Source organism: Methylobacterium segetis, from assembly GCF_004348265.1.
Taxonomy (GTDB): Bacteria; Pseudomonadota; Alphaproteobacteria; order Rhizobiales; family Beijerinckiaceae; genus Methylobacterium; species Methylobacterium segetis.
In genome coordinates this window covers 1-50,477 of record NZ_SMNT01000034.1, presented here as the reverse complement: position 1 = coordinate 50,477, position 50,477 = coordinate 1, and the positions used below count along the sequence as shown (strand labels likewise).

The following is a 50,477-nucleotide window of genomic DNA, read 5'->3' as shown; positions in this document are numbered from 1 at the left end:
TTGTAGCGCTCCTCCATCTCGCGCACGGCCCATTTGAGGGCGATGACCGCCTTCTTCGGGTCGATGACGACGGGGGAGAGCAGGTGCGGGATGCCGTCGTAGACGGAGAGTTCGAGCATCTTGGGATCGACCATGATCAGGCGGCACTCCTCCGGCTTGAGCCGGTAGAGCAGGCTGAGGATCATGGTGTTGATGGCCACCGACTTGCCCGAGCCGGTGGTGCCGGCCACGAGCAGGTGCGGCATGCGGGCGAGGTCCGCGATGATCGGCTCGCCGCCGATGTTCTTGCCCAGACACAGCGCGAGCTTGTGCTTGCTCTCGCAGAAGTCGGGGGCCGACAGGAGTTCGCGCAGATAGACGGTCTCGCGCATCTCGTTCGGCAATTCGATGCCGATGACGTTGCGGCCGGGCACGACGGCGACGCGGGCGGAGACGGCGGACATCGAGCGCGCGATGTCGTCGGACAGGCCGATCACGCGGCTCGACTTGGTGCCGGGGGCGGGCTCCAGCTCGTAGAGGGTGACGACGGGACCCGGCCGCACGGCCAGGATGTCGCCCCGCACCCCGAAATCCTGCACCGTCTGCTGGAGGTTGAGCGCGTTCTGCTCCAGCACGTCGGCATCGACTTCCTCGCTCTCGCTCTCCTCCGGCAGGGCGAGCAGTTCGAGGGAGGGATACTCGTAATCGGCGTTCTCGAACGCCGCCACGGCCAGGTGGCGGCCGGCCGGGATCAGGTGGCTGCGCGGCTCCGGCAGGACGGCGCGCGGCGCGACCACCGGCAGCGCCGGGGCAGGGGAGGGGACCTCGGGAGCAGGCTGCACCTCGATCTCCGGCGCGGCCGCGTCGACGGGCTCCGCGACCGCCTCGGCGGCGGGGATCTCGGCCTCGGGAACCGCCTTGGTGCGCAGGAGGACGGGGCGCGGCGCGATCGGCAGGGCGGCCGGGCGGGGCGGAGCGAGGGGAGGCATCACGGCCGGAGCCGCTTCGGGCGCGGATGCCATGTCGGCCGATGCCGTGGCCTCCGGCGTCGCGGGCGGGCGGGCGGGGCGGATCGCGGCGCGGGCCGCCATCGCCGAGAGGGCATTGCGCGCCGCGGGGGGCGCGACGGGGGCCGGAGCGGGCGCGGAGCCGGGGCCGAAGACCAGGGACAGGGAGGGGCGGGCGGCCGGCGTCGGCACGGTCCCGGCGGGGGATGCTTCGACGATCGCCGCCTCGGGCGCCGACGCGCTGCCGCCGTCCGGAGTGTTCGCCGGGCGCGGGGCCTGCATGTTCTCGAAGCGCACGAGACGCTCCAGCACGTAGACCGGGTTCGGCGGCAGCGAGCGCAGATGCGAGATGTCGAGCGGCATCGAGACGAACCGCGACACAGGGATGGCGGAGGCGACGGCCGCAGGCGCGACCTCGGCGGCCGTCTCGACGGGCGGCTCGGGGAGGGCCGGCGGGGCGGCCTCGGCCTGGATCGCGGCCCAGACCTCGGCGGAGGTCCAGTCCGGGTTGTCGAACCAGGGCTTCACAGCCGACCAGTCGGGCAGGTCGGACCAGTCCCGCTCCTCGGCCGCAGGGGCCGGGATCGGCAGGGCCGCGGCGGGGATCGCCGTTGCGGTGGCCGCGTCCGCCCCCCGCGTCGGGCGGCGGTCGGGCGTGCGGAAGAAGCGGACGCCGGGGGGCGCGACGAAGGGCTGGCGCCACAGGGGCAGCGGGGCCTCGGGCGGCGGGGCCGCCGCGGCGACCGCGGCCTCCTCGGCGGCGCGCTCGGCGGCGACGCGCTCCGCCTCCTGCTCCGCGGCGGCGGCGAGGAGGGCGGCCTGGGCCTCGGCATGGGCGCGGGCGAGCGCCTCGCGCTCCGCGTCGAGGGCGCGCTGGCGGCGCTCCTGCAGGATCGTGTCGGGCGTCCGCGTGTAGCGCACGGAGGCCGGCACGGGAGCGGGGGCCGGAACCGGCGCGGGGGCACCCTCGGGCGTGATCGCGGCGGGGCGGCGGGGCGAGCGGATCAGGACGCCGGGCCCCGAGGCGGCGACGTCGATGCGGCTCTCGGGCCGGGCCGGCGGCTGCGCCAGCATGTCGGGATGCGCCCGGTCGTCGAAGACGTGCTCGGGCCAGGCGCCCGTCGAGGCGGTGGACCAGGTCTCGCGCGGGGCGGCCGCGTCCCCGGCCTCGTGCGACCAGTCCGGCTGCGGGGGCACGTAGCGCGGCACGTCCGGCGGCACGGGGACCGGCTCGCCGGCACGGTCGCGGCCGACCAGGGCCTGCGGCGCGGTGAGCCAGCTCGGCGCCGGGCGGGTTCCGGCGATGGCGTAGCTGGGACGCGGCGGCGTGCCCGCGAGCCGGCGGGTCAGGCTCGCGCGGAGCGACATCAGCCGGTTGGCGAGGGCGCCGATCGACAGGCCGGAGCGGTCACCGCCCCGGCCGGGGCGGGAGGGATCACGGAGAGAGTAGGGAGGCCGTCCCGATGCGCGCATGGGTTCTCAGGATTACTCTGAAACGGGGGTCCGCCCGCGGGGGCGGCTCCCCGCCAGTTAGGCCGATCGTCGTTAACAGACGCTTGAACCGGCCCGCCCGGGCCCGGCCTTCGGCCGATCCGGTCCGCGGCGTCGGCCTGCCCTGCGGCCCCTCCCCTGGAGGCCGGAGCCTGCCCGCACTACCCTCTTCCCCTCGACCACCCGTCACCTGAGGTCCGCTGCCGCCGTGCCCGAGCCCGCCACCCCGAGCTTCCGCTCGCTCTACCGCCACGGCTTGGCCCGGGTCGCGGCCTGCACCGGCCGCAGCCACCCGGCCGAGCCGGCCCGCAACCTGCAGGAGATTGTGAGCCTCGCAGGCGAGGCGCACAGGAAGGGTGCGGTGCTCGCCGTATTCCCCGAGCTCGCGCTCTCGGCCTACGCGATCGAGGATCTGTTCCTGCAGGACACGCTCCTCGACGCGGTCGAGGCGGCCGCGGTCGACCTCGTCGCGGCATCGGGCGCGCTTCGCCCCCTCCTCGTGGTCGGCGCGCCGCTGCGCTGGCGCAGCCGCATCTACAATTGCGCCTTGGCGGTTCAGGGGGGCCGGCTTCTCGGAATCGTGCCGAAGAGCTACCTGCCGAATTACCGGGAATTCTACGAGAAGCGCCACTTCGCCTCCGGTGCCGGGATCGCGGGCGAGACGATCCGGGTCGGCGGCCTCGAGGCGCCCTTCGGCACCGACCTGATCTTCGAGGCCGAGGATTTGGCGGGCCTCAGCGTCGGGATCGAGATCTGCGAGGATCTCTGGGTGCCGGAAGGGCCGGGAATGCGTGCGGCGCTCGCGGGCGCGAGCGTCCTTGCCAACCCCTCGGGCAGCCCGATCACCGTCGGCCGGGCGGATGCCCGCGAGCTGCTCTCGCGGGCCGCCTCGATGCGCGGCCTCTGCGCCTACGTCTACGCGGCGGCGGGGCTCGGCGAATCCACGACCGACCTGTCCTGGGACGGGCAGACCAGCATCGACGAGCTCGGGCAGCGGCTCGCCGAGGGCGAGCGCTTCGCGGCCGGCCCCCTCGTCACCTTCGCCGACATCGACCTGGAGCGGATCGCGCAGGACCGTCTCCAGTCCGGCAGCTTCGACGACAATGCCCGCACCCGCGAGGGGACCTACCGGCGCGTCCCCTTCCGCGCCGACCCGCCCGGGGACGATCTCGGCCTGATGCGGGCCATCGAGCGCTTCCCCTTCGTGCCGGCCGACCCCGCCCGCCTCGCGCAGGATTGCTACGAGGCCTACAACATCCAGGTGGCGGGGCTCCTGAAGCGCCTGGAGGCGACGGGCACGAGGAAGGTCGTGATCGGCGTCTCGGGCGGCCTCGACTCGACGCACGCCCTCATCGTGGTGGCCAAGGCCCTCGACCGGCTCGGCCTGCCGCGCTCCAACATCCTCGCCTACACCCTGCCGGGCTTCGCCACCTCGGACGCGACCAAGGGCAACGCCCACGCCCTGATGAAGGCGATCGGCTGCACGGCCGCCGAGATCGACATCCGCCCGGCCGCCCGCCAGATGCTGACCGACATGGGCCACCCGTTCGGGCGGGGCGAGGCGGTCTACGACGTCACCTTCGAGAACGTGCAGGCGGGCTTGCGCACGGATTACCTGTTCCGCCTCGCCAACCAGAACGGCGCCATCGTGATCGGCACCGGCGACCTCTCGGAACTCGCCCTCGGCTGGTGCACCTACGGCGTCGGCGACCAGATGAGCCATTACGGCGTCAACGCGGGCGTGCCCAAGACCCTGATCCAGCATCTGATCCGCTGGGTGATCGGGACGGGCCAGTTCGAGGCCGAGGTGGGACGGATCCTGCAGGCGATCCTCGACACCGAGATCTCGCCGGAACTCGTGCCGGCGGAGGCCGATGCAGGCCCGCAGAGCACGGAGGCCAAGATCGGCCCCTACGCGCTGCAGGATTTCAACCTGTTCTACACGCTGCGTTACGGGTTCCGGCCCTCCAAGATCGCCTTCCTCTCGCTCCACGCCTGGGGGAACCGGGAGGCCGGGATCTGGCCGCCGGACTTTCCCGACGCGAAGCGCGGCGCCTACGAACTCGCCGAGATCCGTCACTGGCTCGGCGTCTTCCTCGGGCGCTTCTTCGGCTTCAGCCAGTTCAAGCGCTCGGCCCTTCCCAACGGGCCGAAGGTCTCGGCCGGGGGCGCCCTCTCGCCCCGCGGCGACTGGCGAGCGCCCTCGGACGCGAGCGCCGCGATCTGGCTCGCGGAACTCGAGCGCAACGTTCCCGAAACCTGATCGACACAAACGCGACGGATTGTGCGACTATGCCTCCGCCCGGTCCTGACCCCGCGATTCACGGCCTTCGGGCCCCGCGGGAATCCGTGCCGCTGCAGGAGCCCGGAACGCTTCGGCCGGTGATCCACCGGCCCGCGCGCTCTCCGGCGGCCAAGCGGAGGTGAGCCGATGCGAAGCTACAACCTGTTCCGGCTCAAGAGCGTCGAGGGCCTGTGCTGCGCCGTGCCGGAAGCCTGCGCCGTGCCCGCCTTCCTCGGCGGAGGCCGCTGGACCTTCGGCGGCAAGCTCGACGACCATGGCCCCGCCCCCCTCGATTTCGACGGCCGGGCGGCCGACACGGCGATCCGCTTCAACGGCTTCTACCTGTTCCAGACGGTGGACAGACGCTTCACCTGCCCGTGAGACTTGCGCGGGTCTGGGATCGCGGCGAGCATTCCTTAAGGGCTGCCATGCGAGGTTGCGGCCGCTGACGGATCTCTAGAGGCCGACCGATGTCGGAAAACCGCAAGGAGGCGCGCCAGAGGGTCTTCCTCAAGGGGCGCATCATCTTCAACAACAACGCGTCGAGCATGGATTGCCTCGTGCGCGACCTGTCCTCCGCAGGCGCCCGCCTCGCGCTCAGCGAGACGACGACGCTGCCGGAGATGTTCGATCTCTACATCCCGCAGAAGGAGCGGACCTACCGCGCCCATCTGCGCTGGCGGCGCCCGGACGGAATCGGGATCACCTTCGTCGACGAGCCGGCGCGGCCGGAATCGGCCGCCGCGGCGGCGCCTGCGGCCGAGGACGCCTCGATCGCGGTACTGCTGCGCCGGGTGAGCGAGCTCGAGGCGGAGAACGCGACCCTCCGCCGGCTGCTGGCCACGATGGCGCAGGGCAGCCCGCCCGCGAGCGCCGCCTGAGCCTCAGGAGGGGTCGGCCGCACCGAACGCGAACGGGGTGAGGGTTATCGGTCCTCGCCGAATGAGCCGCGCCCCTGAGCCTCTCCGGACCGGGAGAGCGAACCCGCGCCCCACCCGGCCGCGGCGGCCTCAGCCCTCGCCGGCCTTGAGCGCCGCGCGGATGCGCTCGGCATGCTCGGCGAGCAGGTCGGGATCGGCCATGCCGCCCTCGTGGCGCTTCAGCGGCACGCCCTCGCGGCGGGGCACGATGTGGACGTGCAGGTGGAACACCGTCTGCCCGCCCGCCGGCTCGTTGTACTGGAAGATCGTCAGCCCATCCGCGGCGAAGGCCGCCTTCACGGCCCGCGCCACCCGCTGCACGCTCGCCGCGAGCGCGGCGAGGGAGGCCGGATCCGCGTCGAGGAGCCCCCGCGCCGGCGCCTTCGGGATCACGAGCGTGTGGCCCTCGCCCTGGGGCATCACGTCCATGAAGGCGAGGGTGGCCTCGTCCTCGTAGACCTTGTGGGCCGGGATCTCGCCCCGGAGGATCCGAGCGAAGATGTTGTCCGGGTCGTAGGGCGCGCGCGGCGCCGGGCTATCGGTCGTCATGGCGTCTCCGGAATGTCGCGCCCGCACGATGCACGCGGCGCCGGCCCGCGTCCACGGGAGCGCGTGGCCCGATTCCGCCCGAACCCGCGCCCCTCCCGCGGCGTTGTGCCACCACGCATGACGGCAAGGCTTGGCCGGCGAGATGTCCGGTCGTCAGGGAAACGGAGAGCATGGCCCACGAGAGCACGAGCGCCATCTACACCGCGGCGGGCGCCAACCTCGCCATCGCGGCCGCGAAATTCGTCGGCGCCGTCCTCACGGGCAGTTCCGCGATGCTCGCCGAGGGCGTTCACTCCCTCGTCGACACCGCGAACCAGATCCTGCTCCTCGTGGGCCTGAAACGGGCGAAGAAGCCGGCCGATACCCGCCACCCGTTCGGCTACGGGCGCGAGGTCTACTTCTACGCCTTCATCGTCGCGCTGTTCATCTTCCTCGGCGGCGGTGCCTTCGCGATCTACGAGGGCATTCACAAGATCGGGCACCCGGAGCCCGTCGAGAACGCGGTCATCCTCGGCCATCACGTCTCGGGCTTCTGGGTGAACCTCGCGATCCTGGGCTTCGCCGTCGCGGCGGAGGGGTATTCCTGCTACGTCGCAATCCGGTCGTTCTGGGCGGAGAAGGGCGAGCGCCCGCCGATCACCGCGATCCGCCGCAGCAAGGACCCCGCCCTGTTCACGGTGCTGGTGGAGGACGTCGCGGCGCTCCTCGGCCTGATGATCGCGATCATCGGCGTGGTGCTCTCGGATGTGCTCGCAATGCCCGTCCTCGACGGCTGGGCCTCGATCGGGATCGGTCTCGTCCTGATCGGCATGGCGATCTTCCTGATGATCGAGACCCACGGCCTGCTGATCGGCGAAGCGGCCGATCCCGAGATCGTGGCGGCGATCCGGGAGGTGGCCCGCGCCGAGACCGGCGTCCACCACGTCAACGAGGTGCTGACGCAGCATCTCGGCCCCGACGACATCCTGGTCAACGTCAGCCTCGATGTGGACGACGGCCTCAGCGCCGGCGAGGTCGAGCGCATGGTCGAGCGCCTCGACCAAGCCCTCAAGGGGCGGCACCGCAAGGTGCGGCGGGTCTTCGTGGAGATCCAGGCGCGCAGCGCGGCGGAGGCGCAGATCCGGGCCGTGCAGGCCGCGCGGGCCTGAGTCAGATCCCCTCGCCGTAGATCCCGTCGCGTTCGGCCAAGGCCGCGATGATCGCCGCCTCCAGCGCCTCGGGCTTCGCCTGGGGTGGGTAGCGCCCGATCACGCGGCCGTCGCGCCCGACGAGGAACTTCGTGAAGTTCCACTTGATGGCCTGCGTGCCGAGCAGCCCCGGCATCTCCGCCTTGAGATGCACGAAGAGCGGATCGGCATTTGCCCCGTTCACCTCGACCTTTCCGAGGACGGGGAAGCTGACCTCGTAGGTCAGGCTGCAGAAGCGGGCGATCTCGTCCGCGTCGCCGGGCTCCTGCGCGCCGAACTGGTTGCAGGGAAAGGCGAGCACCGCGAGACCCGCCTCGCGGTGGCGGCGCCAGAGCGCCTCCAGCCCTTCGTATTGCGGAGTGAAGCCGCATTTCGAGGCCGTGTTGACGATGAGCACGACCTTGCCGCGGTAGCGCTCCAGAGGGTGGGGGGTGCCGTCGGCGGCCTCGGGCGTGAAGTCGTGGATCGTGCTGCTCATGGGGCCCCTCATGCCCTGCGGAGGACGCCCGAGGGAAGAGGCGGGCGTCCCTCCGGTCAGGCGGCGGTGCGCCGCTCGACCAGCCGCGCGAGGTAGGCGCTGCCGAGCGGGATGATGCTGTCGTCGAAATCGAAGGCGGCATTGTGCAGGCCGGGTCCCGGCGTGCCGCCGAGCCAGGCATAGGCGCCGGGCACCGCCATCACCATGTCGGCGAAATCCTCGCTGCCCATGCGGGGCACGCAATCGGCCTCGACGTTCTCGGCGCCGAACAGTTCGGTGGCGATCTCGGCTGCGGCCGCCGCCTGCTCGGCGCGGTTCTCGAGGACCGAGAACGTGTCGCGGATCTCGACCTCGATCTCGGCGCCGTAGGCCGCGGCGAAGCCCCTCGCCAGATCGCGGATGCGGAGGCCGGCCATCTCCCGGATCGCACCGTCGAAGGTCCGGATCGTGCCGGCGAGATGGGCGGCTTCGGGAATGACGTTGTAGGCCGCGCCCGCGTGGATCTGGGTGATCGAGACGACGCAGGATTTCAGCGGATCGGCGTTGCGCGAGACGATCGACTGCATGGCCTGCGCGAGCGCGGTCGCCACCACGATCGGGTCGATGCCCCGTTGCGGCTCGGCGGCGTGCGCGCCGCGCCCCTGGATGCGGATGTCGAAGAAGTCGGCCGCCGCCATGATCGGGCCGGTCCGGGTCTTGAGGCGGCCGTGTGGGCCGTTCGGGGCGTTGTGGAGCGCGTAGATCTCGTCGACGGGGAAGCGCTCGAACAAGCCGTCGCGGATCATGGCGCGGGCGCCGCCCAATCCTTCCTCGGCCGGCTGGAAGACGAAGATGGCGGTGCCGTCGAAGTCGCGGGTCTCGGCGAGGTAGCGGGCGGCGCCGACGAGCATCGTCGTGTGCCCGTCGTGCCCGCAGGCGTGCATTTTGCCCGGCACCGTCGAGCGGTAGGGCAGGTTCGTCGCCTCCTCGATCGGCAGCGCGTCGAGTTCGGCCCTGAGCCCGATCCGCCGGCCGTTGTCGGAGCGGCCCTTCAGCACGCCGACGACGCCCGTGCCCCCCACGCCCCGGTGCACCTCGATGCCGTAGCCCTGCAGCAGGTCGGCGACGATGCCGGAGGTCCGCACCTCCTCGAAGCCGATCTCCGGGTGGGCGTGGATGTCGCGGCGGAGCGCCGTCAACTCCCCGGCATAGGTCTTGATGCGGTCGATCGGACTCATTCTCCGGTCTCCTCTCCGGCCTCCTGCCCGCAGGCGCGGCGGAACGGCGTCAGGGTGTCGAGGGCGTCCACGGCCTCCTCGACGTGGGCGCGCTCGCGCCTCAGGTAATCGGCCACCGCCCGGCGCAGGGCCGGGTCGGCGATGTCGTGGGCCGAGTGCATCAGCACCGGGCGGTAGCCCCGCGCGAGCTTGTGCTCGCCCTGGGCGCCGGCCTCGACGCGCTTGAGCCCACGCTGAATCGCGAAGTCGATCGCCTGATAATAGCAGACCTCGAAGTGCAGGAACGGATGGTCCTCGGTGCAACCCCAGTTGCGCCCGTAGAGGGCGGCGTCGCCGATGAGATTGAGGGCGCCGGCGATCGGCCGCCCCGCGCGGGAAGCGAGGATCAGGAGGACCCGGTCGGCCATGCGCTCGGACAGGAGCGAGAAGAAGCGCCTGTTCAGGTAGGGCCGGCCCCATTTCCGGCTCCCCGTGTCCATGTAGAACTGGAAGAAGGCGTCCCAGTGGGCCTCCTTGAGGTCCGAGCCGGTCAGGTGCTCGATCGTGACGCCGGCCGACACGGCCTCCCTGCGCTCGCGCCGGATCGCCTTTCGCTTGCGGGAGGCGAGCGCGGCGAGGAAGTCCTCGAAGCTCGCGTAGTCCCTGTTCTCCCAGTGGAACTGCTGGTCGGTCCGCTGCAGGAAGCCGAGCGCCCCGGCCTGCTCCCACTCGCGCGCGCGCATAACGGTGACGTGGATCGAGGAGGCCTGCGCCTCGGCACGCAGGGCCCGCAGGCCGGCGACGAGACCGGAGACGGCGACGTCCGGGTCCTCGCCCGGCGCGATCAGGAAGCGCGGGCCGGTGACGGGGGTGAACGGCACGCTCACCTGCAGCTTCGGATAATAGCTGCCGCCCGCCCGCTCGTAGGCGTCCGCCCAGCCGTGGTCGAACACGTACTCGCCCTGAGAATGGGACTTCAGGTAGCAGGGCGCGACGCCGATCAGGCGCTCGCCCCGCTCCACCGCCACGTGCAGCGGCAGCCAGCCGCTGCGGCGGGAGACGCAGCCCGAATCCTCGAGCGCCGACAGGAAGGCGTGCGAGACGAAGGGGTTGAAGGTCTCGTCGCCGGCCGAGAGCGTCTCGGCCGAGGTGGCGCAGGCATCCCACGCGGCGGCCCCGATCTCCCCGAGGCCGGTGACCGCGCGAACCCGAAGCTCCGCCGCAGCGGCCTCGGCCGCACTCCCGCGTTCGTCCATGCGAGCCAATCTAGCCACGCGGGAAGGGTGGGCAAGCGGAGGGGCGGGGAGGCGAGGTCGCAGGTCTTCCGCGATCCTGGCGCCTCTCACCAATCCCGAGCGGGAGAGGGCGTGCGTCGCGCCTCGTCCGGCCTCAGGGCCGGAAGCCCTCGAACACCATCTGGTCGGCGTGCTCGCGCGCGCGGCGGCGCTGATCGTCGGTGCGGACCGTCCAGGTCATCACCGGCCGCCCTCCGAGGAGGCGGGACAGGTAGGTCGGCGCGCAGGGGAGGTCGTCGACCCGCCAGGACAGGAAGTCCGGCCGCGTCTCGTCGAAATGCAGCAGGTTCGAGAGGGAGCGGCGCAGCCTGTCGGACATCGGGCCGTAGGCCGGGTCGTCCTGCGTCGTCTCGGCGACGATGCCGCGGGGGATCGTCGGGGCCAGCTCCCGCAAGGCCGCGACGATCCCGGGATCGAAGGATTTCAGCGCCACGGGCCCGTCGTAGCCCGAGACCGTCTCGACGACGCGCCGGGTCAGCGTCAGGTCGCCGGAATAGACCGACTTGATCTCGACGATGAGGGGAACCCGGCCGGCGATCTCGGCCAGGAATTGCGCCAGCGTCGGGATGCGCTCAGGCGTGCCGGCGACCGTCAGCGTCCCGAGTTCCGCCGCGGGGCGCGAGGCGATGGGGTGCGTGGCCTCTGTGAGGCGGCCGAGCGCGGCGTCGTGGAACACCATCGCTTCGCCATCCGCGCTCGGCTGCACGTCGCACTCGATCGCGTAGCCCCCCGCGATCGCGGCGCGGGCCGCCGCGACCGTGTTCTCGGGGACGCCCTCCGCCCGGCCGTGCAGGCCCCGGTGTGCGATCGGGCGCGCCGTCAGCCAGGCGGGAGCGTTCGGCGTCACTCAGGCGACCTCGAACATCGCCTCGACCTCGACCGCCGCGTCGAGGGGCAATTCGGCAACGCCCACCGTCGAGCGGGCGTGGCGTCCGCGGTCGCCCAGCACCTCCACCATCAGGTCCGAGGCCCCATTCATGATCGGGGCGAGGCCGGAGAAGCTCGGCACCGCGTTGATGAAACCGCCGAGCCGCACGCAGCGGGCGACCGCGTGGTCGAGGTCGCCCACCGCCGCCTCGAGCTGCGCCAGCACGTTGAGGGCGCAGAGGCGGGCCGCGGCGATCCCGGCCTCGGCCGAGACCTCCGCGCCGAGCTTGCCCACATGGTCGGGGGCGAGCTTGCCGTCCGGCCCGAAGCAGATCTGGCCCGAGATGACGACGAGGTTGCCCGTGCGCACGAAGGGCACGTAGTTCGCGACAGGCGCCGCGGCCTTCGGCAGGGTGAGGCCCAAGCGCTCCAGACGTTCCTTCACCGAACTCATGTGCTTCCTCCCGCGTGGCGGCATGGCTGCCGCTCCGGCTCACAGCACAGGCGCGCCCCCGCGCGCAAGGGCGGCGCCTCCCGGGTCGCCCGGCGCAGCCTAAGTTTGAGGCATGTCGCTTCCGTGAACCCGCCCTGTGATTGACAGACGGGGCCGCTTTCATAGTAATCGCGCGCGTGCCGCCCCCCGACGAGGCGGCACTTTCATTTCGGGCGTGTCGCGAGGCGGCTCGCCGACGACCCGACCCAAGGCCAGACACGGAGACGGGAACGTGACCTCCGCCCTTCTGCCGACCTATGCCCGGGCCCCCATCGCGTTCGAGCGCGGCGAGGGGGCATGGCTCGTGGCGCGCGGGGGCGAGCGATACCTCGATTTCGGCGCCGGCATCGCCGTCAACGCGCTGGGCCACGCCCACCCCCACCTCGTCGCCGCGCTCACCGAGCAGGCGGGCAAGCTCTGGCACACCTCGAACCTGTTCGAGATCCCGGAGGGCGAGCGTCTGGGCCAGCGCCTCGTCGACGCCACTTTCGCGGATGTCGCCTTCTTCGCCAATTCCGGTGCGGAAGCGAACGAGGCCGCCATCAAGATGGCGCGCAAGTACCACGCGGCGGGCGGCCACCCGGAGCGGTACCGCATCATCACCTTCGAGGGCGCCTTCCACGGCCGGACGCTGGCCACCATCGCCGCGGGCGGACAGGCCAAGTACATCGAGGGCTTCGGCCCCAAGGTCGAGGGCTTCGATCAGGTGCCGACCGGCGATCTCGCGGCGCTCGAGGCCGCGATCACGCCGGAGACCGCCGCCCTGATGATCGAGCCCATCCAGGGTGAGGGCGGCCTGCGGGTGATCCCGCACGCGGACCTGCGCCGGCTGCGCGAGATCTGCGACGCACGGGGACTCCTTCTCATCATGGACGAGGTGCAGACCGGCGTCGGGCGCACCGGCAAGCTGTTCGCCCACGAGTGGTCGGGGATCGCCCCCGACATCATGAGCGCGGCCAAGGGCATCGGCGGAGGCTTTCCGCTCGGCGTCTGCCTTGCCACGCGCGAGGCGGCCCGTGGCATGACGGCGGGCACTCACGGCACCACCTTCGGCGGGAACCCCCTCGCCATGGCGGTCGGCAACGCCGTCCTCGACGTGGTGCTGGCCGACGGCTTCCTGGATCACGTCCGCCGCATCGGCCTCCTGCTCAAGCAGAGGCTCGCCGCGCTGAAGGACCGGTACCCGCAGGTGATCCAGGAGATCCGCGGCGAGGGCCTGATGCTGGGCCTCAAGCTCGGCGTGCCGAACACCGATTTCACCGCGGCGGCCCGGGCCGAGCACCTCCTCGTCATCCCGGCCGGCGACAACGTGGTCCGCCTCCTGCCTCCGCTCATCGTGGGCGAGGCCGACGTCACGGCCGCGGTCGAGCGCCTGGAGGCGGCGGCCTCTTCCCTGGACCACCCCAAGGACACCCCTCTGCGCGGGGCGGCCGAGTAGGCGCGCCGCCCCCGGATCACCTGTTCTCAAAGATCGACCGAGATGAACGCCCAGACGAACGGGACCGCGAAGGTCCCCAGCGAGCCCCGGCCCCAGGCCGCCGGCCCCCGCCACTTCCTCGACCTCAAGGATTTCTCCGGCGCGGAACTGCGCGCGATCCTCGACGCGGCCGCCGCCATCAAGAGCCGCCGCCGCCGAGGCGAGCCGCCGGCCGAGCGGCCGCTCGCCGGCAAGACCCTGGCGATGGTGTTCGACCGGCCCTCCACCCGCACCCGCGTCTCCTTCGACGTGGCCATGCGCGAGCTCGGCGGCGAGACCCTGATGCTGACGGGCGGCGAGATGCAGCTCGGCCGCGGCGAGACCGTGGGCGACACCGCCCAGGTGCTCTCCCGCTTCGTCGACGCGATCATGATCCGTATCCTCGACCACGGGCTGATGCTCGAACTCGCCGAATCCGCCAGCGTGCCGGTGATCAACGCGCTCACCAAGGTCTCGCATCCCTGCCAGATCATGGCGGACGTGCTCACCTTCGAGGAGCATCGCGGGCCGATCCGCGGCCGCACGGTCGCGTGGTCGGGGGATGCCAACAACGTGCTGGCGAGCTGGGCCCACGCCGCCGCCCGCCTCGACTTCACCCTCAACATCGCCGCGCCCCCGGAACTGTCGGCCCCGCCCGCGCTGATCGCCTGGGCGAAGGAGCAGGGGGCGAAGATCAACGTCACCACCGACCCGTTCGCGGCCGTCGACGGCGCGGATTGCGTCGTCACCGATTGCTGGGTCTCGATGGGCGACGATGACGACAACCACCGCCACAACCTGCTCGGCCCCTACCAAGTGAACGCCAAGCTGATGGCGGCTGCCGCCAAGGACGCGGTCTTCATGCACTGCCTGCCGGCCCACCGGGAGGAGGAGGTCACGGCCGAGGTGATCGACGGCCCGCAATCCGTGGTCTTCGACGAGGCCGAGAACCGCCTCCACGCCCAGAAGGGCATCCTGGCCTGGTGCTTCGGGGCGAACGGGCTCTGACGATCCCCCCTCGCGGGGCGATTGCCGAAGCCCCATATGGGGTTCTGAGCGTTCACGCTCTCCCCCAGCAGGCGATGAACTCGACGATGCGCGGCCGAACCGGTCGCGGGTGGCGCGGCGGCGCCCCTCTCCCGTGCGGGAGAGCGGAGCCGTGCCCGTCTTGCGTGCGATGCGGGGATGGTAGCGCCAGGATCGACACGGAGCGGAGAGGCGATGACCGCAGGAGCCGAAATGTCCCCCACCCCCGCCGACGGCCGCGAGGGCCACGACGATGCCGTGCTGCCCTTCTCCGTCGAGGCCCTCGACGTGCGCGGGCGCGCCGTGCGGCTCGGACCCTCGATCGACACGATCCTGCGCCGCCACGGCTATCCGGACCCGGTGGCGCGCCTCCTGGGCGAGGCGGCGGCGCTGACCGTGCTGCTGGGCTCGTCCCTCAAGTTCGAGGGCCGCTTCCAGCTCCAGACCAAGACGAGCGGCCCGGTCGAGATGATCGTGGTGGATTTCGAAGCGCCGGACCGCGTCCGCGCCACCGCCCGCTTCGACGCGGAGCGCGTCGCGGCCCTGGGCTCGGGGCCTCTCAAGACAGCCGATCTCGTCGGCGACGGGCACCTCGCCATGACGATCGACCAGGGCTCGGCCGCGAGCCGCTATCAGGGCGTCGTGGCGCTTGAGGGCCAGAGCTTCGAGGAGGCAGCCCACCAGTATTTCCGCCAGTCGGAGCAGATCCCGACGCAGGTGAGGCTCGCCGTGGCCGAGGCGTTCGAGGACGGCGAGGCCCGCTACCGGGCGGGCGGCCTCCTCGTGCAGTTCCTGCCGCAATCGACCGACCGGGCCCGCCTCGCCGACCTGCCGCCGGGCGACATTCCGGAGGGCCATGCCCATCTCGACGCTGCCCGCGCGCCGGAGGACGACGCCTGGGTCGAAGCACGCTCCCTCGTCGGCACGATCCAGGACCACGAGCTTGTGGACCCGGCGGTCTCCTCGGAGCGCCTGCTCTACCGCCTGTTCCACGAGCGCGGCGTGCGCGTGTTCGAGGCGCAGGGCGTCTCCGAGCAGTGCCGCTGCTCGCCGGAGCGGGTGATGGGGATGATCCGCTCGTTCTCTCCGGAAGACCGGCAGGCCATGGTGGCGGATGACGGCCGCATCGGGATCACCTGCGAGTTCTGCTCGCGGCGCTACGACCTCGACCCGACCGAGGTCGAGGCCGAGATCGCGGCCAAGCACTAGGCGATCCCCAGCGCCACGGCCAAGCTGAACCGCCGTTACGGCCAAGCTCAGCCCAGATGATTCGCCAACGAAAGCTGCCAACCTTCGATTGAACCCTTTCGCGACGAGACGCGTTTCGAAGCGTCAAAAGTCACGGAGGTTACGCTATGAAGAAGTTTGCAGTCGGTCTGGCGGCTCTGCTGTTCAGCACGTCCGTCTACGCGCAGAATGCGGCCGGTACCATGGACAAGGGCGCGGGCGGCAACGCCGGTGCGGCACGGTCCGGGATGTCGGCCGAGCGCGGCGGCGCCCGCGGTTCCGAGATGGGCGGTCAGCGCGAGCAATCCGCGCAGCGCGAGTCCGGCGGCCAGCGCGAGGGCGGTCAGCAGGCCCGCAACGCCGGCCGCGAAGGCGCCGATCGCGGCGACCGTCAGGGCGGCATGGATCGCGCCGAGCGCCGGGACGGCGCGCGCGGCGAGGACCGTGGTGAGCGCTCGGCCCGGGCGGAGCGCGGGAGCGAGCGCGGCGACATCCGTGAGAGCCGCCGCGACCGCGTGACCGAGAGCCGGCGCACCGACCGCACCGACGTGCGGTCCGAGCGCGTCTCGGGCGGCTTCCGCCGCGAGGGCCGTTTCGTGTTCATCGGCGGCCGCCGCGTCGTCTACGGCTCGCCCGAGTATCGCCGCCTCGTCACGGTCGAGCGGCGCCAGAGCGGCCCGCGCCGCTACGTCACGATCCGGGGCCAGCGGGTGATCTACGGCTCGCCCGAGTATCGCCGCCTCGTGACGATCCGCGACGAGCGCCCGAGCCGGGTCCGCTACGTCACGGTCCGCGGCCAGCGCGTGCTCTACGGCTCGCCCGAGTATCGCCGCCTGACGGTCTCGACGAGCGAGCGCCGCGGCGGCACGGTCAATGCCACCTTCAGCGAGCGCAACCGCAGCACCGTGGAGCGCCGCGGCCGCACGGAGGAGCGTAGCGCCGAGCGCGGCACGGACCGCAATGAGCGCGGCTTCCGCGGCAACGAGGGCAACCGCGACGCACAGGCGAACCGGGGCGGGCGCGAGAACGCGCAGGGCAACATGCGCCAGGGTGAGCGCGACCCGTCCGCCGTCCGCAACGCGGCCGATCGCGGCGGTGCCGACCGCTCCGAGCGTGGCGCTGGCGGCGAGCGCGGTTCGATGAGCGGTGGTGATCGCGGCGGCATGAACGCCGGCAACCGCGGCACGGCCGGGGGCGAGCGCGGCGCGGGCGGCGAGCGCGGCGGCCGCAACTGAGCTGACGCGGCATCGTCCGAGTGGAGGGGCCGGTTCGCCGGCCCCTTTTTCGTGGTCACGCCTTCAGGACAGGCTCTGCGATGTCGCCCCCGCCACGCCGGGCGAGGTAATCGGGCTGGAACAGGCACATCCGCATGGCGTCGCGATAGCGCCCGTTCACGAAGAATTCGTCCCGAAGCACGCCCTCGGGGCGGAATCCGCAGCGCTCGTAGATGCGCACGGCGCGGGCATTGTCCTTGTCGACGTGCAGGTAGAGCTTGTGGATGTTGAGCACGCTGAAGGCGTAATCGATGGCGATGCGCGTCGCCTGCCCCGCGTAGCCTCGGCCCTGGAAGGCGGGGTGCAGGGCGATCTGGAACTCGCAGCGCCGGTGCAGGTGGTTGATCTCGACGAGCTCGACCATGCCGGCGGATGCGTTGGCCGCCGTCGCGATGATGAAGCGTCGCTCGGTCTGGGTGTGGATGTTGCGCTCGTAGAGCTGCGCCAGCTCGGCGAAGGACTCGTAGGCCTCCTCGAACCAGTAGCGCATGATGCTGTCGTTGTTGTTGAGCTGATGCACGAAGAGCAGGTCCTCGCGCTCGAGCGGCCGCAGCGTCACACGGCCCGGACCCGGGCTCCCGCCCGTCATGACGCGCCCTCGGCGCAGGCCCGGCCCAGGCGGCGCATGAAGGCCGCGCCGTCCTCGAGCGCCCGCAGGGTGATGTACTCGTCGGGCTGGTGCGCCTGGTCGATCGAGCCCGGCCCGCACACGACGGTCGGGATGCCGGCGACCTGGAAGCGCCCGGCCTCCGTGGCGTAGGGCACCGTGATGGTGCGGTTGCGCTCCGCGACCCGCAAGGCCAACCGCTCCGCCTCGGAGCCGGGATCGGGCTTGAGCCCCGGGACCGCAACTTCCTGCAGGGTCTCGATCGACCCGTAATCGCCGTAGCGGTTCAGCCGCTCGCGGGTCACCGCCTCGACCTTGGCGGAAAACAGGTCCGGGATCTCGGCCATGTCGAGATCCGGAAGGCCGCGAAATTCCCAATGGAAGGTGCAGACCTTCGGTAGGATGTTGCGGGCGGTACCGCCCTGGATGGTGCCCACGTGGACGGTCGTCGCCGGGGGGTCGAAGCGGCCCGACGGGTCGCCCCGCGCGACCATCAGATCGGCGATGCGGTTCAACTCCGAGACGAGGTCGGCCGCCGCCATCACGGCGTTGGCACCGAGCATGGGCTTGGCCGAGTGCGCCTCGTGCCCGTGCACCGTGGTGAGATAGGTGACGATGCTCTTGTGCGCATCGGCGACCTCAAGGTCCGTCGGCTCGCCGACGATGACGGCGCCGGGCCGCGGCAGGCCGGCGCCGAAGCGGGCGATCGTGTCGGCGACGCCGAGGCAGGTCGTCTCCTCGTCGTAGGAGAACAGGAGGTGGATCGGGCGCTTGAGATCGATGGCGAGGTATTCCGGCACCGCCGCGAGCGCGAGCGCGCAGAAGCCCTTCATGTCGACGGCGCCGCGGCCGTAGGCGCGCCCGTCCGCCACCCGCAGGGTGAAGGGGTCCGAGGTCCAGGCCTGGCCCGTGACCGGCACCACGTCGGTATGGCCGGAGAGCACGACGCCGCCGTCGCGCACCGGGCCGATCGTCGCGAAGAGCGCCGCCTTGTCGCCGGCCGCGTTCGGGACGCGCAGGCTCTCGACGCCGAGGCCGTCGAGATAGGCCGCGATCCAGTCGATCACCGCGAGGTTCGGCTTGGAGCTCTCGGTGTCGAAGCCGACGAGGCGCTCCAGGATCTCGAGCGGGGTCAGGCGCTCCGGGTGTCCCGGCATCCGGTTTCCCGGCATCGCTTGGCATCCTTCCGCGGGCGCCGGCTGCGGCGCCAAGCCCTCAGTGCAGGCTGCGGCGCACGTGCGGGCTGTCGAGGGAGAAGGCGGGGATCTCGGCCTCGAAGCTCTCGCCGGCCACCGTCGCCATCGTGTAGCTCCCGGCCATCAGCCCGTCCGGCGTCGTGAGGGGGCAGCCGCTGGTGTAGCTGAAGGATTCACCGGGCTCCAGCACCGGCTGCTTGCCGACGACACCCGCGCCGCGCACCTCCTGGCAGGCGCCGTGCCCGTCGATGATGCGCCAGTGCCGGGAGCGGAGCTGCACCTGCTCGGCGCCGTTGTTCACGATCTCGACCGTGTAGGCGAAGAAGTACCGGCTCTCGCCCGGCGAGGATTCCTCCTCGACGAAGCGGGGCATCACGGTCACGCTGATCCCGCGCGTCTCGGCCTTGTACATGGTCCGGACCTGCCTCCCTGGCCGAGCCGCGCGTCGCGCCCCGCATCGTCCGCGAAGCACCGCGACAGCCTCGGAGCGCCGTGGTACGTGGCGGCGAAAACGCCGTCAATCACGGCGGAGTACGTCGCGCTTGGCGCGGCGCTTTCAAGGGATCGGGGCCGCATGGCCGGCAAGACCCTGCAGCATCGTGGGCCGCCCGTGCGGCATCCGAAGCGCCGCTCGAGCCTCCTCGATACGGGCGCGCGCCTCGGCCTCGCGGGCCTCTGTCTGGCGCTCGCGTGGCGGGCGCCGGCAGCCAATGGCTGGGCGGCCGCAGCCCTCCTCGCCAGTCTCCTCCTCGACGCCGCGGCCCGGCTCGCCACCGTCCGAGCCGGGCGCGACGAGGCCGTCGCGGCGCGATTGCGGGGCCCCTCACACAGTCTGCCCTCCCTCGTCCTCGCCCTCGGCTCCGGACCGGGCCTCGCGGGCGGCGCCCTGGTCCTCGCCCTGGCGCTGCTCGCGCGGCCCGATGCGTTCCCGGTGCTCGGCAGCCTGCTCGCGGGACTCGTGGCGATCGGCGCCTTCGCCAGGCTCGCCCTTGCCCGGATCATCCTGCGCATTGCTCGGGAGGACCCGGATTTAACGCGGCCTTAGGGCAGCCGCGGCACAACGGGAGCCGTATGCGTGTGGTGGAGCGGGGCAAGCGCGCTGTGACGAAGAACACGACGCGGGAGCCCGCCGGCGAGACGCCGCGCGAGGGCATCCTCTCGGCGCGCGGCATCGCGGCGCTGACGGAGAGCGGCGGGATCCGCCCGGCGAACCCGTACGCGCCCGATCAGATCCAGCCCGCGAGCCTCGATCTGCGCCTCGGGGCCCGCGCCTTCCGCGTCCGCACGAGCTTCCTGCCGGGCAGCCGCCGCAGCGTGTCGGACTGCGTCAGGGATTTCTCCTTCCACGCGATCGATCTTCGGGAGGGGGCCGTCCTGGAGACGGGCTGCGTCTACATCGCCGAGTTGCAGGAGACGCTCGCCCTGCCGCCGGATCTCTCGGCGGGCGCCAACCCGAAGAGCTCGACCGGGCGCATCGACGTCTTCACCCGCGTCATCACGGACCACGCGACGGCCTTCGATCAGGTGGAGGCGGGCTACGCGGGCCCTCTCTACGCCGAGATCTCGCCCCGCACCTTCCCGGTCCTCGTGCGCACGGGCTCGCGGCTCTCGCAGATCCGCTTCCGTCGAGGCGAGGTGCGCCTGCGCGAGGCCGAGCTGGCCGAGCTTCACGCCCGCACGCCGCTCGTGACCGCGGCGAGCCCATCCTTCCAGGGGGGCGTGGCCGTCTCCGTCGATCTCGCGGGATTCGACGGGCTGATCGGCTACCGGGCCAAGCGCCACACCGGCCTCGTCGACGTCGACGCACCCGGCCGCCACCGGACCGCCGATTTCTGGGAGCCGCTCCCGGCGGACGGCTCCGGCATGCTGATCCTCGATCCCGGTCAGTTCTACATCCTGGCCTCGAAGGAATCCGTCGTGGTGCCTCCCGACCACGCCGCCGAGATGGTGCCCTTCGACCCCCTCGTCGGCGAGTTCCGGGTCCATTATGCGGGGTTCTTCGATCCCGGCTTCGGCTACGCGGACGCGGGCGGGGCGGGGGCCCGGGCCGTGCTGGAGGTGCGCTCCCGCGACGTGCCGTTCCTTCTGGAGGACGGTCAGATCGTCGGCCGCCTCGTCTACGAGCGCATGGCCGAAACGCCCGCCACCCTCTACGGCGCGGGGGCCGGCTCGAACTATCAGGCGCAAGGGCTGAAGCTCTCGAAGCACTTCGTCTGAGGCCGGCCAGGGTCAGGGCGCGGCGCGGGCGACGTTTCCGGGCGGGCGCTTCGGCGGGAGCGGCGTGCGCGGGCTCGCCCTCGGCGCGGGAGGAGGCGGAGTGACGCTGGGCGGCTCCAGGTCGATCTCGGCCGCAGCCTCCTGCAGCACCGGCAATTCAAGGCTCGGGGCTGCCCGCTCCCCCCTCTCGGCGGGAGGTGGTGCCGCGAGGGGAGCCGGCTCGATGTTCGGGGACAGCGAAGCGGGTTCCGGCCGAATAGGCTCCTCGGCGATGCTCACCGCGGCCACGGCGGAGGGCAGGGGCGCCCGGGCGGCCGAACCGCGGGAGAAGACGAGGGGCAGGCTGAAGGCCGCCAGCACCGCGATGGCGACGAGGCCGCCGAGCACGGCACCCGCCCCCGCACTCGGGCCGCTCCGCGGCCGCACGCGTCGAAGGGGCCCTGGCGCGAAGCGGCCGCGACGGCGCAACGCACGCCCGACGGATCGGACGAGCCTCCAACCTCCCACACGGCGCCTCATGAGGCGACTCCCGGATTCCGGGCGAGATGCCCGAAACGGCACGGAGCCCGGTCATCTGAGGCGGATTTATGGCATCGGGCGGCGCGCGGACGCGCTCGCACAAGCCAAGGATGCATAACCAGTTTCACCCATGCTGCCGGTTGCGGTTTCGTGCTCGCCGGCCCTGGCCGATCCCGGAGATCGAGGTAGCCGGACTTCACCGCGAAGCGAGGCGCGGCCAGCGCGCCGCAACGCTCACCCGCCCGCCTGATCGGCTGCCGCCGCGTCGATCAGCCAAGCCACCTGCCCCCTGCTCGTCACCTGCGCAGCCGGCAGGTCTTCGCCCGCGGCGAGCCGGCGAAGCGGGTCCCGCTTGCCCGCACCCGTCACCAGGAAGAGGATCCAGCGGGAGGAGGCGAGAGCCGGGTAGGTGAGGGTGATGCGCGGCACGAAGGGCGCCATTCCGGCCTCCGGCACGGGCGCCGCCCAGGCGCTCGCCTCGTGGAGCGCCGGCTTGCCGGGGAACAGGGAAGCCGTATGCCCGTCCTCGCCGAGGCCGAGGAGGACGAGGTCGAAGAGCGGTCGGGCCGGGTCGAACCGCTCGGCACCGTAGAAATCCCGCAAGGTCCGGGCGTAGCTGCGCGCACCCGCCTCGGCGCCGAGGTCGGAGGGGATGAAGTGCAGATGCGTCCGCGGGATCGGCGCACCATGCCCGAAGGCCTCGCGGGCCATGCGGACGTTGCTCGCCGGATCGTCCCAGGGCACCACCCGGTCGTCGCCGAAGAACCAGTGGATGCGCGCCCACGGCACCCGGTCGACGTAGTCCGCGCCGGCGAGCAGGGCGTAGAGGCGCTTCGGCGTCGAACCGCCGGAGAGGCAGATGGCGACCCGGTCCCCCGGCGCATCGGCGCATATGGCCAGGAGACGGTCCGCCGCGGCCCGCGCGACCGCCTCCGCATCGGGCAGGACCCGTGTGCCGGAGGGCAGGGGGATCGTCATGGCGGTTCTCCTGTCGGGATCGAACCGGTGCTCGCGGCGTCCTGACTATTTCGGCTCCACGTGCCCGCCGAAGCCCTTGCGCATGGCCGAGAGCAGCTTGTCGGCGAAGCTCGCGTGCTCGCGGGATCGGAAGCGGGCATAGAGGGCGGCCGACAGGACGTTGGCCGGCACCGATTCCTCGATCGCCGCGTTCAGCGTCCAGCGCCCCTCCCCGGAATCGGCAACGAAGCCCGAGAAGGCGTCGAGCTGCTCGTCGCCGGCGAGCGCTTGCGCGGTCAGGTCGAGGAGCCAGGAGGAGACCACGCTGCCGCGGCGCCAGACCTCGGCGATGTCGCCGATGTCGAGGTCGAAGCGCTGCGCCTCGGGCAGGTCCTTGGACCCTGCGTGCTTCAGGATGTCGAAGCCCTCGGCGTAGGCCTGCATCAGGCCGTACTCGATGCCGTTATGGACCATCTTCACGAAGTGGCCGGCTCCGCTCGGCCCCGCATGGATGTATCCCTGCTCGGCGCGGGCGTCGCGGCCCTCCCGGCCGGGCGTGCGGGGCACGTCGCCGAGGCCGGGGGCGAGCGTCGCGAAGATCGGATCGAGCCGATCGACGGCGGACCTGTCGCCGCCGATCATCATGCAGTAGCCGCGCTCCAGCCCCCAGACGCCGCCCGAGGTGCCGACGTCCACGTAGTGGATGCCCTTGTCACGCAGGGCGGCGGCCCGGCGCACATCGTCCTTGTAGAAGGAATTGCCGCCGTCGATGATGGTGTCGTCGGCCTGCATCAGGGTGGCGAGGCTCTGCACCGTCGACTCCGTGATCTCGCCCGCGGGCAGCATCACCCAGGCGGCGCGGGGCAGATCGAGCTTGGCGACGAGATCGTCCAGGCTGTCGGCTCCGGTCGCGCCCGCCTCGACGAGAGCGGCCACGGCCTTCGGGTTCTGATCGAACACCACGGCCGAGTGGCCGGCAGCCAGCAGCCGCCGCACGATGTTGCCGCCCATCCGGCCGAGGCCGATCATCCCGAGTTGCATGGCCGCTCTCCGGTTGCCGCCCTCGTGACAGGGCCGTGGATTCCATCCGCCGCGCACCGGCTCGCGCCCGCGTGCCGCCTTGCCTCGATCACCTCTCCCGTCCGGGAGATCCGGCTCCGCGCGGGGGCCGGACCGGTGAGGGCTCGGCCTCTTCCGGAGAAGCCGCCCCCCTCACCCAGACCGTCCTCCGAACGGCAGAGGAGGTCTCCGACGCCGCTCAGGCGATCGCTGCCTCGATCGCCGCGGCGATGCGCTTCAGCCCGGCCGCCACGTCGCCGCCCTTGATGTGGACCCGGAGCGCCCGGCGCCCGCGCTCGGCGAGCACCGCGACATCGCCGCGGGCCTGCGCCGCAACGACCGTGCCGAAGCCGAGCTTGCGCCCGGGGATCGCGAGATCCTGCGCCGGATCGGCCGTGATCTGCACGAAGACGCCGGTATCCGGGCCGCCCTTGTAGGCCTGTCCCGTCGAGTGCAGGAAGCGGGGCCCGAATTCCAGGCAGGTCGCGACGCGGCGCGCGTCGCGCAGGCGCACCCGGGGGGCCTGCAGGATCTCGAAATGATCCGCGTTGCGCGGCACGTAGGCGAGCAGCGCGACATAGTCGCCGTCCTTCAGCCGGGCGAGTTGAGCGCGGATCCCCGCCTCCAGGCCCTCGCGCGCCTCGGGGAGCGCGTCGGCATTCGCCGGGTCGGCGTAGAGGGCGATCGTGTCGTCCTCGAAGAGCGGTGCCTCGGCGGGAAGCGCCCCGCTCTCCTCGGCTGCGGCGAACAGCTTCTTCGTCTCGATCTTGCTCGCCTCGACGTCCGGCTGGTCGAACGGGTTGATGCCGATCACCGCGCCCGCCACCGCGGTTGCCATCTCGAAGCGAAAGAATTCCTGCGGCAGCTGCTCGACCGTGTCGAGGGTGATGCGGGCCACCGGGTGGCCCTCGCGCTCCAAGTTGCGCACGGCCTCGTCCTGCTGCGCGTCGGCGAAGCCGTCGAGGCGCAGATACACGAAGAAGCGGTCGCGCCCGTAGACGGCCGGCACGTCGACCGGCTCGCCGTCGATCGGGATCAGGCCGAGACCCTGCTTGCCAGTCGATTCCGCGATCAGCTGCTCGGCCCAGGCGCCGAAGGTGGCGATGGCCGGCGAGGCGATCAGCGTGACCTTGTCCCGCCCCTCCGTCACGGCGGCCTGGCCGAGCGCCGTGCCCAGCAGCACGCCCGGGTTCTGCGCGGGCGGCACCGCCGGCCCGCAGGACCGAACCATCACGCGGGCGATCCCGAGGAACTCGGCGACGTCGATGCCGATGGCCGCGGCCGGCACGAGGCCGAAGGCCGAGAGCACGGAGTAGCGCCCGCCGATCTGCGGCACGCCGTAGAAGATCTTCTCGAAGCCGTCGCTCTTCGCCGCGCTCTCCATGGCGGAGCCGGGATCGGTGACCGCCACGAAGTGGGAGCCGGCGCGCGCGCCGACGACCTCCTTCATGCGGGCGAGGAAATAGTCGCGGAAGACGTTGGGCTCCAGCGTCGAGCCCGACTTGCTCGCCACGATGAAGAGCGTCGAGGGCAGGTTGACCGCCGCCTCGACGGCGCGGACCTCGTCCGGGTTCGTCGAATCGAGGATGCGCAGGCGCGGGAAGCCCTCGCGCTGGCCGTAGGTCTCGGCGAGGACTTCCGGCCCGAGGCTCGAACCGCCCATGCCGAGCACCACCGCATCCGTGAAGCCTCGGCCCTTCACCCAGGCCGCGAAGTCGGCGTAGTCGCCGGCCTTCGCGAGCTCGTCCTCGACGATGCGCAGCCAGCCGAGCCAGCGATCCTCGTCGGCGTTCGACCAGACGCTCTTGTCATGCGCCCAGAGCCGTCGGATCGCCCCGCTCGCGCGCCAGGATTCGACGGACTTGGCGGCCTCCGTCCTGAGGCCGTCGGAGAGGCCGAGGCTCTGTCCGTTGAGGCGCGCGCCGAGCAGGGTCGCCCGCTTCTCGGCGACCGCGCCGAGGAGCTTGTCGGCCGCGTCGATGAAGAGCTGGACGCCCTCCTCGACGAGTTGCCGGCCCACCGCCTCGATGTCGATGCCGGCGCGCGCCAGCCGGTCCATCACGGCGTGCGCGCCCGCCACGTCCTCCTCGATCGTGGCCCGGACCCGACCATGATCGCGGAAGGCGTCCATCGTGGCGGGCGGCATGGTGTTGACGGTGTTCGGGCCGATCAGCTCCTCGACGTAGAGCACGTCCGAGTAGGCCTTGTTCTTGGTGCCCGTCGAGGCCCAGAGCAGGCGCTGCGCCTTGGCGCCCTTCCCGGCGAGCGCGGTCCATTCGGGCGCGCCGAAGATCGACTTGTAGCTCTGGTAGGCGAGCTTGGCGTTGGCGATCGCGACCTTGCCCTTCAACGCCTCCAGCGCGGCCTTCTCGTCCGGGTCGTTGGCGGCGGCGATCTTCTCGTCGAGCGCCTTGTCGACGGCCGAATCGATGCGGCTGATGAAGAAGCTCGCCACGCTCGCCACCCGCGAGACGTCACCCCCGTTGCGGTCGAGCTCGGTCAGGCCCTCGATGAAGGCGCGGGCCACCGCCTCGTAGACGCTCTGCGAGAACAGGAGCGTGATGTTGATGCTGATGCCCTCGGCGGTGAGCTGGCGGATCGCCGGCAGGCCCTCCGGCGTCGCCGGCACCTTCACCATCAGGTTGTCGCGGGCGACCGCCTTGTGCAGGCGCCGCGCCTCGGCAAGCGTCGCCTCGGTGTCCAGGGCGAGGTAGGGGGAGACCTCGAGGCTGACGTAGCCGTCGGCCCCGTCGCTCGCCTCGTAGACCGGCCGCAGCACGTCGGCCGCGTTCTGGATGTCCTCGATGGCGAGCCCCTCGTAGAGGTCGATGACGCGCTGATCGCCGGCCTCCTGCACGGTCTTGAGGGAGCCGTCATACTCGTTCGAGGCGCCGATCGCCTTCTCGAAGATCGCCGGGTTCGAGGTGACGCCCCGCAGGCCGTCCTCCTCGACCAGCGCCTTCAGCTTGCCCTCGGCGATGAAGCCGCGGGCCACGAAATCGAGCCAGACGGCCTGATCCTGTTCGGTGTGAAGGGCCTTGAGCGCGTTCATGCCGATCGATCCTTGCAGTCTGAGACGATGGGTCCGCTCACCCGTGCGGACCGGATAGGTGAGGGCGGTGCGACATGTGGCGCGCCGCGCCGCATCCGCCAGCCTTGATCCCGGGGGAGGCTATGTATGCCGCCCGCCCCGTCAATCGCAGGTCCCTCACCGGATCGGGAAGAGGGTCCGGTCAGCGCCGGTGCTTCTTCACCTGATCGCGAGCGGCCTCCAGCACCTTGTCCGGCGTGAATCCGAACTTCTTCTGGAGGTCCTTGATGGGGGCCGAGGAACCGAAGGTGTGCATGCCGATGATCGCGCCGCTGGAGCCCGCATAGCGGTCCCAGCCGATCACCGAGCCCTGCTCGACGGCGACGCGCGCGAGCACGTCCGGCGGCAGCACGCTCTCGCGGTAGGCTTGATCCTGCCGCTCGAACAGGTCCCAGGAGGGCATCGAGACGACGCGGGCCTTCACCCCTTCCGCCTTCAGGGTCTCGTAGGCCGAGACGCAGAGCTGCACCTCGGAGCCGGAGCCGATCAGGATCACGTCCGGGCTGCCGTCGCTGTCGGCGAGCACGTAGGCGCCCTTCGCCACGCCCGCGGCGCTCGCGTACCGCCCCCGGTCGAGGGTCGGTAGCGGCTGGCGGGAGAGGGCGAGCACCGCCGGCTGGTTCTTCAGCGAGAAGATCACCCGGTAGGCCTCGGCCACCTCGTTGGCGTCGGCCGGGCGCAGGGTCACGAGACCGGGGATCGCGCGGAGCGAGAGGAATTGCTCGACCGGCTGATGGGTCGGCCCGTCCTCGCCGACGCCGATCGAATCGTGCGTGAAAACGTGGAAGATCGGCAGCTCCATCAGCGACGCGAGGCGGATCGGCGGCCGCATGTAGTCGGCGAAGACGAGGAAGGTAGCGCCGTAGGCGCGCAATCCCACGAGGCCGAGGCCGTTCACGATCGAGCCCATCGCGTGCTCGCGCACGCCGAAATGGATGTTGCGCCCGCCCGGCTCGAAGGGCGCCAACGTGCCGGCCCCCTCGAATTCGAGCTTGGTCTTGTTCGAGGGCGCGAGATCCGCCGAGCCGCCGAGCATGAAGGGCACGTGCGGCGCGATGGCGTTCAGCACCTTGCCGGACGATTCGCGGGTGGCGAGCCCCTTGGCGTCGGCGGGAAAGACCGGGATGTCGCGGTCCCAGCCCTCGGGCAGGCGCCCTTCGAGGAAGGCCGTGACGTCCTCGGCATGCTCGGCGTCGCTCTCCTCGGCCGCCTTCAGGAAGCCCTCCCACTGCGTGAAGAGGGCGGCTCCCCGGGCACCGATCCCATCGCGAAAATTCTGGACGACGCCGTCGGGGACGAGGAATTGCGCGTCCTCGGGCCAGCCGTAGGCGCGCTTGGCACCCCTGACCTCGTCCTCGCCGAGCGCGTCGGAATGGGCCTTGGCGGTGTTCTGCTTGCTCGGCGCGCCGTAGCCGATGATCGAGTTGACGATGATGATCGTCGGCCGGTCGGAGGATTGCAGGAAGGTCTCGAGCGCGCTCGCGATCGCGTGCACGTCGTTGGCGTCGGCGACCCGCAGGACCTGCCAGCCGTAGGCGAGGAAGCGGGTCGCCACCTCCTCCCCGAAGGCGAGCTCGGTGTGGCCCTCGATCGTGATGGTGTTGTTGTCGTAGATCCAGCACAGGTTCGACAGGCGCAGGTGCCCGGCGATCGAGGCCGCCTCGCCCGAGACGCCCTCCATCAGGTCGCCGTCCGAGCAGATCGCGTAGACGTTGTAGTCGAACAGCGGAAGCTCAGGCTTGTTGAGGCGCTCGCCGAGGAAACGGCCGCCCATTGCCATGCCGACCGAGTTCGCCACGCCCTGCCCGAGGGGACCCGTCGTCGTCTCGACGCCCGTGGTGAAGTGGTACTCGGGATGGCCGGGCGTGCGGCTGTCGAGCTGGCGGAACTGCTTGATGTCGTCGAGGGAGACGGCGGGCTCGTTGCCCCCGTCCTCGCGCGCCACGCCCGCGAGGTGCAGGAGCGCGTAGAGCAGCATCGAGGCGTGGCCGGCCGAGAGCACGAACCGGTCGCGGTTCGGCCAGTGCGGGTGGGCCGGGTCGTAGCGCAGGTAGCGGTTCCAGAGGGTATAGGCGACGGGCGCCAGCGCCATCGGGGCGCCGGCATGGCCGGAATTCGCCTTCTGCACCGCGTCGATCGCGAGCGTCCGGATCGTATCGATGCTGAGCTTCTCGACCTCGCTCAGGGCGGCCTTGGGGCCCGCGTCTGCTCCGCTCATGTCTGGTCTTCCTGAAACTGAAACTGCGTCGTCGGTTCGTCAGGCGCCGGCCGGCGCCGCTGCGGCAGGGGCCGGCGCGCCGATTGCGTGCCCGCGCTCCTCCGCCGCCTCCCGGCCCCGCGCCTCGCTCCGTTCCCGGGCCGGCCCCAGGGCGCGGCTGTAGTTCAGGATGGTGTTCACCAGGGCGACGTGGCTGAAAGCCTGCGGGAAGTTCCCCACGAGGCGCTTCTCCTCCGGATCGTACTCTTCCGCAACCAGCCCGAGGTCATTGCAGACCCCGATCAGACGCTCGATCAGCTCCCGCGCCTCGTCGCACCGGCCGAGGCCGATCAGGTTGTCCGCATACCAGAAGCTGCAGGGCAGGAAGGCGCCCTCGCCGCCGGGGAGACCGTCGGTCCTCTGATCCTCGGTGTCGTAGCGCAGGACGAACCCGTCCCGCATCAGATGTCGGCCGACCGCCTCGACGGTGCCGACCACCCGAGGATCCTCCTGGGGCAGGAAGCCCATATGGGCGATGAGAAGGAGGCTCGCATCGAGTTCCTTCGAGCCGTAATACTGCACGAAGCTGTTCAGTTCCGGATCGAAGCCCTTCTCGCAGACCTCGGCGTGGATCCGGTCGCGCAGGGCCCGCCAGCGATCAAGGGGTGCGGCGCGGCCGGCACGGGGGCGCTCCTCGTTGGTGCGGATCGCCCGGTCGACGGCGACCCAGGCCATCACCTTCGAGTGCACGAAGTGCTTGCGCCCGCCGCGCACCTCCCAGATGCCCTCGTCGGGCTCGTTCCAGACCTTCTCCAGGTGCTCCATGAGGGCGAGGCCAACGCGCCAGCCGTCGCGGTCGTCGGGCATGCCGCGGCGTCTCGCCTGATAGAGGGCGTCGAAGAGTTCGCCGTAGACGTCGAGCTGGAACTGCGCCACCGCGGCGTTGCCGACGCGCACGGGCTTCGAGCCCTCGTAGCCGGGCAGCCAGTCGAGCTCGATCTCCGGCAGGAGGCGCTCGCCCGCGATGCCGTAGAGGATGTGCGCCTGCTCCGGGTTGCCGGCCACCGCCCTGAGCAGCCAGGCGCGCCAGGCGCGGGCCTCCTCGATGAAGCCGCCATCCATCAGGGCGAGCAGGGTGAAGGTCGAGTCGCGCAGCCAGCAGAACCTGTAATCCCAGTTGCGCACGCCGCCGAGTTGCTCGGGAAGCGAGGTGGTGGGGGCCGCCACGATGCCGCCGGTCGGCATGTAGATGAGGGCCTTCAGGGTCAGGAGCGAGCGCTTGAGGATGTCGTCCCACGGTGTGCCGCTGGCGCAGTGGCGCGACCAGTCCCGCCAGAAGCTGTCGGTCGCCGCCAGCACCTTGCGCGGCTCGACCGGGGGCGGGTCATCCTCGTGCGAGGCGCCGTAGCTGAGGGTGAAGGCCACGGTCTCGCCGGCCTTCACAGTGAACTCGGAGACAGTGGTCTGGTCGACCCCGTGGAGCGGTGCCCCGGTCCGCAGGACGAGCTTGTGAGGGCCCGAGATCGCTCTCAGGTCGCCCCATTCGTTATGGGAAACCCAGGGAACCGCCGAGCCGTAATCGAATCGGATCGCCAGATCCATGCGCATGGCGACCCGGCCATGCACGCCCTCGACGAGGCGGATCAGGTGCGAGCCGTCGCCGGCCGGCATGTAGTCGGTCACGAGCACCGCGCCGTCGCGGGTTCTGTGGCGCGTCTCGAGGACGAGGGTGCCCTCGCGGTAGCGGCGGCTCGTCTCGACGTGCTTGGCCGCGGGCGCGATGCGCCAGAAGCCGTGCTCGTTCGTGCCGAGGAGGCCCGCGAAGCAGGCGGAGGCATCGAAGCGCGGGAAGCAGAGCCAGTCGACGCTACCGTCCCGGCTGATCAGGGCGGCGGTGCGGCAATCGCCGACGAGCGCGTAATCCTCGATCCTGGCTGCCATCCCGATCCCCGTGCCCGATCCATTGCGGGAAGGCGATCGACGTCCCGCTATGCGCGGCGCGGCCTCCGCGATCGGTTGCAGGTAGGTCCGGCCCCGCTCACGGTCCAGCCTCATCACGGATTTGCGCGGCAGGGTGCGAAGCCGGGCGGGCCGCCGCGGCCGCGCCTCAGTTCAGGCGGTCGACCACCACGCTCACGGACCCGCCGAGGGCCGTCACGCCCGTGCGGACATAGCCGGCGGCACGGTCGAGCGCCCGGTCGACGACCCGCACGGCCGGAGCGAAGGGCAGGGCGAGGCGCGGCAACAGCGAATCCTCCGGAGCCTCCGTCCCCGCCGTCGCCGGAAGATCGGCGGCCGGCGCGGCGTGCGTCGCCTCGCTGTGCCGGGGTCCGGCCTCGGTACAGGCCGCGCAGGGAGCGCGCCGGGGTGCGGCGGCCATGCGGGCGGGGCGCGGCGCGGCGGCCAGCCGCGGCTCAACCGGAAGGAAGGGGTAGATCTGCGCGAAGGCGAGGGCGGCGGCCGGCCGGGCCGTCTCGGCGACCTCTGCCGGGGGATGGAAGTCCCGTTCGCCGACGGCCGGCACGATCGCGGCCTGCACCGAAGCGGGCGGCTCCGCGGCAGGCGCCTGTCCCGACGGCTCCCCGCAGAGAAGGGAGAGGGCCGCGATGGCGAAGGCGGTGGCCAGGGTGGGCAGGAAGGGGAGAGACGCGCCCGCGGCGACCTCGGAGGCCGGGCCGGCATGCGTCGAGGAGATCGGGTCTCGCTGCATCATGCGACTCACGCCGAACCTCGTCCTGTGGTCAGTCCATGGTGGAGGATGCCTCCGGCTTTGCGGCGGAACCGGGGCCGTTTCCTTTCCGCTCGGTATCCGCGCCCGGCCGGCCGGGCGGGCACGCTGCTTGCGTCCGGAACCGCCGCCGCGCTACCGCCGCGGCCGAAAGCCGATACGTCAACAACCGAGAATGCCCCGCACCGGGCCGCGATGATCGAATCCAGCCTCACCGTCGCCGTGATCGACCCGAGCCGGGCCCGTGCCGCCATCCTCGAGGAGGGCCTGCGCGCGGCCGGCGTCGGGCGCGTCGTCGTCATCCCAGATACCGCGGACCTGATGGAGCGGGTGGCGAGCCTGCAGCCCGACGTCGTGGTCATCCATCTGGAGAGCCCGAGCCGGGACATCTTGGAGCAGATGTCGGGCGTCTCCCGTCAGGTCGAGCGCCCGGTGGCGATGTTCGTCGACCGCTCGGACGCGACCATGATGCAGGCTGCCGTCGATGCGGGCATCTCCGCCTACGTCGTCGACGGGTTGCGGCCCGAGCGGATCAAGCCGATCCTCGACATTGCGATCCTGCGCTTCAACGCCTTCGCGCGCCTCCAGCGGGAGCTCACGGAGGCCCGCGGCGAGCTCGCCGACCGCAAGCTCATCGAGCGGGCCAAGGGCATCCTGATGAGCCTGAAGGGCCTGTCCGAGGACGAGGCCTACAAGCAGTTGCGCCGCAAGGCCATGAACGAGAAGCGCAAGATCGCGGACATCGCCCGCGCCATCGTCACAACCGCGGACCTGCTCGGATGAGGCTGCATCTCGGCTACATCCCGCTCCTCGACGCCGCGCCGCTGATCGCAGCGGCCGAGTTCGGCTTCGCGGCGGAGGAGGGGCTCGAGCTCGACCTCTCGGCCGAGCCCTCCTGGGCGACCCTGCGCGACCGGCTGGCGCTCGGCTACCTCGACGGGGCTCACATGCTGGCGCCGCTGGCGCTGGCGAGTGCGCTGGGGCTCAGCGGACCGCCTGCCGACCTCGTCGTTCCCCTCGGCCTCAACCTCACCGGCAACGCGGTCACGCTCTCGGCGGATCTGTGGCAGGCGATGGCGCCGGGCGAGGACGGGCCGGCCACGGTGGCGCGCGCCTTCGCGGGCCTCGCCGAGACGCGGCGGCGGGTGGGGCGCCCCATCGTCCTCGGCACCGTGCACCCCTTCTCCTGCCACACCTACCAGCTCCGCCACTTCCTGGCGCTCGGCGGGCTCGACCTCGCGGCGGTGCGCCTCGTCGCGGTGCCGCCCCAGCACAGCGTCGAGGCGCTGTCGCGCGGGATCGTAGACGGGTTCTGTGCCGGCGCGCCCTGGAACGGCGTGGCGGTCGCGGCCGGCATCGGACGCATCGCGGCGCTCGGCTGCGAGATCGTGCCGGACGCCCCCGAGAAAGTGCTCGCGCTCTCCGCCCGTCTCGGCGAGGGAGCCCTGCCCCTGGTCCGCGCGGTGGCACGGGCAGGTCTCTGGTGCGCGGAACCCGGAAACCGGGCCGAACTCGCCCATCGCCTCGCGGCCCGCGCCTTCCTCGGCCAGGATGCGGGCCTTGTCGCCCGTTGCCTCGACGGAGAGATCATCCTCGATGCGGCCGGGCGGCGGCGGCGCGTGGCGGGCTACATCCATCTCGGCCGGCCCGCGCTGGAGCCCGCCGCCGACCAGCTCCGCTGGCTGATCGACGAGATGGCCGAAGCCGGTCAGATCCCCACGGCCGGGATCGCGGCGACGCTCGAGGCGGCAGGCCGGATCTACCGGCCCGACCTGCTCAGGGCCGCCGGGCTCGATGCGTGACCGCCGGAGGCCCAGCTTCACGAACAGGTGATGGTGCGGCGGCGTGCAAAGCGGCACCGTATCCCACCTGCCGCGGAACGGGGCGGAGCGGAACGCCGTTGATCTGCGCCATGCCCAGCTGCAATCGCTCCGTCGGCTCCTCCCACGCACTCCGCTCGGAGCGCAGGCGGCTTGAACTGTCGCGCTACGTGCGGATCCGGGCCGTGCCTCCGCGGGCAGCCAACGACAACCGCACGGGCGCGCCGCAGCTCTGGCGCTGGGCCGTCGCGCTCGGCGCGGCGCCGACCCTGGCCATCGCGCTCGCCCTCTCCATCCTGATCTGATCCCACGTCCGGGCTCTTCGGAGCCGCGGACCGTGTCATGGCTCGCTCCGCGTGCTGCACGCAGCCGCCGGACGCCGGCGCCTGCCTGCCGCCTGCGCAATCAAAAGCCCGTTCTTTGTGCATCGCACACGGCGTCAGGAGCCCTCCGAAGGCCCTTGCGGGAACGGCCGAAGACTCTCTTCTCTTCAGAGACTTAGCGTCGGGCCGTGCGTTTGGCACGGAACCTGCTCATCAACTCTCGTCCGTCAACGGCGACGGGCAGCACCGTCAGCGAGGCCGCTGATCCGGTCGTCTCGCGGGTGCCACCCGCTGGGGCAAGATCGGCAGCGGCTTTTTCATTCGCGCCCGACGGCCCGCCACCCATCACCCGAGGACGAGACCTGACACACGATGGCGATTTACCGGACGGACCCTGAGGCGGGCGCACGCGAGCGCCTCGTCGTCGTCGGCAACGGCATGGCCTCCCTGCGCTTCCTCGAGCGCCTGACGGAGCGCGCGCCGGGCCGCTACGACCTCACCGTGGTGGGGGCGGAGCCTGTCGCCGCGTACAATCGGGTCCTGCTCTCCTCGCTGCTCGGCGGCGAGGTCGACGAGGCGGCCTGCGCCTTCCGCGGCCTCGACTGGTACGAGAGCCACGGCATCCGCCTCCTCACCGGCGCCCCCGTCACAGCGATCGACCGGGAGAGCGGCCTCGCGATCGTCGGCGAGACCCACGTCCTGCCCTTCGACAAGCTGGTGCTCGCGGTCGGCTCCACGCCGATCCGGCTGCCGAAGCCCGGCATGGAGTTGCCCGGCGTCATCACCTTCCGCGACCTCGCCGACGTCGCCGCCATCCGCAAGGCGGCGGTGGAGCACGCCCGCGCCATCGTCATCGGCGGTGGCTTGCTCGGGCTCGAGGCGGCCGTCGGGCTCGCGCGCCGCGGCATCGACACCACGCTGCTGCACGTCATGGACCGGCTGATGGAGCGCCAGCTCGACCACGCGGCGGCCGGCCTCGTGAAGCGGGCGATGGAGGCCCGCGGCGTCAAGGTGCTGCTCAAGGCCGACACCGCGGCGATCGAGGGCGAGGGCAAGGTCGAGCGCCTGCGGCTGTCCGACGGCACCGTGCTGCCGGCCGACCTCGTGGTGATGTCGGTGGGCGTGCGCCCCTCGGTGGCGCTCGCGCAGGAGGCGGGCCTCACGACCAACCGCGGCATCACCGTCGACGACCGGATGGCGACATCCGACCCCCGCATCTTCGCGCTGGGCGAGTGCGCCGAGCATCGGGGCCAGATCTACGGGCTCGTGGAGCCCGCCTACGAGCAGGCCGAGGCTTTGAGCCGCCACCTCGCCGGGGATGCGGCGAGCTATCTCGGCACGGCGCTCTCCACGAGCCTCAAGGTCTCGGGGCTGCCCGTCTTCTCCGCGGGCGTGGTCGACACGCCCGAGAGCGCCGAGGCGATCGTGCTGAGCGATCCGGGCGCGGGCCTCTACCGCAAGCTCCTCGTGGAGGACGGACGGCTGATCGGCGCGGTCTTCGTCGGCGACATCGGCGAGCAGGGCTGGTGCAAGGCCCTGATCCGCTCCGGCGAGCCGGTCGCCGCCCATCTCGACGATCTCATGTTCGGGCGCCCGGCGGCGCCCCAGACCCTCGCAGCGTGACGGAGGCTGTTCGTGGCTGACGACTTCAACACCGAGCAGAAGCGCTACCTCGAAGGCTTCGCCTCAGGGATAGCCGCCGCCCGGATGACGGGCGGCCTCAGCCCGGGGCAGGCGCCCGCGGGCGGCGTCACCGAGCCCACGGGACCCGACGCGATCCACATCAAGGCGCAGGAGAGGACCGTCAAGGCAGGCGGCAAGCTCTGCGACCAGGAGAAGTGGAAGCGCGCCGAGAACCCCTTCGAGGGCCACAACCGGCTGATCGCGGAGGCCGCCACCGGCAAGGCGCCGAAGCCCGAGGACAATTTCCGCTGGCGCTATCACGGCCTGTTCTGGGTCGCGCCCGCACAGAACTCCTACATGTGCCGGCTGCGTATTCCGAACGGCATCCTGCACCATTGGCAGTTCGCCGGCATCGCCGACCTCGCCGACGCGCATGGCGGCGGCTATGCCCACGTGACGACGCGGGCCAACCTGCAGGTTCGCGAGATCACCCCCGAGCACGGACAGCCCTTCCTCGACGGGCTGATCGATCTCGGGCTGACCGCGCGGGGAGCGGGCGCCGACAACATCCGCAACGTCACGGGCTCGCCGGTCGCCGGCATCGACGCGCAGGAACTCCTCGACACGCGCCCGCTCGCCAAATCCTGGCACAACTGGATCCTGAACGACCGCTCGCTCTTCGGCCTGCCGCGCAAGTTCAACGTCGCCTTCGACGGCGGCGGTATCCTGCCGGTGCTGGAGGAGACCAACGACATCGGCTTCCAGGCGATCGAGGTGAGGGAGGGCGCCGCCGTGGCGCCGGGCGTGTGGATGCGCCTCGTGCTCGGCGGCATCTCCGGCCACAAGGACCTCGCCCGCGACACCGGCGTCGTGCTGAGACCCGAGGATTGCAACAGGGTCGCCGACGCGATCCTGCGCGTCTTCATCGAGAACGGCGACCGCACAAACCGCAACAAGAGCCGGATGAAGTACGTCCTCGACGCCTGGGGCTTCGACAAGTACCTCGCCGCCGTCGAGGAGAAGCTCGGCCGCAAGCTCGACCGGGTCGATCCCGCCCATGTGAAGCCCCGCGGCGGCTTCGACCGCTACGCCCATATCGGTGCGCACAAGCAGGTTCAGGAGGGACTCAACTGGGTCGGCGTGGTGCTGGCCGTCGGCAAGATGACGACCGACGAGATGCGGGCGCTGGCCGAGATCGCGCGGGAGTGCGGCGACGGGCAGATCCGCCTGACCGTCTGGCAGAACTTCCTGTTCTCGGGCGTGCCGGACGCCAAGGTCGCCGAGGTCGAGGCCCGGGTCGCCGCGCTCGGCTTCACGACGAAAGCGTCGAGCATCCGCGCCGGGCTCGTCGCCTGCACGGGCAACCGCGGCTGTAAGTTCGCGGCCTCCGACACGAAGGGCCACGCCCTGATCATCGCCGACTACATCGAGGCGAGCGTGAAGGAGCTCGACGTGCCGGTGAACCTGCACCTCACGGGCTGCCATCACAGCTGCGCCCAGCACTACATCGGCGATATCGGGCTCATCGGCGCCAAGGTCGTCGTCTCGGACGAGGGCGACACGGTCGAGGGCTACGACATCGTGGTCGGCGGCGGCTTCGGCGACAGCCCGAAGATCGGCACCGAGATCTGGAAGGCCGTGAAGGCCGACGATTGCCCCGGCCGGGTCGAGGCGCTGCTGCGCGCCTACCTCAAGGGCCGCGAGGGGCCCTCCGAGAGCTTCCAGGCCTTCACCGCCCGCACGGGCCCCGATTCCCTGCGTTCGCTGGCCGAAGACCAGCCCGTCCTGAAGGCCGCAGCATGAGCGAGCACGTGACGCCTCCCCTCGTCCTGATCCCCGAGAGCGCCCCGTTCTCGGCCGATCAGCGCTCCTGGCTGTCCGGCTATTTCGCGGCGCTTCTCGGCCCAGCGGTCGAGGGCGCGACCGCGATCGGCGCCGGAGAGGTGCCGGGCGGCCCGGTGCTCGCCGACAATGGCGATGCGCCCTGGCACGACCCGTCGATCGCGATCAACGAGCGCATGGACATGGCGCGTGAGCGCTCGGAGCCGCAGAAGCTGATGGCGGCGATGGCCCAGCAGGATTGCGGCCAGTGCGGCTACAATTGCGCGGACTATGCCAACGCGATCTTCCTGAAGAGCGAGGAGCGGCTGAACCTCTGCCAGCCCGGCGGCAAGGAGACGCTGCGGATGCTGAAGAAGCTGGAGGAGGAGTTCGGCGCGGGCGGCGGCGCGGCCAAGGCGCCCGCCACGGACGGCGAGGCCGCTCCGAGGAAGGAGGCCGCGCTCGGGCCGCTCGGCTTCTGCCGCGAGAACCCGGTCGAGGCGACCTTCGTCTCCCGCACGCGGCTGAACGCGCCGGGCGGCGAGAAGGAGACCTGGCACATCGAGATCGACCTGACGGACACGCCGATCGAGTACGTGGTGGGCGATTCCCTCGGCCTGTTCCCGGCCAACGCCCCGGCGCTCGTCGACGCGATCATCGCCGAGCTCGGCGCGCGGCCCGAGCGGATCATCGGGGGAAAGACCCTGCGGCAGGCGCTGCTCACCGACTACGCTCTCGGGCCCGCGCCCGACGGCCTCTATCAGCTCCTCTCGCTCCTCACCTCCGGCCCGGCCCGCAAGAAGGCGCAGGCGCTCGCCGCCGGCGAGGATCCGGACGGGGACGCGGCCTTCCTCGACGTGCTCGGCGCCCTGCACAAGTTCCCGGGCGCACGGCCCGACGCGGAGGTGTTCCTCGAATCCCTCGACGAACTGCAGCCGCGGCTCTACTCGATCTCCTCCTCGCCCAAGGCCGATCCGGGTCGCGTCTCGCTCACGGTCGACGCGGTGCGCTACAATCACCGCTCGCGGCTTCGGCTCGGCGTTGCCTCGACCCATCTCGGCGAGCGCCTGCCCGAGACCACCACGGTCAAGGTCTACCTGCAGAAGGCGCACGGCTTCGCACTGCCGGACGATCTCTCGAAGGACGTGATCATGTGCGGGCCGGGCACCGGCATCGCCCCGTTCCGCGCCTTCCTGCGCGAGCGCGCCGCCACGCAGGCGCCCGGTCGCAACTGGCTGTTCTACGGCCACCAGCGGCAGGCTTCGGACTTCTTCTACAAGGACGAGCTGAACCGGCTGAAGGACGACAAGGTGCTGACCCGCCTGTCGCTGGCGTGGTCGCGCGACGGCACGGAGAAGACCTACGTGCAGGACCGCATGCGCGAGAACGGCGCAGAATTGTGGAAGTGGCTCGAGGGCGGCGCCCATTTCTACGTCTGCGGCGACGCCAAGCGCATGGCCAAGGACGTGGAGCGCGCGCTCATCGACGTCGCCGCCGAGCACGGAGGCAAGAACCCCGACGAGGCGGTGGCCTACCTCGCGGCGCTGAAGAAGGCCGGGCGCTATCAGGCCGACGTGTACTGACGGGCCTGCGGCGGCGCCTCTCCCGGATCGGAGGGGCGGCCCGCCGCCCCGGCCCAACTCTTGCTCAGCTCGACGCCTCAAGACGCATCGCCCGAGGATCCCCCGATGACCGCACCTCAGCCGGAGACGTCGTCCGCCGTGCGGACCACCTGCCCGTATTGCGGTGTCGGCTGCGGCGTGCTCGCCACCCCGGACGGGCAGGGCGGGGCGGCCATCGCGGGCGATCCGGCCCATCCGGCGAATTTCGGGCGGCTCTGCTCCAAGGGCTCGGCGCTCGGCGAGACCCTGTCGCTCGACAACCGCCTCCTGCACCCGATGCTCGACGGGGCCCGCGTCTCCTGGGAAGCCGCGCTCGGCGCCGTCGCCGGGGGCTTTCGCAAGGCCGCCGAGACCTACGGGCCGGATTCGATCGCCTTCTACCTGTCGGGCCAGCTCCTGACGGAGGATTACTACGTCGCCAACAAGTTCGCGAAGGGCTTCATCGGCACGCCCCACGTCGACACCAACTCCCGCCTCTGCATGTCCTCGGCGGTCGCCGCCCACCGCCGGGCCTTCGGCGCGGACACCGTGCCCGGCTGCTACGAGGATCTCGACGAGGCCGACCTCATCGTGCTGATGGGCTCGAACACCGCGTGGTGCCATCCGATCCTGTTCCGCCGCATGGTGGATGCCCGCACGAAGCGCGGCACCAAGCTCGTGGTGATCGACCCGCGCCGCACGCAGACCGCCGAGGAGGCGGACCTGTTCCTCGGTCTCAAGGCCGGCAGCGACACGGCCCTGTTCTCGGGCCTCCTCGTCCATCTCTCCGAGACGAACGCCCTCGACCAGCGCTTCATCGCCGAGCACACGGCAGGCTTCGAGGCGGCGCTCGAGCGCGCGCGCCTCATCGCCCCGAGCCTGTCGGCAATCGCCGCCGCGACGGGTCTCACCGAGGCCGACATCGCCCGGTTCTTCGACCTGTTCGCGAAGACACGCCGGGTCGTCACCGCCTTCTCGCAGGGCGCCAACCAGTCGGCTCAAGGCACCGACAAGGGCAACGCCATCATCAACTGCCATCTCGCCACGGGGCGGATCGGCGAGCCCGGGATGGGGCCGTTCTCGCTGACCGGGCAGCCGAACGCCATGGGCGGGCGCGAGGTCGGGGGCTTGGCCAACATGCTCGCCGCCCACATGCATTTCGCCCCCGAGGAGGTCGACCGGGTCCGCCGCTTCTGGGACGCGCCGCGGATCATCAGCGGCGAGGGCATGAAGGCGGTGGCCCTGTTCGAGGCGATCGAGCGGGGGACGATCAAGGCGCTCTGGGTGATGGGGACGAACCCCCTCGTCTCGATGCCCCGCGCCGACGCGATCAAGGCCTCGCTCGGCAAGCTCGACCTCTACGTCGTCTCGGAGGCCGTCTCCGACAGCGACACAGCGAAGGCGCGGGGCAAGCGCACGGTGCTGCTGCCGGCGCTCGCCTGGGGCGAGAAGAACGGCACGGTCACGAATTCGGAGCGGCGGATCTCCCGCCAGAAGAGCTTCCTCAAGGCGCCCGGCGAGGCGCGGCCGGACTGGGCGGTGATCAGCGACGTCGCCCGCCGGCTCGGGCACGGCAAGGGCTTCTCCTACCTCTCGGCGGCGGCCGTGTTCCGCGAGCACGCGGCGCTTTCGGGCTTCGAGAACAACGGGACCCGCGACTTCGACATCGGGGCCTTGAGCGACATCAGCGACGCGGCCTACGCGGACAACGCGCCGGTGCAGTGGCCGCTGCCGAAGCGGGGGCCGGCGGGCGGCAAGGGACGGGCGCGCCTCTTCGCGGACGGGCGATTCTACACCTTCGACCAGCGCGCCCGCTTCGTCGCGGTGCAGCCGCCGGCGCTCGCGCAGGACACCAGCGCGGAGTACCCCCTCGTCCTCAACACCGGCCGCGTGCGCGACCACTGGCACACGATGACGCGCACGGGGAAGAGCCAGCGCCTCTCGGCGCACCGCTCCGTGCCTTTCCTGGAGATCCACCCGGACGATGCAGGCCCGCTCGGGCTGGTCGATGGGGCCATCGCCGCGGTCGAGACGGCGCACGGCACGGCCGAGCTCGAGGCGGTCGTCACGGACGCCGTGCGGCCCGGCACCCTGTTCATGCCGATGCACTGGAGCGACATGACGGCCTCGAAGGCGCGCGTCGGCGCCGTGGTGCGCGGCGTGCCGGACCCCGTCTCCGGCCAGCCCGAGCTGAAGGCGACACCCGCCCGGGCCCGTCCCGTCGCCTACCGCTCCCGCGGCTTCCTGCTGACGCGCGGTCAGCAGGCGGCGCCCGCCGGCTGGTGGTGGGCGCGCGCCACGATTTCCGGCGGCTCGGCCCTCCAGTTCGCCACGCAGGACGGCTCCCGCGAGATCGCCCTCACGATGCGCGGCCTGTTCCAGGGGCTGGAACTCGCCGAGTACGCCGATCACGCCCGCGGGCGCTATCGCTGCGCTGTCTACGACGGCGGCCGCCTCGTCGCCTGCCTGTCCCTGGCTCCGGCCGAGGACAAGCCCGACTGGGAGGCCGCCAAGGCCCTGTTCGCGGAGGATCGGCCGGAAGCGCCGGTGCGCCGCGCGCTGCTCTCGGGCCGCGCCGCGGCGGCCGCCGCCGGCCCCACGATCTGCGCCTGCCACGGCGTCGGCCTCGACGTGATCGCGGGCGTGATCGCGGCCGGCGCCGACAGCGTCGAGGCGGTGGGGGCGGTGTGCAAGGCGGGCACCAATTGCGGCTCCTGCATACCCGAGATCCGCAAGCTCCTGCCCGAGGCGCTTGCACGCAGCGCGGCCTGAGGCCCATGTTGCGCCGGCAGCGCCTTCCTTCCGCCTCGCGGGGAGGAGACGAGCGGCAGGCATCGAATCCAACCGGCATCGACACCATGAGCACTCCCCGCCAGCCCCGCGAGACGCGCGGCCCCGGCCTCGAACCCCTGGCGGTCCTGCCCGTCTTCGTGCCGCTGCAAGGCAAGCGGGCGGTGCTGGCCGGATCGAGCGGCGGCGCCCCCTGGAAGGTGAAGCTGCTCGCCGCGGCGGGCGCCGAGGTCGACGTCTATGCCGAGGCCCCGAGCGAGGAGCTCGCCGCCGTACCGGCCGAGATCGTGGCGGGGCGCGTCACGCTCCACGCCCGCGCCTGGACGCCCGCCGACCTTGCGGGCGCCGCCTTCGCGATCGGCGCGATGGAGGACGAGGCGGATTGCGTCGCCTTCGTCGAAGCGGCGCGCAAGGCCGGCGCCATCGTCAACGCCGTCGACCGGCCGCATCTCTGCGACGTGAAGTTCGGCGCCATCGTCAACCGCTCGCCCCTCGTCGTCGGCATCTCGACGGAGGGGGCGGTGCCCGTCTTCGGCCAGACCGTGCGGACGCGCATCGAGGCGATGCTGCCGCGGGGATTCTCGGCCTGGGTCGCCGCCGCCCGCGACTGGCGGGAGGGGATCAGCGCCCGCTTCCACGCCTTCGCCGAACGCCGTGCCTTCTGGGAGCGCTTCACCGACCGCGCCTTCGCCGAGCCCGACCGGGCCCCGACGGAGGCCGACCTCGCCGCCCTTCTCGGCCAGATGGAGGAGGCGCCGCGCGGCGGCGCCGTGACCCTCGTCGGCGCCGGCCCCGGCGATGCCGAGCTCCTGACGTTGAAGGCGCTGCGGGCGCTGCGCAGCGCGGACGTGATCCTCTACGACGATCTCGTCGCCCCCGAGATCCTGGACTATGCCCGGCGGGAGGCGCGCACCATGCTCGTCGGCAAGACCGGGCACGGCCCATCCTGCCGGCAGGACGACATCAACGCCCTGATGGTCTCGCTCGCGAAATCGGGCAAGCAGGTGGTGCGGCTCAAATCCGGCGACCCCCTCGTCTTCGGCCGGGCCGGCGAGGAGATCGATGCCTGCCGGGCGGCCGGGATCCCGGTCAGCGTGGTGCCGGGGGTGAGCGCCGCGCAGGGGGCGGCCGCCTCCCTCGGCGTGTCCCTGACCCACCGCGACGCCGCGCGCCGCCTGCAATTCGTCACCGGTCACGACCGCCGCGGGGCGTTGCCCGAGGACCTGAACTGGGGGGCGCTCGCGGATCCGAGCGTCACCACCGTCGTGTACATGCCGAAGCGCACCCTCGGCACCCTGCTCGCCCGCGCGATCGCGGAGGGGCTGGCGCCCGCGACGCCGGCCCTCGTCGTGTTCAACGCGACGCGGCCGGGACAGGCCGTGGTCAGTGGCTCGGCCGCCGACCTCGCGGAGCGCGTCGCGGCCGCGGGGCACGAGGGACCCGCGCTCCTGATGGTGGGCGAGGCGCTCGGCCGTGGCGCGGCCTCGATGCCGGCCGACATTCGGGAGGCGACGGCCGCCGCCTCGTGACGGCGACGGCACGTCCCCTTGCCAGGGCCGCTTCCGCGTGGTTCGCCACACGCGGCCTGCGCTATGCTGCGCGGGTGTTCGCGCAGAGGTATTCATGTCCGACCGGACGCGCCGCCTTCTCCTGCCGCTCGGGGCCTTCCTCCTCGGCCTGATCGGCCTCACCGTCGCGGCGGTGGTCATGCTCGTGCCGGAGCGGGCGCCGGTGGCGACGTCGAGCGTCGGCGGCCCCTTCACGTTGGTGGACCAGAACGGCCGCACCGTCACCGAGAAGGATTTCTCCGGCGCGACGCATCTCGTGTTCTTCGGCTTCACGCATTGTCCCGACATCTGCCCGACGACGCTGCAGCAGATCTCGGACGTGCTGGCGGCGCTCGGGGACAGGGCGAAGGCGATGAAGGTCGCGTTCATCACGGTCGATCCCGAGCGCGACACCCCAGCGAGCCTCAAGGCCTACCTGGAGAGCTTCGACCCTCGCATCACCGGGCTCACGGGCAGCCCCGAGCAGGTTGCTGCCGCGGTGAAGGGCTATCGGGCTTATGCGCGCCGCGTGCCCACGCAGGGGGGCGACTACACGATGGAGCACACCGCCCTCGTCTACGTGATGGACGCGAGGAACCGCTTCCTCGGCGCCCTCAACCTGCAGCGGCCGGCGGACGAGACGGCGGGGGAACTCGCCAAGCGCATCTGATCGGCGGCTCCGTCACGGGCGCCGCACCCGCCTCCGCAGCGCGCCCGTGCGCGAGGTGCGGAACAGGCCGTGCTCGGTCTTGTTCCAGTGCGCCGGCGCGCGGGCGAGCTCGACGAGGCCGAGCCAAGCCGCGAGACTGATGAGCATGTAGTAGACGGGCAGCAGCAGCACGAAGGGCAGGAGGTCGTACCAGCCGCGCCGGACCGCGCCGAGGGCGGCGGGCAGCATCATGGCGGCAAGTCCCGCGCCGAAAATCGTGAGCGCGAGGCCCTGCGGCAGGTTCGGCCAGAAGGCCGGCCCTCCCTCCGGCCCGTGCCACAGGAAGGCGAGGGCGGCCGCGCCGGTCAGGAACGGGTAGACGAGCGCCGAGGCCACCGTGCCCGGCACCATCGTCAGGGCGCAGAAAGCGTCGAGGGGGCCGAGGCGACGCAGGGTCCGCAACGGGTGGCGCGCATGCGTGACCGTCGTCTGCACGAAGCCCTTCATCCAGCGCACGCGCTGGCGCAGCCACGGGCCGAGATGCGCCGGCGCCTCCTCGTAGGTCGCGCTCGGAAGATCCCCGACCATGTAGCCGGCCAGCGCGAGCCGCAGGCCGAGATCGGCGTCCTCGGTCACGTTCCAGGCATCCCACCCGTGCAGCGCCCGCAGCACGGCGGTTCGGAAATGCGTCGAGGTGCCGCCGAGCGGCGTCGGAAGCCGCCAATTGGCCAGCCCCGGCCCGAGCACGTCGAAGAGTCCGGCATATTCGAGGGCGAAGCAGCGGCTGAGCCAGGAATCGTCGGCATTGTCGACGACGAGCCTTCCCTGGAGGCAGGCCGTCTCAGGCGGCTCGCGTCGGAAGAGGGCGGCGGCGAGGCGCAGCTGGCCCGGATCCGGCACGTCCTCCGCGTCGTAGACCACGAGGCACTCGCCGCGGGCGAGGGGCAGGGCGACGTTGAGGGCACGCGGCTTGGTGCGCGGCGCGCCCGGCGGCGCCACGATCACCTCGAACCGGGCTGGAAGCGGCACCGCGGCGAGCGCCGCCGCGGTCTCGGCATCGTCCGCCTCTAGCACGAACTTGATGTCGAGCTTGGCCGCCGGATAATCGAGACGCGCGAGCGCCCCGACGAGGCGGGGACCGACGGCGGCCTCGCGGTAGAGGGCGACGAGCACCGTGTAGACCGGCAGGTCCCGATCGCTCAGCGCCGCTACGGAGCCGGGGGCGGGCTCGACCGGGGCGGCGAGGAAGAGGGAGCCGAGCCGGAAGCTCGCGGTAGCGAGGATGCTGCTCTGCGCGGCCGCGACGGCGGCGAGGGACAGACCGGGGGGAAGGCCCGACAGGATGAGGCCTCCCGCGCAGGCCGTGAGCCCGAGCGCCGCCGCCTGCCGTCCGGAGAGGCCCGGCCGATAGGCCCAGTCCGGCCTGTTCCGCTCCAGCGCCTCGGCGGCATGGGCTGCCACGGCATGCGGCAGGGCGGCGAAGACGGCGTTGCGCAGCCGGCTTGGGGCCGTGAGTCCCGCCGTGCGGTCCAGGGAGAGGCGGCCGGTGAGCAGACCCTCGATCTCGGCGCCCTCCGGGGCGCGCACGAGGCGCCCGGGCGCCCCGGCGAGCGGAGCCGCCCTCGCCGCGAGGCTCTCGGGAAAACGGACCCCCGGCCCGAGGGCGTTCGGTCGAGCGAGATAGGGGAGGCCGAGGGCGCGGGCGAGCGCCTCGTAATAGGGCTCCTCCGCCATCGATCCGCTGCGCAGGAGCGCGCTCGCGGCGTCGGTGCCGCTCGCACGGGCGAGGGCCGCCGCGGACAGGAGGCGGGCGGGGTCCACCCCCTCGGCCAGGAGGAAGGCGAGGTCCGGCGGCAGCGCACCCGCGCCGGCCGCGGATCTGCTTGTCCCGGGGACCGACACCGACCCGCTCCCGTAGGCCCCGGAACGTGCTAGGGGAGGCGCGTGAGCCGTACCTTCGCCGCCCGTCCGAAGCGCACCACGCGCGCCAAACCAGCGTCAAGGCGAGGCCGGGCCGGCAGGGCCGCGGCTGCCCTCCTGACCGCGCTTTTCGTTGCGGGCGCAACCTTTCTGCCACAGGCCAGGGCCGAGACGCCGGCTGGCCAGAGCGTCGCGATCCCGAATTTCTGGAACCCGCGCAGCCGCGGCGAGCGGGTCGAGGCGCCGCAGACGGGCCGCGCCGTCCGCTTCCTCACGGACGACGAGTTCCCGCCGCTGCACTTTTCCGGGCCGGACGGCAACCCGACCGGCTTCGTGGTGGAACTCGCCCGGGCCGTCTGCGAGCGCCTCGCGATCACCTGCACCGTGCAGGCACGCCGCTTCGACACGCTCCTCGATGCGCTGAACGAGCGGCAGGGCGACGTCGTCGCCGCCGCGATCCCGCTGACGCCGACCCTGCGCGGCAAGTTCCTGGCGACGCGGCCCTTTTTCCGCTGGCCGGCCCGCTTCATCGCCCGGACCGGTGCCGGGCTGCCCGAGCCCTCGCCGGAGGCTCTGTCCGGCCGCAGCGTCGGCGTGATCGCCGGCAGCGCGCACGCGGCCTATCTCAAGGCGTTCTTCCCGAAGGCGGTGCCGCGGGACTTCACCGACCTCTCCGCGGCCGAGAGCGCGCTCCGGCGCGGCGAGACGGAGTACCTCTTCGCGGACGGGCTCAACCTCGCCCTCTGGCTCGGCGGGTTCGAGGCCGGCGGCTGCTGCGCCTTCTCGGGTGGTTCCTACCTAGAGAACCGCTATTTCGGCGAGGGCATCGGCCTCGTCACCCGCCAGGAGGACGCGGCCCTGTCCCGCGCCCTCGACGACGCTCTCCAGCGCCTGTGGGACGACGGCAAGTACGCGGAGATCTACCTGCGCTTCTTCCCCGTGAGCCCGTTCTAGCCGATCCGATGTCGCGTCCGACGCCCGGCCGGCCGCATGCACAAAAACTTGCCTGGGGAATTTCGCAGCGCGGCAAAGCGCACTAGGGTGCCGCGCTTCGCGACGCCCTTGAAACAGACCGATATTTCCCCGCCATGCCGTCCCCGCTCTCCCTCGACCCCGCCCTGATCGAGGCCGCCGCCACAGCGGCGTCCTGGCCGTTCGAAGAGGCGCGCAAGCTCGTCGCGCGGCTGGAGCGTAGCCCCAAGGCCGAGGTGCTGTTCGAGACGGGCTACGGCCCCTCGGGGCTGCCGCATATCGGCACCTTCGGCGAGGTCGCCCGCACCTCGATGGTGCGCCACGCCTTCCGGGTCCTCACCCGGGACAGCGTGCCGACCCGGCTCGTCGCCTTCTCGGACGACATGGACGGCCTGCGCAAGGTGCCGGACAACGTGCCGAACCGGGAGATGCTGCGGGCGGCCCTGAACCAGCCGCTGACCCGGGTGCCGGACCCGTTCGGCACCCACGAGAGCTTCGGCGCGCACAACAATGCGGAATTGCGCCGCTTCCTCGACGCCTTCGGCTTCGACTACGAATTCCGCTCGGCGACCGAGTGCTACCGCTCCGGCGTGTTCGACGCGACGCTGATGCTCGTGGCCGAGCGCTACGACGCGGTGATGGACATCATGCTGCCCTCGCTGCGCGCCGAGCGCTCGGCGAGCTACTCGCCCTTCCTGCCCCTTCACCCGGTCACCGGCGAGGTAATGCAGGTGCCCATCGACGAGATTCGGGCGGACCGGGGCACCCTGCTCTGGCGCGACCCGAAGACGGGCGAGGCCTACGAGACCCCGATCACCGGAGGGCACGCCAAGCTGCAATGGAAGCCCGACTGGGCGATGCGCTGGGTGGCCCTCGGCGTCGATTACGAGATGGCCGGCAAGGACCTGATCGACTCGGTCAAGCTGTCGGGCCAGATCGCCCGGGCTCTCGGCGCCGAGCCGCCGGAGGGCTTCAATTACGAGCTGTTCCTCGACGAGAAGGGCCAGAAGATCTCGAAGTCGAAGGGCAACGGGCTCACCATCGACGAGTGGCTCGCCTACGGCACCCCGGAATCGCTCGCGCTGTTCATGTACAACAAGCCGCGGGAGGCCAAGCGCCTGTTCTTCGACGTGATCCCGCGCCACGTCGACGAGTACCTGAACTTCCTCGACCGCTATCCGGGCCAGGAGCCGAAGCTGCGCCTCGGCAACCCGGTCTGGCACCTGCATGCCGGCGCGCCGCCGGCGCCGGAGACGGTCGGCGAGGCCGGCGCCAAGGGCACGACGCTCACCTTCGGCATGCTGCTCAACCTCGTGGCGGTGGCCAACGCCGAGGAGCCGGGCGTGCTCTGGGGCTTCATCCGGCGCTACGCGGCCGGGATCGGCCCGGAGACGCATCCGGGCCTCGACCGGCTCGTGCATCACGCGCTCGCCTATTACCGGGATTTCGTGCGGCCCGCGAAGACCTACCGGCCCCCGACGGAGGAGGAGCGGGCGGCGCTCGCCGACCTCTCGCAGGCGCTGGCCGACCACGCAGGATCGACCGACCCCGAGGCGCTCCAAGCGGTGGTCTACGAGGTGGGCCGCCGCCACTTCCCGGACCTGTCCGGCAAGGCCAAGAGCCCGGACGGGCGGCCCGGCGTGTCGCAGGCGTGGTTCACCACGATCTACAACATCCTGTTCGGCGAGGCCCGCGGACCCCGCTTCGGCTCCTTCGTCGCCCTCTACGGGGTGGAGGAGACCCGCGCCCTGATCGCGAGGGCGCTGTCCGGCGCGCTCGTGACCGAGCACGCAGCGTTCAAGGCGGGGCTTGCGAAGGCGGATTGAGGGCCAGGGCTGTCAGGCGGCCGACAGGTCGCGGGCGGCCGCTCGAAGCGCGTCGTTCATCCGGGTCTGCCAGCCCGGGCCGGTCGCCTTGAAGGCCGCGACCACGTCCGGATCGAGCCGGATCGTGACCGGCACCTTGCGCCGCTCGGCCTTCGGCCGGCCGATGCGGCTGACGAAGGCGGCCGCCACGCCGGGCGGCATCCCGTCGGGACCGGGACGCGCAGCGGCCAGCTCGTCGTCGGTCAGGGCCGGGTTGTCGGACACCGCGTCCCAATCGTCCTGCGTGTAGCCAGGGTTCGGCACGTAGCCGGGCGCATGCTCAGGCTTCGGCATAGAAGGCCCTTTCCTTCGCGTTGGCAGGGCGAACACTCACGATGTCGACGGCCTCGGATCCCAGAGGCGAGACGATCGCGACGACGACGGTCCGGCCGTGCCAGGATCCGATCAGCTTGAAGCGCGCCAGGCCTGTCGCGCTCGGATTCGCCCGAATGGTGAAGAACCGCTCGAAGCTGAAAGCCACCTCGAAATCGGCGAAGTCGAAGCCATGCTTAGCGATATTCGCTCGGCGCTTCGGCTCGCCGTAGGTGAAATTCATGATTTTCTGTACGTACAGAAACCTGACATGTCAAGGAGGCCGCCGGCAACGGCCTTACCCTTCCCGCCCGACCTGCCGCAGGCTCAGCGCCCAGACCCGTTCCTGCAGGGCCCGGTCGCGGCTGGAGGCCGAGGATTCGGCGATCCGCGCCTTGGCGAGGTAGCGCCCGCTGACGCCCCTCAGTTCGGGGGCGGTGGCGGCGTGGAGCGAGGTCTCGGCCCCGCTCTTCGGCGCGATCAGGAAGGGGCGGATCAGGCTCCAGGCGAAGCCGAGGACGCCGCCCGTGTTGCGGGCGAAGCCGGTGTTGACGATGCCCGGATGCAGGGCGTTCGCGGTGACGCCCGTGCCGTCGAGGCGCCGCGCCAGCGCGTAGGTGAAGAGCACGTTGCCGAGCTTGGCCTGGGAATAGGCCTTGATGGCGCCGTAGGCGCGCCTGCCCTCGAGGTCGTCGACGTCGATCCGCCCGCGGGCATGGGCGGCCGAAGCGACGTTGACGATGCGGGCCTCGCCGGCCTCCCGGGCGGTGGCCTTCAGGAGGTCGAGGAGGTCGAGGGTCAGGAGCACGTAGCCGAGATGGTCGAGCGCCCAGGTCCGCTCGATCCCGTCGACCGTCGTCTCCCGCCGGTCGAAGATGGCGCCGGCGTTGTTCACCAGCACGTCGAGGCGCGGATAGGCCTCCCGCACCGCGCCGGCGAGGCGCCGGATCTCGGATTGCGCCGAGAGATCCGCCACGAAGACGTCGATCTCGGCACCCGGCACCGCCTGCCGGATCGCCTCGGCGGAGGCGCGGGCGCGGCCCTGCGCCCGGCCGACGAGGCCGACCCGCAGGCCGGCGCGGGCGAGGCCGAGGGCCGTCTCGTAGCCGATTCCCGAGGTCGCGCCGGTGACGAGGGCGATCCGCCCCTGCAGCGTCGACACCGCTCAGAACACCGCCTGACCGATCACGAACGCGACCACCACGATGATGATCGCGATCACGAGGAACAGGCCGAACAGGATGCGCGCCAGCGAGGCCGCGCCGGAGGCGATGCCGGTGAAACCGAGGGCGCCCGCGATCAGCGAGATCACGAAGGCGATGAGGGCCCATTTCAGGAGGGTCATGGCGTCAGCTCCGGCGAACCGAGTCGAGGATTGCGAATCGAGCGACAACTCGGGCCAAGCTCAACCGTTCCGCCCCCTTGCCCCCTGCGCCGGCACGGGGTTCGCGGACGCGTCGGCGCGGGCCAGGATCTGCTCGGCGAGCACGTGGTAGAGGCCGCCCCGGCAGACGAGCTTCGAGGCCGCGTCGGCGACGAGCGCGGCGATCATCAGCGGGATCATCATGGCGTGGTCCTGGGTCATCTCGGTGACGATGACGAAGGAGGTGATCGGCGCCTGCAGCACGCCCGTGAGGTAGGAGACCATCCCGATCAGGACGAGCGCACCGACCGGCACCTCCGCGAAGAGGTCGCGGAGCGCCGCTCCGAGGCCGGCGCCGACCGCCAGCGAGGGCGCGAACAGGCCGCCCGGAATGCCGCTGATCGAGGAGAGCACGGTCGCGGCGAACTTGAGCGGGGCGAAGTCGAGCCGCGCGGCCGCATCCCCGTGCAGGAGGGCGCGGGCCTCCTCGTAGCCGGTTCCGTAGACGGTCCCGTCCGAGGCGAGGCCGCAGAGCGCGACGCCGAGGCCGCAGAGCATGGCGAAGGCGACG

The 50,477-nt window shown here is 71.7% G+C and carries 44 protein-coding genes; 21 read left to right on the top strand and 23 right to left on the bottom strand.

Translation table 11 applies throughout. From position 1 onward, the window contains the following. Window positions 1-2,459 (bottom strand): DNA translocase FtsK (locus tag E1J50_RS11090; RefSeq protein WP_132253468.1); only part of this gene is annotated, 2,459 nt, incomplete at its 3' end. A 226-nt stretch (window positions 2,460-2,685) separates the two neighbouring features. Here E1J50_RS11090 and E1J50_RS11085 point away from each other — a divergent pair. The 3 genes from E1J50_RS11085 (at window position 2,686) to E1J50_RS11075 (ending at window position 5,642) form a co-directional block, all read left to right on the top strand. After that, a complete protein-coding gene (locus E1J50_RS11085) occupies window positions 2,686-4,740 on the top strand; it encodes an NAD(+) synthase (protein ID WP_132253465.1) in 2,055 nt (684 codons plus the stop codon). Between the two features lie 168 nt (window positions 4,741-4,908). Continuing rightward, a complete protein-coding gene (locus E1J50_RS11080) occupies window positions 4,909-5,142 on the top strand; it encodes a hypothetical protein (protein ID WP_109895240.1) in 234 nt (77 codons plus the stop codon). 89 nt (window positions 5,143-5,231) lie between these two features. Further along, window positions 5,232-5,642, top strand: a complete 411-nt coding sequence (locus E1J50_RS11075; protein ID WP_132253463.1) for a PilZ domain-containing protein — start codon at window positions 5,232-5,234, stop codon at window positions 5,640-5,642. Window positions 5,643-5,771: 129 nt separating this feature from the next. Here the strand turns inward: E1J50_RS11075 and E1J50_RS11070 are convergent, their stop codons facing one another. Further along, the gene (locus E1J50_RS11070; RefSeq protein ID WP_132253461.1) at window positions 5,772-6,230 is read right to left on the bottom strand and encodes an HIT family protein; all 459 of its coding nucleotides are present in this window, start codon (window positions 6,228-6,230) and stop codon (window positions 5,772-5,774) included. A gap of 170 nt (window positions 6,231-6,400) precedes the next feature. Between E1J50_RS11070 and E1J50_RS11065 the strand changes: the two genes are divergently transcribed. Continuing rightward, complete coding sequence (locus E1J50_RS11065; RefSeq protein ID WP_132253458.1) at window positions 6,401-7,378, top strand: cation diffusion facilitator family transporter; 978 nt, start codon at window positions 6,401-6,403, stop codon at window positions 7,376-7,378. A gap of 1 nt (window position 7,379) precedes the next feature. Here E1J50_RS11065 and E1J50_RS11060 read toward each other — a convergent pair whose 3' ends face one another. The 5 genes from E1J50_RS11060 to E1J50_RS11040 all read right to left on the bottom strand — a co-directional run bounded on the left by E1J50_RS11060 (window position 7,380) and on the right by E1J50_RS11040 (window position 11,707). Beyond that, on the bottom strand, window positions 7,380-7,895 hold the full coding sequence (locus E1J50_RS11060) for a glutathione peroxidase (protein WP_245516528.1): 516 nt from the start codon (window positions 7,893-7,895) through the stop codon (window positions 7,380-7,382). 56 nt (window positions 7,896-7,951) lie between these two features. After that, the gene (locus E1J50_RS11055) at window positions 7,952-9,112 is read right to left on the bottom strand and encodes a M20 aminoacylase family protein (protein WP_132253454.1); all 1,161 of its coding nucleotides are present in this window, start codon (window positions 9,110-9,112) and stop codon (window positions 7,952-7,954) included. Then, window positions 9,109-10,347, bottom strand: a complete 1,239-nt coding sequence (locus E1J50_RS11050) for a GNAT family N-acetyltransferase (protein WP_132253452.1) — start codon at window positions 10,345-10,347, stop codon at window positions 9,109-9,111. The genes E1J50_RS11055 and E1J50_RS11050 overlap by 4 nt, the downstream gene beginning before the upstream one ends. A gap of 133 nt (window positions 10,348-10,480) precedes the next feature. Then, the gene (locus tag E1J50_RS11045) at window positions 10,481-11,233 is read right to left on the bottom strand and encodes a glycerophosphodiester phosphodiesterase family protein (protein ID WP_132253450.1); all 753 of its coding nucleotides are present in this window, start codon (window positions 11,231-11,233) and stop codon (window positions 10,481-10,483) included. Beyond that, window positions 11,234-11,707: a RidA family protein gene (locus tag E1J50_RS11040; protein WP_132253447.1), complete on the bottom strand. Its 474-nt coding sequence runs from the start codon at window positions 11,705-11,707 to the stop codon at window positions 11,234-11,236. 271 nt (window positions 11,708-11,978) lie between these two features. On the opposite strand from E1J50_RS11040, the gene E1J50_RS11035 reads away from it, so the two are divergent. The 4 genes from E1J50_RS11035 (at window position 11,979) to E1J50_RS11020 (ending at window position 16,690) form a co-directional block, all read left to right on the top strand. Beyond that, the gene (locus E1J50_RS11035) at window positions 11,979-13,184 is read left to right on the top strand and encodes an aspartate aminotransferase family protein (protein ID WP_132253445.1); all 1,206 of its coding nucleotides are present in this window, start codon (window positions 11,979-11,981) and stop codon (window positions 13,182-13,184) included. A 42-nt stretch (window positions 13,185-13,226) separates the two neighbouring features. Next, complete coding sequence (gene argF, locus E1J50_RS11030; RefSeq protein ID WP_132253442.1) at window positions 13,227-14,210, top strand: ornithine carbamoyltransferase; 984 nt, start codon at window positions 13,227-13,229, stop codon at window positions 14,208-14,210. A gap of 213 nt (window positions 14,211-14,423) precedes the next feature. Next, window positions 14,424-15,437 carry an Hsp33 family molecular chaperone gene (locus E1J50_RS11025; RefSeq protein ID WP_207919187.1) on the top strand — a complete coding sequence of 338 codons (1,014 nt, stop codon included), beginning with the start codon at window positions 14,424-14,426 and terminating at the stop codon, window positions 15,435-15,437. Window positions 15,438-15,583: 146 nt separating this feature from the next. Then, window positions 15,584-16,690 (top strand): hypothetical protein, encoded by a 1,107-nt coding sequence (locus E1J50_RS11020; protein WP_165937834.1) that lies wholly within the window; start codon window positions 15,584-15,586, stop codon window positions 16,688-16,690. Window positions 16,691-16,745: 55 nt separating this feature from the next. Here E1J50_RS11020 and speG read toward each other — a convergent pair whose 3' ends face one another. From speG to apaG, 3 genes are read right to left on the bottom strand one after another with little or no spacing between them, the layout of a single operon-like run. Continuing rightward, a complete protein-coding gene (gene speG / locus E1J50_RS11015; protein WP_132253434.1) occupies window positions 16,746-17,318 on the bottom strand; it encodes a spermidine N1-acetyltransferase in 573 nt (190 codons plus the stop codon). Further along, window positions 17,315-18,493 (bottom strand): acetylornithine deacetylase, encoded by a 1,179-nt coding sequence (gene argE / locus E1J50_RS11010; protein WP_132253432.1) that lies wholly within the window; start codon window positions 18,491-18,493, stop codon window positions 17,315-17,317. The genes speG and argE overlap by 4 nt, the downstream gene beginning before the upstream one ends. A gap of 58 nt (window positions 18,494-18,551) precedes the next feature. Continuing rightward, complete coding sequence (gene apaG / locus E1J50_RS11005; RefSeq protein WP_132253430.1) at window positions 18,552-18,944, bottom strand: Co2+/Mg2+ efflux protein ApaG; 393 nt, start codon at window positions 18,942-18,944, stop codon at window positions 18,552-18,554. Between the two features lie 162 nt (window positions 18,945-19,106). Here apaG and E1J50_RS11000 point away from each other — a divergent pair, with 162 nt between their 5' ends. Then, complete coding sequence (locus E1J50_RS11000; protein WP_245516527.1) at window positions 19,107-19,577, top strand: hypothetical protein; 471 nt, start codon at window positions 19,107-19,109, stop codon at window positions 19,575-19,577. Window positions 19,578-19,603: 26 nt separating this feature from the next. Further along, window positions 19,604-20,749 carry a 2'-deoxycytidine 5'-triphosphate deaminase gene (locus E1J50_RS10995; RefSeq protein ID WP_132253428.1) on the top strand — a complete coding sequence of 382 codons (1,146 nt, stop codon included), beginning with the start codon at window positions 19,604-19,606 and terminating at the stop codon, window positions 20,747-20,749. A gap of 12 nt (window positions 20,750-20,761) precedes the next feature. Here the strand turns inward: E1J50_RS10995 and E1J50_RS10990 are convergent, their stop codons facing one another. The 7 genes from E1J50_RS10990 to E1J50_RS10960 all read right to left on the bottom strand — a co-directional run bounded on the left by E1J50_RS10990 (window position 20,762) and on the right by E1J50_RS10960 (window position 31,285). Continuing rightward, a complete protein-coding gene (locus E1J50_RS10990; protein WP_132253426.1) occupies window positions 20,762-21,175 on the bottom strand; it encodes a hypothetical protein in 414 nt (137 codons plus the stop codon). Window positions 21,176-21,502: 327 nt separating this feature from the next. After that, entirely contained in the window at window positions 21,503-22,246 is a 744-nt protein-coding gene (gene pgl, locus E1J50_RS10985; protein ID WP_165937833.1) for a 6-phosphogluconolactonase, read from the bottom strand. A gap of 45 nt (window positions 22,247-22,291) precedes the next feature. Then, entirely contained in the window at window positions 22,292-23,266 is a 975-nt protein-coding gene (gene gnd, locus E1J50_RS10980; protein WP_132253424.1) for a phosphogluconate dehydrogenase (NAD(+)-dependent, decarboxylating), read from the bottom strand. Window positions 23,267-23,483: 217 nt separating this feature from the next. After that, the gene (locus E1J50_RS10975; RefSeq protein WP_132253421.1) at window positions 23,484-26,336 is read right to left on the bottom strand and encodes a bifunctional transaldolase/phosoglucose isomerase; all 2,853 of its coding nucleotides are present in this window, start codon (window positions 26,334-26,336) and stop codon (window positions 23,484-23,486) included. Window positions 26,337-26,517: 181 nt separating this feature from the next. Next, complete coding sequence (gene tkt, locus E1J50_RS10970; RefSeq protein ID WP_132253419.1) at window positions 26,518-28,593, bottom strand: transketolase; 2,076 nt, start codon at window positions 28,591-28,593, stop codon at window positions 26,518-26,520. 39 nt (window positions 28,594-28,632) lie between these two features. Further along, window positions 28,633-30,513 (bottom strand): glycoside hydrolase family 15 protein, encoded by a 1,881-nt coding sequence (locus tag E1J50_RS10965; protein WP_132253416.1) that lies wholly within the window; start codon window positions 30,511-30,513, stop codon window positions 28,633-28,635. Window positions 30,514-30,679: 166 nt separating this feature from the next. Then, window positions 30,680-31,285, bottom strand: a complete 606-nt coding sequence (locus tag E1J50_RS10960) for a hypothetical protein (RefSeq protein WP_132253414.1) — start codon at window positions 31,283-31,285, stop codon at window positions 30,680-30,682. Window positions 31,286-31,495: 210 nt separating this feature from the next. On the opposite strand from E1J50_RS10960, the gene E1J50_RS10955 reads away from it, so the two are divergent. From E1J50_RS10955 to E1J50_RS27240, 9 genes are all read left to right on the top strand, one after another. Further along, a complete protein-coding gene (locus E1J50_RS10955; RefSeq protein ID WP_132253412.1) occupies window positions 31,496-32,083 on the top strand; it encodes an ANTAR domain-containing response regulator in 588 nt (195 codons plus the stop codon). Next, the gene (locus E1J50_RS10950) at window positions 32,080-33,102 is read left to right on the top strand and encodes a CmpA/NrtA family ABC transporter substrate-binding protein (RefSeq protein WP_132253410.1); all 1,023 of its coding nucleotides are present in this window, start codon (window positions 32,080-32,082) and stop codon (window positions 33,100-33,102) included. Before E1J50_RS10955 ends, E1J50_RS10950 begins: the two co-directional genes overlap by 4 nt. 110 nt (window positions 33,103-33,212) lie before the next feature. After that, window positions 33,213-33,425: a hypothetical protein gene (locus E1J50_RS10945; protein WP_132253408.1), complete on the top strand. Its 213-nt coding sequence runs from the start codon at window positions 33,213-33,215 to the stop codon at window positions 33,423-33,425. A 390-nt stretch (window positions 33,426-33,815) separates the two neighbouring features. Continuing rightward, the gene (locus tag E1J50_RS10940) at window positions 33,816-35,066 is read left to right on the top strand and encodes an NAD(P)/FAD-dependent oxidoreductase (protein ID WP_132253406.1); all 1,251 of its coding nucleotides are present in this window, start codon (window positions 33,816-33,818) and stop codon (window positions 35,064-35,066) included. Between the two features lie 12 nt (window positions 35,067-35,078). Then, the gene (locus tag E1J50_RS10935; RefSeq protein WP_132253404.1) at window positions 35,079-36,869 is read left to right on the top strand and encodes a NirA family protein; all 1,791 of its coding nucleotides are present in this window, start codon (window positions 35,079-35,081) and stop codon (window positions 36,867-36,869) included. Beyond that, window positions 36,866-38,470, top strand: coding sequence for a sulfite reductase subunit alpha (locus tag E1J50_RS10930; protein ID WP_132253402.1), 1,605 nt, complete (start codon window positions 36,866-36,868; stop codon window positions 38,468-38,470). The genes E1J50_RS10935 and E1J50_RS10930 overlap by 4 nt, the downstream gene beginning before the upstream one ends. Window positions 38,471-38,575: 105 nt before the next feature. Continuing rightward, the gene (locus tag E1J50_RS10925) at window positions 38,576-41,260 is read left to right on the top strand and encodes a nitrate reductase (protein ID WP_132253400.1); all 2,685 of its coding nucleotides are present in this window, start codon (window positions 38,576-38,578) and stop codon (window positions 41,258-41,260) included. Between the two features lie 86 nt (window positions 41,261-41,346). Beyond that, window positions 41,347-42,807, top strand: coding sequence for a siroheme synthase CysG (gene cysG, locus E1J50_RS10920; RefSeq protein ID WP_132253398.1), 1,461 nt, complete (start codon window positions 41,347-41,349; stop codon window positions 42,805-42,807). Window positions 42,808-42,901: 94 nt separating this feature from the next. Continuing rightward, on the top strand, window positions 42,902-43,495 hold the full coding sequence (locus E1J50_RS27240) for an SCO family protein (RefSeq protein ID WP_165937832.1): 594 nt from the start codon (window positions 42,902-42,904) through the stop codon (window positions 43,493-43,495). A gap of 12 nt (window positions 43,496-43,507) precedes the next feature. On the opposite strand, the gene E1J50_RS10915 is transcribed toward E1J50_RS27240, so the two are convergent. Beyond that, window positions 43,508-45,376, bottom strand: coding sequence for a glycosyltransferase family 2 protein (locus E1J50_RS10915; RefSeq protein ID WP_165937831.1), 1,869 nt, complete (start codon window positions 45,374-45,376; stop codon window positions 43,508-43,510). A 168-nt stretch (window positions 45,377-45,544) separates the two neighbouring features. Here E1J50_RS10915 and E1J50_RS10910 point away from each other — a divergent pair, with 168 nt between their 5' ends. Both E1J50_RS10910 and E1J50_RS10905 read left to right on the top strand, forming a co-directional pair. Next, on the top strand, window positions 45,545-46,348 hold the full coding sequence (locus E1J50_RS10910; RefSeq protein ID WP_245516529.1) for a transporter substrate-binding domain-containing protein: 804 nt from the start codon (window positions 45,545-45,547) through the stop codon (window positions 46,346-46,348). Window positions 46,349-46,482: 134 nt separating this feature from the next. Further along, the gene (locus E1J50_RS10905) at window positions 46,483-48,192 is read left to right on the top strand and encodes a lysine--tRNA ligase (RefSeq protein ID WP_132253396.1); all 1,710 of its coding nucleotides are present in this window, start codon (window positions 46,483-46,485) and stop codon (window positions 48,190-48,192) included. Window positions 48,193-48,204: 12 nt separating this feature from the next. On the opposite strand, the gene E1J50_RS10900 is transcribed toward E1J50_RS10905, so the two are convergent. The 5 genes from E1J50_RS10900 to E1J50_RS10880 form a co-directional block, all read right to left on the bottom strand. Continuing rightward, entirely contained in the window at window positions 48,205-48,525 is a 321-nt protein-coding gene (locus E1J50_RS10900; RefSeq protein ID WP_132253393.1) for a BrnA antitoxin family protein, read from the bottom strand. Further along, window positions 48,512-48,787: a BrnT family toxin gene (locus tag E1J50_RS10895; protein ID WP_132253390.1), complete on the bottom strand. Its 276-nt coding sequence runs from the start codon at window positions 48,785-48,787 to the stop codon at window positions 48,512-48,514. Before E1J50_RS10895 ends, E1J50_RS10900 begins: the two co-directional genes overlap by 14 nt. Before the next feature lie 54 nt (window positions 48,788-48,841). Next, window positions 48,842-49,705, bottom strand: a complete 864-nt coding sequence (locus E1J50_RS10890; protein WP_425374926.1) for an SDR family oxidoreductase — start codon at window positions 49,703-49,705, stop codon at window positions 48,842-48,844. 3 nt (window positions 49,706-49,708) lie between these two features. Continuing rightward, a complete protein-coding gene (locus tag E1J50_RS10885) occupies window positions 49,709-49,888 on the bottom strand; it encodes a DUF1328 domain-containing protein (RefSeq protein WP_132253388.1) in 180 nt (59 codons plus the stop codon). A 60-nt stretch (window positions 49,889-49,948) separates the two neighbouring features. Next, the coding region (locus tag E1J50_RS10880; protein WP_207919185.1) for a chloride channel protein at window positions 49,949-50,477 on the bottom strand (529 nt) is incomplete at its 5' end.

Bases quoted from the DNA above. Each gene is read 5' to 3' on its own strand.
- E1J50_RS11020 (WP_165937834.1), top strand. From the start codon at position 15,584: ATGAAGAAGTTTGCAGTCGGTCTGGCGGCTCTGCTGTTCAGCACGTCC.
- E1J50_RS10905 (WP_132253396.1), top strand. From the start codon at position 46,483: ATGCCGTCCCCGCTCTCCCTCGACCCCGCCCTGATCGAGGCCGCCGCC.
- tkt (WP_132253419.1), bottom strand. From the start codon at position 28,593: ATGAGCGGAGCAGACGCGGGCCCCAAGGCCGCCCTGAGCGAGGTCGAG.
- E1J50_RS10995 (WP_132253428.1), top strand. From the start codon at position 19,604: ATGCGTGTGGTGGAGCGGGGCAAGCGCGCTGTGACGAAGAACACGACG.
- E1J50_RS10965 (WP_132253416.1), bottom strand. From the start codon at position 30,513: ATGGCAGCCAGGATCGAGGATTACGCGCTCGTCGGCGATTGCCGCACC.
- E1J50_RS11040 (WP_132253447.1), bottom strand. From the start codon at position 11,707: ATGAGTTCGGTGAAGGAACGTCTGGAGCGCTTGGGCCTCACCCTGCCG.
- E1J50_RS11075 (WP_132253463.1), top strand. From the start codon at position 5,232: ATGTCGGAAAACCGCAAGGAGGCGCGCCAGAGGGTCTTCCTCAAGGGG.
- E1J50_RS10925 (WP_132253400.1), top strand. From the start codon at position 38,576: ATGACCGCACCTCAGCCGGAGACGTCGTCCGCCGTGCGGACCACCTGC.
- speG (WP_132253434.1), bottom strand. From the start codon at position 17,318: ATGACGGGCGGGAGCCCGGGTCCGGGCCGTGTGACGCTGCGGCCGCTC.
- E1J50_RS27240 (WP_165937832.1), top strand. From the start codon at position 42,902: ATGTCCGACCGGACGCGCCGCCTTCTCCTGCCGCTCGGGGCCTTCCTC.
- E1J50_RS11055 (WP_132253454.1), bottom strand. From the start codon at position 9,112: ATGAGTCCGATCGACCGCATCAAGACCTATGCCGGGGAGTTGACGGCG.
- E1J50_RS11000 (WP_245516527.1), top strand. From the start codon at position 19,107: ATGGCCGGCAAGACCCTGCAGCATCGTGGGCCGCCCGTGCGGCATCCG.
- argE (WP_132253432.1), bottom strand. From the start codon at position 18,493: ATGCCGGGACACCCGGAGCGCCTGACCCCGCTCGAGATCCTGGAGCGC.
- E1J50_RS10950 (WP_132253410.1), top strand. From the start codon at position 32,080: ATGAGGCTGCATCTCGGCTACATCCCGCTCCTCGACGCCGCGCCGCTG.
- E1J50_RS10930 (WP_132253402.1), top strand. From the start codon at position 36,866: ATGAGCGAGCACGTGACGCCTCCCCTCGTCCTGATCCCCGAGAGCGCC.
- E1J50_RS10955 (WP_132253412.1), top strand. From the start codon at position 31,496: ATGATCGAATCCAGCCTCACCGTCGCCGTGATCGACCCGAGCCGGGCC.
- E1J50_RS10940 (WP_132253406.1), top strand. From the start codon at position 33,816: ATGGCGATTTACCGGACGGACCCTGAGGCGGGCGCACGCGAGCGCCTC.
- pgl (WP_165937833.1), bottom strand. From the start codon at position 22,246: ATGACGATCCCCCTGCCCTCCGGCACACGGGTCCTGCCCGATGCGGAG.
- cysG (WP_132253398.1), top strand. From the start codon at position 41,347: ATGAGCACTCCCCGCCAGCCCCGCGAGACGCGCGGCCCCGGCCTCGAA.
- E1J50_RS11080 (WP_109895240.1), top strand. From the start codon at position 4,909: ATGCGAAGCTACAACCTGTTCCGGCTCAAGAGCGTCGAGGGCCTGTGC.
- E1J50_RS10885 (WP_132253388.1), bottom strand. From the start codon at position 49,888: ATGACCCTCCTGAAATGGGCCCTCATCGCCTTCGTGATCTCGCTGATC.
- E1J50_RS10975 (WP_132253421.1), bottom strand. From the start codon at position 26,336: ATGAACGCGCTCAAGGCCCTTCACACCGAACAGGATCAGGCCGTCTGG.
- E1J50_RS10960 (WP_132253414.1), bottom strand. From the start codon at position 31,285: ATGATGCAGCGAGACCCGATCTCCTCGACGCATGCCGGCCCGGCCTCC.
- gnd (WP_132253424.1), bottom strand. From the start codon at position 23,266: ATGCAACTCGGGATGATCGGCCTCGGCCGGATGGGCGGCAACATCGTG.
- E1J50_RS10895 (WP_132253390.1), bottom strand. From the start codon at position 48,787: ATGAATTTCACCTACGGCGAGCCGAAGCGCCGAGCGAATATCGCTAAG.
- E1J50_RS10900 (WP_132253393.1), bottom strand. From the start codon at position 48,525: ATGCCGAAGCCTGAGCATGCGCCCGGCTACGTGCCGAACCCTGGCTAC.
- E1J50_RS11025 (WP_207919187.1), top strand. From the start codon at position 14,424: ATGACCGCAGGAGCCGAAATGTCCCCCACCCCCGCCGACGGCCGCGAG.
- E1J50_RS11050 (WP_132253452.1), bottom strand. From the start codon at position 10,347: ATGGACGAACGCGGGAGTGCGGCCGAGGCCGCTGCGGCGGAGCTTCGG.
- E1J50_RS11070 (WP_132253461.1), bottom strand. From the start codon at position 6,230: ATGACGACCGATAGCCCGGCGCCGCGCGCGCCCTACGACCCGGACAAC.
- E1J50_RS10945 (WP_132253408.1), top strand. From the start codon at position 33,213: ATGCCCAGCTGCAATCGCTCCGTCGGCTCCTCCCACGCACTCCGCTCG.
- apaG (WP_132253430.1), bottom strand. From the start codon at position 18,944: ATGTACAAGGCCGAGACGCGCGGGATCAGCGTGACCGTGATGCCCCGC.
- E1J50_RS11065 (WP_132253458.1), top strand. From the start codon at position 6,401: ATGGCCCACGAGAGCACGAGCGCCATCTACACCGCGGCGGGCGCCAAC.
- E1J50_RS11060 (WP_245516528.1), bottom strand. From the start codon at position 7,895: ATGAGCAGCACGATCCACGACTTCACGCCCGAGGCCGCCGACGGCACC.
- argF (WP_132253442.1), top strand. From the start codon at position 13,227: ATGAACGCCCAGACGAACGGGACCGCGAAGGTCCCCAGCGAGCCCCGG.